48 protein-coding genes and 2 pseudogenes (1 of these 50 running past the window's edge) are annotated in these 56,678 nt (G+C 70.9%); 23 read left to right on the forward strand and 27 right to left on the reverse strand.

Annotation, left to right across the window (positions count from 1 at the left end; translation table 11 throughout):
* Positions 1-92 precede the first annotated feature (92 nt).
* A complete protein-coding gene (locus tag ACFZBT_RS37230) occupies positions 93-503 on the reverse strand; it encodes a hypothetical protein (RefSeq protein WP_391113745.1) in 411 nt (136 codons plus the stop codon).
* Between the two features lie 361 nt (positions 504-864).
* Here ACFZBT_RS37230 and ACFZBT_RS37235 point away from each other — a divergent pair.
* Both ACFZBT_RS37235 and ACFZBT_RS37240 read left to right on the forward strand, forming a co-directional pair.
* Positions 865-2,185, forward strand: a pseudogene (locus ACFZBT_RS37235) (IS200/IS605 family accessory protein TnpB-related protein); the annotation flags it as partial.
* Positions 2,186-2,253: 68 nt separating this feature from the next.
* Positions 2,254-2,796: a proteasome activator gene (locus tag ACFZBT_RS37240; protein WP_391113748.1), complete on the forward strand. Its 543-nt coding sequence runs from the start codon at positions 2,254-2,256 to the stop codon at positions 2,794-2,796.
* 83 nt (positions 2,797-2,879) lie between these two features.
* Here the strand turns inward: ACFZBT_RS37240 and ACFZBT_RS37245 are convergent, their stop codons facing one another.
* Entirely contained in the window at positions 2,880-4,523 is a 1,644-nt protein-coding gene (locus tag ACFZBT_RS37245; protein WP_391113750.1) for a protein kinase, read from the reverse strand.
* A gap of 367 nt (positions 4,524-4,890) precedes the next feature.
* On the opposite strand from ACFZBT_RS37245, the gene ACFZBT_RS37250 reads away from it, so the two are divergent.
* The 4 genes from ACFZBT_RS37250 to ACFZBT_RS37265 all read left to right on the forward strand — a co-directional run bounded on the left by ACFZBT_RS37250 (position 4,891) and on the right by ACFZBT_RS37265 (position 10,555).
* On the forward strand, positions 4,891-6,477 hold the full coding sequence (locus ACFZBT_RS37250) for a protein kinase (protein WP_391113754.1): 1,587 nt from the start codon (positions 4,891-4,893) through the stop codon (positions 6,475-6,477).
* A 416-nt stretch (positions 6,478-6,893) separates the two neighbouring features.
* Positions 6,894-8,126: a pyruvate dehydrogenase (acetyl-transferring) E1 component subunit alpha gene (pdhA, locus tag ACFZBT_RS37255; RefSeq protein WP_391113756.1), complete on the forward strand. Its 1,233-nt coding sequence runs from the start codon at positions 6,894-6,896 to the stop codon at positions 8,124-8,126.
* Position 8,127: 1 nt separating this feature from the next.
* Positions 8,128-9,105 carry a transketolase C-terminal domain-containing protein gene (locus tag ACFZBT_RS37260; protein ID WP_391113759.1) on the forward strand — a complete coding sequence of 326 codons (978 nt, stop codon included), beginning with the start codon at positions 8,128-8,130 and terminating at the stop codon, positions 9,103-9,105.
* 10 nt (positions 9,106-9,115) lie between these two features.
* Positions 9,116-10,555: a 2-oxo acid dehydrogenase subunit E2 gene (locus ACFZBT_RS37265; protein ID WP_391113762.1), complete on the forward strand. Its 1,440-nt coding sequence runs from the start codon at positions 9,116-9,118 to the stop codon at positions 10,553-10,555.
* Between the two features lie 87 nt (positions 10,556-10,642).
* Here ACFZBT_RS37265 and ACFZBT_RS37270 read toward each other — a convergent pair whose 3' ends face one another.
* Positions 10,643-11,542, reverse strand: a complete 900-nt coding sequence (locus ACFZBT_RS37270; protein ID WP_391113765.1) for a serine hydrolase — start codon at positions 11,540-11,542, stop codon at positions 10,643-10,645.
* A 219-nt stretch (positions 11,543-11,761) separates the two neighbouring features.
* On the opposite strand from ACFZBT_RS37270, the gene ACFZBT_RS37275 reads away from it, so the two are divergent.
* Both ACFZBT_RS37275 and ACFZBT_RS37280 read left to right on the forward strand, forming a co-directional pair.
* Positions 11,762-12,412 (forward strand): FCD domain-containing protein, encoded by a 651-nt coding sequence (locus ACFZBT_RS37275; protein WP_391113768.1) that lies wholly within the window; start codon positions 11,762-11,764, stop codon positions 12,410-12,412.
* The gene (locus ACFZBT_RS37280; RefSeq protein ID WP_391113771.1) at positions 12,409-13,704 is read left to right on the forward strand and encodes an MFS transporter; all 1,296 of its coding nucleotides are present in this window, start codon (positions 12,409-12,411) and stop codon (positions 13,702-13,704) included. Before ACFZBT_RS37275 ends, ACFZBT_RS37280 begins: the two co-directional genes overlap by 4 nt.
* A 6-nt stretch (positions 13,705-13,710) precedes the next feature.
* Here ACFZBT_RS37280 and ACFZBT_RS37285 read toward each other — a convergent pair whose 3' ends face one another.
* A complete protein-coding gene (locus tag ACFZBT_RS37285) occupies positions 13,711-14,445 on the reverse strand; it encodes a methyltransferase (RefSeq protein WP_391113774.1) in 735 nt (244 codons plus the stop codon).
* A gap of 182 nt (positions 14,446-14,627) precedes the next feature.
* Positions 14,628-15,452 (reverse strand): maleylpyruvate isomerase family mycothiol-dependent enzyme, encoded by an 825-nt coding sequence (locus ACFZBT_RS37290; RefSeq protein WP_391113777.1) that lies wholly within the window; start codon positions 15,450-15,452, stop codon positions 14,628-14,630.
* 193 nt (positions 15,453-15,645) lie between these two features.
* Between ACFZBT_RS37290 and ACFZBT_RS37295 the strand changes: the two genes are divergently transcribed.
* Entirely contained in the window at positions 15,646-16,467 is an 822-nt protein-coding gene (locus ACFZBT_RS37295) for a nitrilase-related carbon-nitrogen hydrolase (protein ID WP_391113780.1), read from the forward strand.
* Between the two features lie 19 nt (positions 16,468-16,486).
* On the opposite strand, the gene ACFZBT_RS37300 is transcribed toward ACFZBT_RS37295, so the two are convergent.
* A complete protein-coding gene (locus tag ACFZBT_RS37300; protein ID WP_189727106.1) occupies positions 16,487-16,978 on the reverse strand; it encodes an LURP-one-related/scramblase family protein in 492 nt (163 codons plus the stop codon).
* Positions 16,975-17,973: a helix-turn-helix domain-containing protein gene (locus ACFZBT_RS37305; RefSeq protein ID WP_391113785.1), complete on the reverse strand. Its 999-nt coding sequence runs from the start codon at positions 17,971-17,973 to the stop codon at positions 16,975-16,977. Before ACFZBT_RS37305 ends, ACFZBT_RS37300 begins: the two co-directional genes overlap by 4 nt.
* Positions 17,974-18,025: 52 nt before the next feature.
* Between ACFZBT_RS37305 and ACFZBT_RS37310 the strand changes: the two genes are divergently transcribed.
* Positions 18,026-18,418, forward strand: coding sequence for a cupin domain-containing protein (locus ACFZBT_RS37310; protein ID WP_391113788.1), 393 nt, complete (start codon positions 18,026-18,028; stop codon positions 18,416-18,418).
* A 29-nt stretch (positions 18,419-18,447) separates the two neighbouring features.
* On the forward strand, positions 18,448-20,265 hold the full coding sequence (locus ACFZBT_RS37315) for a thioredoxin-like domain-containing protein (protein ID WP_391113791.1): 1,818 nt from the start codon (positions 18,448-18,450) through the stop codon (positions 20,263-20,265).
* Positions 20,266-20,286: 21 nt separating this feature from the next.
* Here the strand turns inward: ACFZBT_RS37315 and ACFZBT_RS37320 are convergent, their stop codons facing one another.
* The 4 genes from ACFZBT_RS37320 to ACFZBT_RS37335 form a co-directional block, all read right to left on the reverse strand.
* On the reverse strand, positions 20,287-20,532 hold the full coding sequence (locus ACFZBT_RS37320; RefSeq protein WP_391113794.1) for a DUF6458 family protein: 246 nt from the start codon (positions 20,530-20,532) through the stop codon (positions 20,287-20,289).
* A gap of 91 nt (positions 20,533-20,623) precedes the next feature.
* On the reverse strand, positions 20,624-21,922 hold the full coding sequence (locus ACFZBT_RS37325; RefSeq protein ID WP_391113797.1) for a M18 family aminopeptidase: 1,299 nt from the start codon (positions 21,920-21,922) through the stop codon (positions 20,624-20,626).
* 75 nt (positions 21,923-21,997) lie between these two features.
* A complete protein-coding gene (locus tag ACFZBT_RS37330; protein ID WP_391113800.1) occupies positions 21,998-23,839 on the reverse strand; it encodes an acyl-CoA dehydrogenase C-terminal domain-containing protein in 1,842 nt (613 codons plus the stop codon).
* 135 nt (positions 23,840-23,974) lie between these two features.
* Positions 23,975-24,793: an intradiol ring-cleavage dioxygenase gene (locus ACFZBT_RS37335; RefSeq protein ID WP_391113802.1), complete on the reverse strand. Its 819-nt coding sequence runs from the start codon at positions 24,791-24,793 to the stop codon at positions 23,975-23,977.
* Positions 24,794-24,918: 125 nt separating this feature from the next.
* Here ACFZBT_RS37335 and ACFZBT_RS37340 point away from each other — a divergent pair, with 125 nt between their 5' ends.
* Entirely contained in the window at positions 24,919-25,386 is a 468-nt protein-coding gene (locus tag ACFZBT_RS37340) for an SseB family protein (RefSeq protein WP_215120223.1), read from the forward strand.
* A 14-nt stretch (positions 25,387-25,400) separates the two neighbouring features.
* On the opposite strand, the gene ACFZBT_RS37345 is transcribed toward ACFZBT_RS37340, so the two are convergent.
* Complete coding sequence (locus ACFZBT_RS37345; RefSeq protein ID WP_391113806.1) at positions 25,401-26,132, reverse strand: TetR/AcrR family transcriptional regulator C-terminal domain-containing protein; 732 nt, start codon at positions 26,130-26,132, stop codon at positions 25,401-25,403.
* 179 nt (positions 26,133-26,311) lie between these two features.
* On the opposite strand from ACFZBT_RS37345, the gene ACFZBT_RS37350 reads away from it, so the two are divergent.
* Both ACFZBT_RS37350 and ACFZBT_RS37355 read left to right on the forward strand, forming a co-directional pair.
* Positions 26,312-27,811, forward strand: a complete 1,500-nt coding sequence (locus ACFZBT_RS37350; protein WP_391113809.1) for an MFS transporter — start codon at positions 26,312-26,314, stop codon at positions 27,809-27,811.
* Positions 27,812-27,984: 173 nt separating this feature from the next.
* Positions 27,985-28,956 (forward strand): pirin family protein, encoded by a 972-nt coding sequence (locus tag ACFZBT_RS37355; RefSeq protein ID WP_391113811.1) that lies wholly within the window; start codon positions 27,985-27,987, stop codon positions 28,954-28,956.
* A gap of 85 nt (positions 28,957-29,041) precedes the next feature.
* On the opposite strand, the gene ACFZBT_RS37360 is transcribed toward ACFZBT_RS37355, so the two are convergent.
* The 4 genes from ACFZBT_RS37360 to ACFZBT_RS37375 form a co-directional block, all read right to left on the reverse strand.
* Positions 29,042-29,914: a BRO family protein gene (locus tag ACFZBT_RS37360; protein ID WP_391113814.1), complete on the reverse strand. Its 873-nt coding sequence runs from the start codon at positions 29,912-29,914 to the stop codon at positions 29,042-29,044.
* 107 nt (positions 29,915-30,021) lie between these two features.
* Positions 30,022-30,315, reverse strand: a complete 294-nt coding sequence (locus ACFZBT_RS37365; RefSeq protein ID WP_391113817.1) for a DUF397 domain-containing protein — start codon at positions 30,313-30,315, stop codon at positions 30,022-30,024.
* The gene (locus ACFZBT_RS37370) at positions 30,293-31,141 is read right to left on the reverse strand and encodes a Scr1 family TA system antitoxin-like transcriptional regulator (RefSeq protein WP_391113820.1); all 849 of its coding nucleotides are present in this window, start codon (positions 31,139-31,141) and stop codon (positions 30,293-30,295) included. The genes ACFZBT_RS37365 and ACFZBT_RS37370 overlap by 23 nt, the downstream gene beginning before the upstream one ends.
* 58 nt (positions 31,142-31,199) lie before the next feature.
* Complete coding sequence (locus ACFZBT_RS37375; RefSeq protein WP_391113823.1) at positions 31,200-33,338, reverse strand: SpoIIE family protein phosphatase; 2,139 nt, start codon at positions 33,336-33,338, stop codon at positions 31,200-31,202.
* Between the two features lie 196 nt (positions 33,339-33,534).
* Between ACFZBT_RS37375 and aspS the strand changes: the two genes are divergently transcribed.
* The 3 genes from aspS (at position 33,535) to ACFZBT_RS37390 (ending at position 37,900) form a co-directional block, all read left to right on the forward strand.
* A complete protein-coding gene (aspS, locus tag ACFZBT_RS37380; protein ID WP_391113826.1) occupies positions 33,535-35,298 on the forward strand; it encodes an aspartate--tRNA ligase in 1,764 nt (587 codons plus the stop codon).
* 122 nt (positions 35,299-35,420) lie between these two features.
* Positions 35,421-36,383, forward strand: a complete 963-nt coding sequence (locus ACFZBT_RS37385; RefSeq protein ID WP_391113829.1) for an intradiol ring-cleavage dioxygenase — start codon at positions 35,421-35,423, stop codon at positions 36,381-36,383.
* Between the two features lie 173 nt (positions 36,384-36,556).
* Positions 36,557-37,900, forward strand: a complete 1,344-nt coding sequence (locus tag ACFZBT_RS37390; protein WP_391113831.1) for an MFS transporter — start codon at positions 36,557-36,559, stop codon at positions 37,898-37,900.
* Positions 37,901-37,960: 60 nt separating this feature from the next.
* Here ACFZBT_RS37390 and ACFZBT_RS37395 read toward each other — a convergent pair whose 3' ends face one another.
* The 7 genes from ACFZBT_RS37395 to ACFZBT_RS37425 all read right to left on the reverse strand — a co-directional run bounded on the left by ACFZBT_RS37395 (position 37,961) and on the right by ACFZBT_RS37425 (position 44,260).
* Entirely contained in the window at positions 37,961-38,371 is a 411-nt protein-coding gene (locus tag ACFZBT_RS37395; protein WP_391113834.1) for a PIN domain-containing protein, read from the reverse strand.
* Complete coding sequence (locus ACFZBT_RS37400) at positions 38,368-38,586, reverse strand: type II toxin-antitoxin system VapB family antitoxin (protein ID WP_261681673.1); 219 nt, start codon at positions 38,584-38,586, stop codon at positions 38,368-38,370. Before ACFZBT_RS37400 ends, ACFZBT_RS37395 begins: the two co-directional genes overlap by 4 nt.
* 70 nt (positions 38,587-38,656) lie before the next feature.
* Positions 38,657-39,022, reverse strand: coding sequence for a PH domain-containing protein (locus tag ACFZBT_RS37405; protein WP_391113837.1), 366 nt, complete (start codon positions 39,020-39,022; stop codon positions 38,657-38,659).
* Positions 39,023-39,142: 120 nt separating this feature from the next.
* Complete coding sequence (locus tag ACFZBT_RS37410) at positions 39,143-39,559, reverse strand: hypothetical protein (RefSeq protein ID WP_391113841.1); 417 nt, start codon at positions 39,557-39,559, stop codon at positions 39,143-39,145.
* Positions 39,560-39,572: 13 nt separating this feature from the next.
* Positions 39,573-40,478, reverse strand: coding sequence for a hypothetical protein (locus tag ACFZBT_RS37415; RefSeq protein ID WP_391113844.1), 906 nt, complete (start codon positions 40,476-40,478; stop codon positions 39,573-39,575).
* Between the two features lie 162 nt (positions 40,479-40,640).
* On the reverse strand, positions 40,641-42,359 hold the full coding sequence (metG, locus tag ACFZBT_RS37420; protein ID WP_391113847.1) for a methionine--tRNA ligase: 1,719 nt from the start codon (positions 42,357-42,359) through the stop codon (positions 40,641-40,643).
* 149 nt (positions 42,360-42,508) lie between these two features.
* Positions 42,509-44,260: a VWA domain-containing protein gene (locus ACFZBT_RS37425; protein ID WP_391113850.1), complete on the reverse strand. Its 1,752-nt coding sequence runs from the start codon at positions 44,258-44,260 to the stop codon at positions 42,509-42,511.
* Between the two features lie 279 nt (positions 44,261-44,539).
* On the opposite strand from ACFZBT_RS37425, the gene ACFZBT_RS37430 reads away from it, so the two are divergent.
* Positions 44,540-46,630 carry an alkaline phosphatase PhoX gene (locus ACFZBT_RS37430; protein ID WP_391113853.1) on the forward strand — a complete coding sequence of 697 codons (2,091 nt, stop codon included), beginning with the start codon at positions 44,540-44,542 and terminating at the stop codon, positions 46,628-46,630.
* A gap of 322 nt (positions 46,631-46,952) precedes the next feature.
* Positions 46,953-47,186, forward strand: a pseudogene (locus tag ACFZBT_RS37435) (snapalysin family zinc-dependent metalloprotease); the annotation flags it as partial.
* Here the strand turns inward: ACFZBT_RS37435 and ACFZBT_RS37440 are convergent.
* Together ACFZBT_RS37440 and ACFZBT_RS37445 are read right to left on the reverse strand one after the other, a co-directional pair.
* A complete protein-coding gene (locus tag ACFZBT_RS37440; protein ID WP_391113856.1) occupies positions 47,159-48,175 on the reverse strand; it encodes an endonuclease/exonuclease/phosphatase family protein in 1,017 nt (338 codons plus the stop codon). The pseudogene ACFZBT_RS37435 and the gene ACFZBT_RS37440 sit on opposite strands and share 28 nt — an antisense overlap.
* A gap of 43 nt (positions 48,176-48,218) precedes the next feature.
* A complete protein-coding gene (locus ACFZBT_RS37445; RefSeq protein ID WP_391113859.1) occupies positions 48,219-49,034 on the reverse strand; it encodes an alpha/beta fold hydrolase in 816 nt (271 codons plus the stop codon).
* 79 nt (positions 49,035-49,113) lie between these two features.
* Between ACFZBT_RS37445 and ACFZBT_RS37450 the strand changes: the two genes are divergently transcribed.
* Entirely contained in the window at positions 49,114-50,478 is a 1,365-nt protein-coding gene (locus ACFZBT_RS37450; protein WP_391113862.1) for an aminotransferase class I/II-fold pyridoxal phosphate-dependent enzyme, read from the forward strand.
* A 251-nt stretch (positions 50,479-50,729) separates the two neighbouring features.
* Here the strand turns inward: ACFZBT_RS37450 and ACFZBT_RS37455 are convergent, their stop codons facing one another.
* Together ACFZBT_RS37455 and ACFZBT_RS37460 are read right to left on the reverse strand one after the other, a co-directional pair.
* The gene (locus tag ACFZBT_RS37455; protein ID WP_391113864.1) at positions 50,730-51,689 is read right to left on the reverse strand and encodes a hypothetical protein; all 960 of its coding nucleotides are present in this window, start codon (positions 51,687-51,689) and stop codon (positions 50,730-50,732) included.
* Positions 51,690-51,776: 87 nt separating this feature from the next.
* The gene (locus tag ACFZBT_RS37460) at positions 51,777-52,217 is read right to left on the reverse strand and encodes a hypothetical protein (protein ID WP_391113866.1); all 441 of its coding nucleotides are present in this window, start codon (positions 52,215-52,217) and stop codon (positions 51,777-51,779) included.
* Positions 52,218-52,388: 171 nt separating this feature from the next.
* Between ACFZBT_RS37460 and ACFZBT_RS37465 the strand changes: the two genes are divergently transcribed.
* From ACFZBT_RS37465 to ACFZBT_RS37475, 3 genes are all read left to right on the forward strand, one after another.
* On the forward strand, positions 52,389-53,450 hold the full coding sequence (locus ACFZBT_RS37465) for a hypothetical protein (RefSeq protein WP_391113868.1): 1,062 nt from the start codon (positions 52,389-52,391) through the stop codon (positions 53,448-53,450).
* A 126-nt stretch (positions 53,451-53,576) separates the two neighbouring features.
* Entirely contained in the window at positions 53,577-53,912 is a 336-nt protein-coding gene (locus ACFZBT_RS37470; RefSeq protein WP_391113870.1) for a hypothetical protein, read from the forward strand.
* A 4-nt stretch (positions 53,913-53,916) separates the two neighbouring features.
* Positions 53,917-56,678: the 5' portion of a substrate-binding domain-containing protein gene (locus ACFZBT_RS37475; RefSeq protein ID WP_391113872.1), read on the forward strand. Its footprint extends 190 nt past the window's final position; 2,762 of the gene's 2,952 nt are visible here — the first part of the coding sequence; it begins with the start codon at positions 53,917-53,919; its stop codon lies beyond the right edge, outside the window.

Raw genomic sequence — 56,678 nt, forward strand, 5'->3', positions numbered from 1 at the left:
TCCTCCGCCTTGCAGCTGCACGCACCAGGCCCCGCTCACCGGCGTCGAAGAAGTGCTGCCGATTCCCTGCGCCGTGATCCAAACGACAGGCCCTAAGCGCGCCGCAGCCTGAGGCCGACGAACGCCAGGCCCAGGCCGAGTCCGATGAGCACCAGCCCGCTGCCCAGGGGAAGGATCCGCAGCACAGGCCCGACAGGTCGTTCGGCCTGGGCTGCGGCCTCGCGTACAGGCGGGTCCGTCGGTGCGGGGGGTTCGGGGACGGCCTGCTCCCGGGACGGCTCGGGCACGGCGGTGGCCTCATGAGCCTCACCGGCTTCACGGGCCTCATGGGCCTCCCGCTCCTCCTCGGGCTCCTGCGACCGCCCGGGCCGCTCCCGTCCCTCACCGGCCCGGCTCCCGGCCCGCGAGGGCGCGCCGAACGATGACGGGCCAGTCGGGGCGGACGGAGCGGAGGGGGCGGCGATGGCCCCGGCCTCTTCGTCGTACGCGAGGACGGAACCCACAGAACCCACAGAGCCGTAGGCCTGAACAGCTCCGCAAGGTGAGACGACCGCACCCGCCCCCAAGGCGACCACCAGTCCGGTCGCCCGCAGTGCGCGTAGCCATGGAGTCACTTTGGTGACCCCCTCCCGCCGTGCCCGGTAGGGCAAGATCGGCAAGTTCGGTCATTTCGAGGCAATCAGCCTCACACCGCCCCGGGCGTCCGGCACTCCGGGTTCGGCCGACGGACGGAATCGCTGCGCAATCCGGGTCGGACGAGCCCGCCGCGCGACGAGCTGGCCATCAAGCTCGACGTCGCTTGAGTGCGTTCTGGCGCCGGTGAGTGGGTGTTCGGGTGCGCGGCAGGCGCACTCTGGTGGACTCCACATCAAGTGCCTGCAGGCCGGGATCGCCACGATCAGCCACCGGCTCTCGCTGCCGGTGGGTGAGAAGGGCACCAAGCACGCTCCCGGCGGCTACCGCTCCCGGCGGGAGTGGCATGCCAAGTCCCGGCGTCTGCGTGTGCTTCAAGACCGTCTTCAGGCGGTGCGGGCCGACTGGGAAGCCGGGCGGGTACGCGTGGTGCGGGGCGGGAAGCGGCTGCTGAATACCCGCCACCACCTGGACCCGGCCGGGCTGAGTGCGCCGGAGTGGCGTGAGCGGTGGCAGGCCGCACGCCGGTTCCTCCAGGCCGACGGGGAGTCCGGCAAGCGCTACGGCAACGAGACGGTCCGCGTCACACCAGACGGCGAGGTCTCCCTGAAACTTCCCGCGCCGCTGGTGTATCTGGCCAACGCCCCGCACGGCCGGTACGTGCTGAGCGCGCGCGTGGCATTCGCGCACCGGGGCGAGCAGTGGGCCGACCGTGTGGCAGCCAACCGGGCCGTGGCCTACCGCATCCACGAAGACACCGGCCGGGGTCGCTGGTACCTGACCGCCTCCTGGACCATCCCCCCGGCCCCAACCCTTCCCCTGGCGGCGGCACGCGTACACGGCATGCTCGGTGTGGACACCAACGCCGACCACCTGGCCGCCTGGCGCCTCGACAGGCACGGCAACCCCACCGGCACGCCCCTGCGTTTCGGATACGACCTGTCCGGCACCACCGCCCATCGCGACGCCCAGGTCCGCCACGCCCTGACCCGCCTGCTGCACTTCGCCAAACGGCATGGCCTCGCCGTCGCGATCGAGGATCTGGACTTCACGGCCGAGACCACCCGGGAGAAGCACGGCCGCCGTACACGCTTCCGCAAGCTGATCTCCGGCATGCCGGTGGCCCGGCTGCGGGCCCGGCTGGTGTCCATGGCGGCCGAACTCGGCATCCCCGTCGTCGCCGTCGACCCCGCCTACACCAGCCGCTGGGGCGCCCAGCACTGGCAGAAACCACTCACCACCGCGACCAGGAAGGCCACCCGCCACGACGCAGCCGCCGTGGCGATCGGAAGACGCGCCCTGGGACACCCGATCCGGCGACGGACGGCACCGCCCCCCACACGACCGGAGTGATCGTGCGGGGCATCGGACCGTCCAGGCCCGACCAGGCACCCCAGGGCGTGAGGGACCCCGCCCCCGCATCCCCGGACCACGGACCCGATCCGTGCCGCCGGACGCGGAGCGAACGCGGGCGACCAGGACACCCAACACCGTTCGGGATGTCCGCAGTGATCAGGAATGGGTCCAAGACTCACTCGTGCTCACTGAATAGGAACGGTGGATCAGCTTCCCCTGGGGGTACCACGGAGGTGAGGTGCAGGCGTGCGAGAGAATGGCGACATGGAGATGCCGAGAAACGAACGGTCGCCGGAGAGCCCGCAGATCCTGGTCGTCGGCCAGGACGGCATGGCGCTCGGGGGCGGCAGCGGAGACGAGGACTCCCGCGAGATCCCGGTCACGGAACAGGTCGAGCAGCCCGCCAAGGTCATGCGGATCGGCAGCATGATCAAGCAGCTGCTGGAGGAAGTGCGCGTGGCGCCCCTGGACGAGGCCAGCCGGGTCCGGCTCAAGGAGATCCACGCCAGCTCGGTGAAGGAGCTGGAGGACGGTCTGGCGCCCGAGCTGGTGGAGGAGCTGGAGCGGCTCTCCCTGCCCTTCACGGACGAGACGACCCCCAGCGACGCGGAACTGCGCATCGCGCAGGCCCAACTGGTCGGCTGGCTCGAAGGGCTCTTCCACGGGATCCAGACGACGCTGTTCGCCCAGCAGATGGCCGCCCGCGCCCAGCTGGAGCAGATGCGCCGCGCCCTCCCGCCGGGAGTCGGCCACGAGGGCCTCGACGAGCAGCAACCGGGAGCCCGTACCGGCGGACCGTACCTGTAGCCCCCCACAGCCCCCGAAAACAAAGAGGGCCCCGCGGCCGAAGCCGCCGGGCCCTTCCTCATGTCGTCCGGCTGTCCGGGGCGTCAGGACGGCGGATTGCCCGTCGAGACGTTGAGCTCGATGACCGGCATGTCGTCCGGGTCGACATCGGTGCCCTTGGACGGGAACTGGTTCATGACGGTGCCCTGGCCGTAGGTGTTCTCGTCCACGTTCTTGACGCTCACCTGCCAGCCGGCCGCCTGGGCGCAGGACTTGACCGACGCGATGTTCATGAACTTGAAGTCCGGGATCTGGATCTTGTCGGGGTCGTTGTACGACTCCTCCGGCTCCGTGCACTCCTCGGAGTCGATCGTCTTCGTCGTGTCCGGCCCGCGGTAACCGGGCTTCTGGGCGTCCGAGGCCGAGGCGCTCGCGCCGCCGCCCCCGCCCTTGTCGTCCTCGCCGCCGCCGTTCATCAGCAGGGCCGCTACCAGCCCGCCGACCGCGAGCACGGACACGATGACGGAGCCGATGATCACCGGCTTGTTGCTCTTGCCGCCGCCCTGCGAGGCGGGCGCGCTCTGCGGCGTGAGGTTGTACGGCGGCGGGGTCGACGGGCCCTGCTGCGGGGGGTAGGCGCCCTGGTGCGGCGCCTGGTAGCCGCCCTGCTGCGGATAGCCGTACGCCGGGGACTGCGCCGACGGGGCGGGGGTGCCGTACGGGTTCGGCGGCGGGGTCGGCTGGTACGGCGTCTGGACCTGGCCCGAGGCGGCCGGGGGCGCCTGGTCGACCGGCGGGAACACGGCCGAGCCGACGCCCGCGCCGCTCGGTGCCTGGGTGCCCGGGACGATGCTCGGCGGGGCGGCCTGGAACGACGCCGCCACCCGCAGGCACTCGTCGCGCATGGTCTCGGAGCTGGGGAAACGCTCGTTCGGATTCTTCTTCAGCGCCCGGGCGATCAGCGCGTCCACGGCCGGCGGCAGCGCACGGTTGATCGTGGACGGAACCGGTGGCTCCTCCTGGACGTGTGCGTACGCGATGGCCAGCGGCGAGTCCGCCTCGAACGGCAGCCGCCCGGTGACCAGTTGGAACAGCATGATGCCGACCGAGTACAGGTCGGAGCGGGCGTCCACACCGCGGCCGAGGGCCTGTTCCGGCGAGAGGTACTGCGGGGTGCCGACGACCATGCCGGTCTGCGTCATGGACGTCACACCGGACTGCATGGCGCGGGCGATGCCGAAGTCCATGACCTTGACCACACCGCGCTTGGTCATCATCACGTTGCCCGGCTTGATGTCGCGGTGGACCAGGCCCATCTCGTGGCTGATCTCCAGCGCGGCCAGCACATCCGCCGTGATCTTCAGTGCCTTGTCGGCGGGCATCGCGCCCTGCTGCCGCACGTCCTCGTCGAGGACCGAGCCGAGCGGGCGGCCCTCGACGTACTCCATGACGATGTACGGCGTCGTCATGTTGTCGAGGGTGTCCTCGCCGGTGTCGAAGACCGAGACGATGTTGGTGTGCGTGAGCTTGGCCACGGACTGGGCCTCGCGGCGGAACCGCTCGCGGAAGGCCTGCTCCCGGCCGAGCTCGGTGTGAAGTGTCTTGATCGCGACCTGTCGGTCGAGCACGCTGTCGTACGCGAGGTGCACCGAGGCCATGCCGCCCTGGCCGAGGAGGTCACGCAGCTGATAGCGGCCACCGGCGAGCGCCCGCCCCGCGTACTGCCCCTGTGCGCCGTCCTGGCTCATGTTTCCGTGTCCCCCGTGGCTCCTCGAGGAGCTGCCGCTGATCCGTCCGACCCGTCGGATCCGTCTGATCCGTCGTTGATCCAAACCGCCATTCCCGGCCAAGTCTGCCCCAGGGCACGGACACGTCAAGCTCGGTGCCCGTTCCGTGACCGTACGCGAAAGAAGCGTCGCGGAAGCGTTACCGCTGACGTGCGGCCGCTACACAGAATTTGCACGAGAGTGCTGAGTAAAGGTTTCATGGCGCGTCCGTCCCGTGCCGGTCCCGGCACCCGTCTCGGACCGGCGGCTTGCGCGGAGGCTGTAGCGTGGCCGACGGAGACCGTAACAACACCGCGCGCACCGCGGGCAGAAACGACGGCGAGGACTGATGGCACAGCAGCAGCGCGCTCAGGGCCCGTCCGAACCCGAGGCGAGTGGCGGCGGCATGTCGGAGGCGCCGGAGGCCTGGGGTAACGGCGGGTTGGTCGGGGACGGCCGGTACCGGCTGACCCACAGACTCGGCCGGGGCGGCATGGCAGAGGTGTTCGCGGCCGAGGACGTCCGCCTCGGGCGCACCGTCGCCGTCAAGCTGCTCCGCTCCGACCTCGCCGAGGACCCGGTGTCCAAGGCGCGCTTCACGCGCGAGGCCCAGTCGGTGGCGGGCCTCAACCACCACGCGATCGTCGCCGTGTACGACTCCGGCGAGGACGTCGTGGGCGGCCAGCCGCTCCCTTATATCGTCATGGAGCTGGTCGAGGGCCGCACCATCCGCGACCTGCTGCTGAACGCCGAGGCGCCGGGCCCCGAACAGGCCCTGATCATCGTCTCGGGCGTCCTGGAGGCGCTCGCCTACTCGCACCAGCACGGCATCGTGCACCGCGACATCAAGCCCGCCAACGTCATCATCACGCACAACGGCGCCGTGAAGGTGATGGACTTCGGCATCGCCCGCGCCCTGCACGGCGCGCAGTCCACGATGACGCAGACCGGCATGGTCATGGGCACCCCGCAGTACCTGTCCCCGGAGCAGGCGCTCGGCAAGGCCGTCGACCACCGCTCCGACCTGTACGCCACGGGCTGCCTGCTCTACGAACTCCTCTCGCTGCGCCCGCCGTTCACCGGCGAGACCCCGCTGTCGGTGGTCTACCAGCACGTCCAGGACATCCCGACGCCGCCCTCCGAGGCCTCCGACGCCTGCCCGCCGGAGCTGGACGGCATGGTCATGCGCTCCCTCGCCAAGGAGCCCGACGACCGATTCCAGACGGCCGAGGAGATGCGCGGACTGGTCCAGTACGCGCTCCAGATGCTCTACGACCAGGGCGGCCACACCGGCACCTGGAACACCGGCCCGGTCGACATGCACGAGGGCCGGAACACCCCGTCGGGCGGCTTCGCCCACACGGCCGTGATGGGCCACCCCGGTGATGTCTCCGGCACCGCGCAGATCCCCTCGCCGATACTCCCCGCCGGCTACGGCAGCGGGGACGACGGCGGTTTCGAGGGGCGCGGCAACAAGGGCAGCGGCCGCGGCAAGCTGTGGATCCTCGCGGTGCTCGCGGTGATCGCCGTGGCGGCGGGCGTCGCCCTGGCGCTGCAGAACACCGGCGGCGGCACGAAGGCGCCCACCGACGACAAGAAGTCGCCGGCCGCCTCGCAGACGGAGGAGAAGAAGACTCCGAGCGAGACGCCGAGCGACGAGGAGACGGACGGGCCGACCGACACGTCGACGGACGACGGAACCGGCACGAGCTCCGGCGGCGGCGGATGGACCCCGTCGTACAGCCCGTCCTACACGCCGTCCCCGAGCACTCCGCAGACGCCGACGGACCAGCCGACGGACCAGCCGACCAGCGCGGAGCCGACCGGCGAGCCGACCGACGAGGAGCCCACGGACCCGGAGACGCCGCCGGACGACACGGGCGGCACGGACGCGGGCGCCACGGGCGGCGGCGTCGTCGCCGGCGCGGAGGGCTGACCCGCCCGGACGCCGGACGGCGGAAAAGAACGAAAACGCACGATCCACGCGCGCGTGGGACCCGGAAACGGGCCCCACGCGCGCGTGCCGTTTCGGCGCGCCCACAAGTGGACTCTTCCCGTGACCTGGGTCACCGGGTTAACGTGCGGTAGCTCCGGCCTCCTGCAAGGCTGTGACCAGGGCCGCTTCCCCGCCTTTCCGATTTACTTGGAAATCCAAGCAAAATCGCAGGTCAGATGGGGTTTCACAGAAATGTGGAGCACTGGGTAACGTGCTTGTTGCAGGGCGCTCGCCGGGGCACCTGTCACGCCTGTTCCCGGCCGAGTGGCACCCACCCCGTGCCCCGGTGGTCGAGAACAGGTGAGCCGCACTGGCCTACCGGCAACCCCGGGGGCCGGACCGACGGAGGAGCACACGTGACCGTGGAGAGCACTGCCGCGCGCACATCGCGACGCAGCGCCGGAAGCAAGGCCGGCACCACCGGCACCAAGGGCACCACCCGCACGCCTGCCAAGAAGGCCGCGGCCGCGAAGAAGCCCGCGGCCGCGAAGAAGGCCGCCGAGCCCCAGCTCGTGCAGCTGCTGACGCCCGAGGGCAAGCGCGTCAAGCACGCGGCGAACGCCGTGTACGACAAGTACGTCGCCGATGTCACCCCGGAAGAGCTCCGCGGCCTGTACCGCGACATGGTGCTCACCCGCCGCTTCGACGCCGAGGCCACCTCCCTGCAGCGCCAGGGCGAGCTGGGTCTGTGGGCCTCGCTGCTCGGCCAGGAGGCCGCCCAGATCGGCTCCGGCCGGGCCACCCGCGAGGACGACTACGTCTTCCCCACCTACCGCGAGCACGGCGTCGCCTGGTGCCGCGGGGTGGACCCCACCAACCTGCTCGGCATGTTCCGGGGTGTGAACAACGGCGGCTGGGACCCCAACAGCAACAACTTCCAGCTCTACACGATCGTCATCGGCTCCCAGACGCTGCACGCCACCGGCTACGCGATGGGCGTCGCCAAGGACGGCGCCGACAGCGCGGTGATCGCCTACTTCGGCGACGGCGCCTCCAGCCAGGGCGACGTGGCCGAGTCCTTCACCTTCTCCGCGGTCTACAACGCCCCGGTCGTGTTCTTCTGCCAGAACAACCAGTGGGCCATCTCCGAGCCCACCGAGAAGCAGTCCCGCGTCCCGATCTACCAGCGCGCGCAGGGCTTCGGCTTCCCGGGCGTACGGGTCGACGGCAACGACGTGCTCGCCTGCCTCGCGGTCACCCGCTGGGCCCTGGAGCGGGCTCGCGCGGGTGAGGGCCCGACCCTCGTCGAGGCGTTCACCTACCGCATGGGCGCCCACACCACCTCCGACGACCCGAGCCGCTACCGGGGTGACGAGGAGCGCCAGGCCTGGGAGGCGAAGGACCCGATCCTGCGTCTTCGCCGGTTCCTGGAGACCTCAAACCACGCGGACGAGGGATTCTTCGAGGAACTGGAGGCCGAGTCCGAGGCGTTGGGCAAACGAGTGCGCGAGGCGGTCCGTGCCATGCCGGACCCGGACCACTTCGCGATCTTCGAGAACGTCTACGCGGACGGACACGCGCTCGTCGACGAGGAGCGCGCCCAGTTCGCCGCGTACCAGGCGTCGTTCGCCGACGAGGGGGGCAACTGACATGGCCGACAAGATGGCACTAGCCAAAGCGATCAACGAGTCGCTGCGCCACGCCCTGGAGGCCGACCCCAAGGTCCTGATCATGGGCGAGGACGTCGGCAAGCTCGGCGGCGTCTTCCGGGTGACGGACGGACTGCAGAAGGACTTCGGCGAGAGCCGCGTCATCGACACCCCGCTCGCCGAGTCGGGCATCGTCGGCACGGCGATCGGCCTGGCCCTGCGCGGCTACCGCCCGGTGGTGGAGATCCAGTTCGACGGCTTCGTCTTCCCGGCGTACGACCAGATCGTCACCCAGCTCGCGAAGATGCACGCCCGCTCCCTGGGCAAGGTCAAGCTCCCGGTCGTCGTGCGCATCCCCTACGGCGGCGGCATCGGCGCGGTGGAGCACCACTCGGAGTCCCCCGAGGCGCTCTTCGCGCACGTCTCGGGCCTGAAGATCGTCAGCCCGTCCAACTCCTCGGACGCGTACTGGATGATGCAGCAGGCCATCCAGAGCGACGACCCGGTGATCTTCTTCGAGCCCAAGCGCCGCTACTGGGACAAGGCCGAGGTCAACACCGAGGCGATCCCGGGCCCGCTGCACAAGGCCCAGGTGGTCCGCGAGGGCACCGACCTCACCCTCGCCGCCTACGGCCCGATGGTGAAGCTCTGCCAGGAGGTCGCGGCCGCGGCCGCCGAGGAGGGCAGGAACCTGGAGGTCCTGGACCTGCGCTCGGTCTCCCCGCTCGACTTCGACTCGATCCAGACGTCGGTGGAGAAGACCCGCCGCCTGGTCGTCGTCCATGAGGCCCCGGTGTTCTTCGGCTCGGGCGCCGAGATCGCCGCCCGGATCACGGAGCGCTGCTTCTACCACCTGGAGGCCCCGGTGCTCCGCGTCGGCGGCTACCACGCGCCGTACCCGCCGGCCCGCCTGGAGGAGGAGTACCTGCCGAACCTGGACCGGGTGCTGGATGCCGTCGACCGCTCGCTGGCGTACTGAGGAGAGGGTCGTGACGACGATGACGGAAGCGTCCGTACGCGAGTTCAAGATGCCGGACGTGGGTGAGGGGCTCACCGAGGCCGAGATCCTCAAGTGGTTCGTCCAGCCCGGCGACACGGTCACCGACGGCCAGGTGGTGTGCGAGGTCGAGACGGCGAAGGCGGCCGTCGAGCTGCCCATCCCGTACGACGGCGTGGTCAGGGATCTGCACTTCCCCGAGGGCACCACGGTGGACGTGGGCACGTCGATCATCGCGGTCGACGTGAGCGGAGATGCCGCCCCGGCCGAGCCGCGAGCGGAAGCCCCCCAGGCCACTGAGGAACCGAAGACGGAGGGCTCCGGCCGCCAGCCGGTCCTGGTCGGCTACGGGGTGGCGGCCTCGTCCACCCGCCGCCGCCCCCGCAAGGGCCCGGAGGTCCCGGTCCAGCAGGTCCCGGTCCAGCAGGTCTCGACGGCGATCCAGACGGAGCTGAACGGCCATGGAGGGGCGCCCTCGGCCGCCTCCCCGGCGTCGCCCGCCGCCTCCGCCGTCAAGGAACGCCCGCTGGCCAAGCCCCCGGTCCGCAAGCTGGCCAAGGACCTGGGCGTCGACCTGACGACGATCGTCCCGACCGGCCCGGACGGCATCATCACCCGCGAGGACGTGCACGCGGCCGTGGCCCCGCCGCAGACACCGCAGCCGACGGTCCCCGCCGTCCCCGCGACCGCCGCCCCGGCCCCCGCGCCGGCCGCCGTGTCGTACGACACGGGCCGCGAGAGCCGCATCCCGGTCAAGGGCGTCCGCAAGGCGACGGCGGCGGCGATGGTCGGCTCGGCGTTCACGGCGCCGCATGTCACGGAGTTCGTGACGGTCGACGTGACGCGCACGATGAAGCTGGTCGAGGAGCTGAAGGAGGACAAGGAGTTCGCGGGCCTGCGCGTGAACCCCCTCCTGCTGATCTCCAAGGCCCTGCTCGTCGCGATCCGGCGCAACCCGGACGTCAACGCGTCCTGGGACGAGGCCGCCCAGGAGATCGTGGTCAAGCACTACGTGAACCTGGGCATCGCGGCCGCGACGCCGCGCGGTCTGATCGTCCCGAACATCAAGGACGCCCACGCCCAGACCCTGCCGCAGCTGGCCGAGTCGCTGGGCGAGCTGGTGTCGACGGCCCGGGACGGCAAGACGTCCCCGGCGGCCATGCAGGGCGGCACGGTGACGATCACCAACGTCGGTGTCTTCGGCGTCGACACGGGCACGCCGATCCTCAACCCCGGCGAGTCCGCGATCCTCGCGGTCGGCGCGATCAAGCTCCAGCCGTGGGTCCACAAGGGCAAGGTGAAGCCCCGCCAGGTCACCACCCTGGCCCTGTCCTTCGACCACCGCCTGGTCGACGGCGAGCTGGGCTCGAAGGTCCTGGCGGACGTGGCGGCGATCCTGGAGCAGCCGAAGCGGCTGATCACCTGGGCGTGAGGCCGGCCGCCGCGGCCCGAGCTTCCGGGGCAGGCGAAGGGGGGCGCACCGCCGACGGCGGTGCGCCCCCCTTCCGTGGTGCCTGTCCTACTGGGCGAAGCCGTAGTTGAGCAGCTTCGTCGCGTCCGACTTGCGGGTGGGCCCGTCGGTCGAGGCGAGAACCGTGCCGATGACCGTCTTGCCGTTCCGCGTGGCCGCGAAGACCAGGCAGTACTTGGCCTCCGGGCCGGAACCGGTCTTCACGCCGATCGCGCCGGTGTAGCTCGCGAGCAGCGGGTTGGTGTTCTCCCACGGGGCCATCGTCCGCGTTCCGCCGGACTTCGTGGTCGTCTTCGCCGTGTACTTCTTCGTCTTGACGACCGTGCGGAACGTGGAGTTCTTCATGGCGTTGCTGGCGAGCTTCGTCAGGTCGCGCGGCGTGGAGTAGTTGCTGCCCCGGCCGATGCCGTCGAACGAGTCGAAGTGGGTGTTCTTCAGACCCAGGTTCTTGGCCGTGGTGTTCATCTTGCCGATGAACGACTTCACGCGCGCCGCCCGCGTCGAGCCCGAGCCGAACTTGTCGGCGAGGGCGTACGCCGCGTCGCAGCCGGACGGCAGCATCAGCCCGTACAGCAGCTGGCGGACGGTGACCTTGTCGCCGACGATCAACTTGGCGTTGGACGCCCAGTTGTTGTCGACGATGTAGTCGCTGTACGCCTTCTGGACCGTGACCTTGCTGTCCAGGTTGAGGTTCGACTGCTTCAGCACCACCAGGGCCGTCATGATCTTGGTGGTCGAGCCGGTGGAGCGGCGCGTGTCGGCAGCCTTGGTGTAGAGCGACTTGCCGGTCGCGTTGTTCATCACGTAGCCGCCCTTGGCGGCGATCGTGGGCGCCGTGGCGGCCTGCGCCGGCGCAACGGTGAGGGCTCCGGTCGCGAGCATGGCGCCGGTGGTGACGGCGACGGCCGCGGCTCTACGGAGACGGGTGCCCTTAATGCCGGTTATCAAGTGAAGTACCCCGATTACGTTGAATGCCCCAGGTGTGCGGCCGAATTGAGGACGAGGGGAAGGGGAGCCGCACGTGTCTGACTTGTAACTAGCACAGTTGGTTGTGCCGTTGCCGAGGGGGACCCGCCCTTTGCCACAGACGTGTGACATTCGAGGCCGCGTGAGTCCGCATCGCGGACGGATACATCCATGCGTACCTGTTGTATCTATGCTGTCGGCATGACCTTGGCCGTGAAGCACCCTCCCGCCGCCGACCGCGTGTACACCCACGTCAAGCAGGGTGTCCTGGAGCGCCGCTACGAGGGCGGGACCCTGCTCACCGAGGGCGAACTCGCCGAGGCCGTCGGTGTCTCCCGCACCCCGGTGCGCGAGGCGCTGCTCCGGCTGGAGGTCGAGGGACTGATCAGGCTCTACCCGAAAAAGGGAGCCCTCGTCCTGCCCGTCTCCGCGCAGGAGATCGCCGATGTCGTGGAGACCCGGCTGCTCGTCGAGGAACACGCGGCGCGCAAGGCCGTGCACGCGCCCCCCGGGCTCATCGAGCGCCTCGAAGCGCTCCTCGCCCGGCAGAAGGAGCAGGCCGCCGCCGGAGACCTCGCCGCGGCCGCCGTCACCGACCGCTGCTTCCACGCCGAGATCGTCCGCAGCGGCGGGAACGAGATCCTCTCCCGCCTCTACGACCAGCTGCGCGACCGCCAGCTGCGCATGGGCGTCGCTGTCCTGCACTCCCACCCCGACCGCATCGCCAAGACCCTCACCGAACACGAGGAGATCCTTCAAGCGCTGCGCTCCGGGGACGCCGAGGCGGCCGTCGGGCTCGTCCACCGCCACGTCAGCTGGTTCTCGCACCTGGCCCGGGGGGAGGTCCGATGAGCGTCGGCACACTGCCGGGCGATCCTCCGGGCGGCCGTCGCGCACTGGCCGTCTGGGGCACGGGCGTCTCGGTCTACTTCGTCGCGGTCATCTTCCGCACGTCCCTGGGCGTGGCCGGCCTCGACGCCGCCGACCGCTTCCACGTCAACGCCTCCGCCCTGTCCACCTTCTCCATCCTCCAGCTGCTGGTCTACGCCGGCATGCAGATACCCGTCGGCCTGCTCGTCGACCGGCTCGGCACCAAGAAGGTGCTGGCACTGGGGGCGGTGCTGTTCACGGCGGGGCAGGTCGGCTTCGCGTTCTCCCCGTCGTACGGCATGGCGCTCGCCTCCCGGGCGCTGCTCGGCTGCGGTGACGCGCTGACCTTCATCAGCGTGCTGCGGCTGGGCACCCGGTGGTTCCCGGCCCGGCGCGGGCCGCTCGTCGCCCAGTTCGCGGGCCTGGTGGGCATGGCGGGCAACCTCGTCTCCACGCTCGTCCTGGCCCGGCTGCTGCACGGCATCGGCTGGACGGCGGCGTTCGCGGGCAGCGCCGTCGCCGGGGCCGTGGTGCTCGTGCTGGTGCTGCTGTTCCTCAAGGACCACCCGGAGGGTCACGAGCCGGAGCCGCTCCCGCACCAGGGTCCGGCCTACGTACGACGCCAGATCGCCGCCTCCTGGCGGGAGCCGGGGACCCGGCTCGGGATGTGGGTGCACTTCACGACCCAGTTCCCCGCGATGGTCTTCCTGCTGCTGTGGGGCCTGCCGTTCCTGGTCGAGGCCCAGGGGCTGTCCCGTGCCACCGCCGGTGAACTCCTCACGCTCGTCGTGCTGTCGAACATGGGCGTCGGCATGGTCTACGGCCAGATCGTCGCCCGGCACCACGGGGCGCGGCTGCCCATCGCGCTCGGCACGGTCGGCACCACGGCGGCCCTGTGGGCGGCGACACTCGCCTACCCCGGCGAGCACGCCCCGATGTGGCTGCTGATCGCGCTGTGCACGGTCCTCGGGGCGTGCGGGCCCGCGTCGATGATCGGCTTCGACTTCGCCCGCCCGGCCAACCCGCCCGAACGGCAGGGCACCGCCTCCGGCATCACCAACATGGGCGGCTTCGTGGCCTCCATGACCACGCTGTTCGCCGTCGGGGTCCTGCTGGACGCCACCGGCGGCGACTACCGCGTCGCCTTCTCCGCGGTGTTCGTGCTCCAGGCACTCGGCGTCAGCCAGATCCTGCGCCTGCGGAAGCGTGCGGCGCGCAGGGAGCGGGAACGCCTGGTGGCGAGCCGGGTGGAGACGGTGCACGTGCCGGTGTGACGGGTGTCAGGCGGCCGGTACGAGGGTGAGGTAGGCCAGCCCCAGGACACCGCGGTACGTCAGCCACCGGGCACGGTGCCGGTCGGCACGCTCCCTGGTCTCGGCCGCGAGCGGGTGCCCGGGGTGCTCGGCGAGCCACACCTCGACGTCCGCGAGATACGCCGACTCGAACTCCTCCCACTCGTCGAGGCTCGCGGTCTCCGTCCACTCCGGCCTGAACCCGGCCTCGATCGCCAGGTCCACGAGGGTCGCGAGGTCGGGGTGGTCGGTGACGGCGGCGTCCGGCCACATGCGGGACAGTTCGGCCGGGGTCGGGGTGCGCTGCCAGAACCCTTCGCCGAGCAGGACACGGCCGCCGTCGGTGACGAGCCGGCGGAGTTCGGCCAGGGCCTTGGGGAGACGGTCACCGAGGGCTTGGCTGGCGCCGACGCACAGCACGAGGTCGGCTGGGCCGTGGCCGGTTGCGGTGGCGGACTCCTCGAGGAAGCGGGCCCGGGCCGTGAGGTGCCGTCGTTCCGCTTCTTGCCGGCCGCGTGAGAGGTCCCGGGCGTCGAGGTCGATACCGAGGCCGGTGGCCTGCGGTGTGGCTTCCAGGACGCGCAGCATGAGTTCGCCTCGACCGCAGCCGATGTCCAGCACGGTGGTGGGGGTGGTTCCGGCGAGCCGTTGTACGAGGCGGTCTGCTCGGGCCTCGGACAACGGGCCGTGGAAGGTGAGGCGGGTGCGGTGGGGTGGGGTCATGCCGGGGACGCTACGGGCGGGGGTGGGGCGGCGGCATGGGGTTTTCGGGCCCGGGGGTTGGTGCCGGGGCCGGGTGGGTGCGCAGCCCGGCGTAGCGGGGTGCCGCTGCGCCCACCCGTGCCGCCCTTAGCGGCACGCATGCCCGCAGCTGGGGCGGCGCGCATGCCCGCAGCCGGGGGCTCCTACTGCGTCACTGTGAAGTTGCGGAGGATCGCTGTCGTCAGGTCCGGGTCGCCCTCCGTCTTGAGGCGGTCGGACACCGCCTCCGGGGTCACGCGGCCGCAGGCCAGGCGGACGTAGGTCTCCCAGTCGAGGGTGAGGGTCGCGGCGGGGCCGAGGGCGGGGGCCGTTTCGAGGGTGCCGCGGCCCTGGATGTCGACGCGGATCGTGCGCAGGAACTCGATGGGCCCGTGCACGTCGAAGACGACGGCCGAGCTGCGCGGCGCCTGGGCGTTCTCGGCGACCACGCGCGGGAGTTCGGAGAGCAGCACGTCACGGGCGACGTGCGCGCCGGGGGAGTCGAGGTTGCCGGGCCGGCCGAGGGCGGTGCGCAGGTCCTGCTCGTGCGTCCACACGTCGAAGGCGTGCCGGCGCATGGACTCCTCGAGGGTCAGCTCCGTACCCAGCGGGCCGCGCACCTTGGTGCCCGGGTCACGCGACTCGTTCCGCAGTTGGCGGTTGCGGCGGATGATCACGTACTCCAGCTCGGAGGTCATCTCCGGCGACGTGTGGTGACGGCGGACGTCGACCTGCATCTCCATGTAGCGCTGGTGGTCGTTCGTCACGTGGAAGAGGTCACGCGGGAGCGTGTGGATGGGGCGCGGGTCGCCGAGCATCTCGCAGTCCAGGCCGATGACATGGGAGACCACGTCCCGCACCGACCACCCGGGGCACGGCGTCCGCCGGTTCCACTCGGCCTCCGCGAGCGGCTGGAGCAGCTCGGATATCGCTTCGATGGAGTGGGTCCAGGCGTCGGCGTAGGGCTGGAGGGTGGGATGCAGACTCACGGAACGGGACCCCTCGGCGGTCGGTGCACGGGCAGGTGGTGGCGGCGTTGCCAGTGGGAGGTGGCGGCTGTCGGCGGGTGTCTTGGCAGCTAAGTTACGCTGCTGTGAGGCACCCCGGCAGTGCTTTCGTGTGACGATCGTAGGCCCGGGGGGAAGCCCATGTGGACGGGTCGAATGCCAGGACGGTGGTAGTGTGCGCGCCTCTGTGATCCAGATCGCCGTAGACGAGGGCGAATCGGTCGAATCACGCCGACGGCGGGTGGCGTCGCTCGTCCGGGAGCAGGCAGGTGCCGATCTCGTCGTCCTGCCGGAGCTGTGGACCACGGGTGCGTTCGCCTACGAGGAGTTCGGGCGCGAGGCCGAGCCGCTCGAAGGGCCGACGTACGAGGCGATGGCGAAGGCCGCGAGCGACGCGGGCGTGTGGCTGCACGCCGGCTCCATCCCCGAGCGTTCTGCATCCGACAGCGGCTCCGCCGCGGGCGACGGACCGCTCTACAACACCTCCCTCGTCTTCTCCCCCTCCGGCGACCTGGCCGCCGCCTACCGCAAGATCCACCGCTTCGGCTTCGACAAGGGCGAGGCCGTGCTGATGGGCGCGGGCGCCGAGCTGGTGACGGTGCGTCTGCCGGAGACCGTCCTGGGTCTGTCCACCTGTTACGACCTCCGTTTCCCCGAGCTCTTCCGCGGTCTCGTCGACGCCGGTGCAGAGACGCTCGTGGTGTCGGCGGGCTGGCCGGAGCGCCGCCGGTCCCACTGGACGCTGCTGGCCCAGGCACGGGCCGTCGAGAACCAGTCCTTCGTCGTCGCGTGTGGAACGGCCGGGACGCATGCCGGAGTTCCGCAGGCCGGTCACTCGATCGTGGTCGATCCCTGGGGCGAGGTGCTGGCCCGGGCCGGCGCCGACGAGGAGGTCCTCACGGTGGAGTTCGACCCGGGGAAGGTCGCCACGACCCGGGAGCAGTTCCCGGCGCTGAAGGACCGGCTGCTGGGGCTGGAGCCCCCGCGCAGGCCCTGAGGACAGGGGTTCGGGCGGCTCAGTCCTCACGCTCCTTCTCCGCCAGGTGGATGACACACACCGCCACCGCGATCAGCAGCGCCGGATCGGCGTCCTCGCGGACGACGTCCACGCCGTAGGTGTCCCGCAGGGTCAGCCAGCGCCGGGAGATCACCGCGAGCAGCTCCCCGTCGTACTCGACGGCGAACTCCCGGTCGAGGATCTTGCCGCTGACGTCCAGTTCGTTGCCGTCGGCCAGGGACACCCGGTAGTGGTTGCGCAGCAGGGACAGCCGTTTCCTGCGGATCGTCGCCAGCGGCTCCCCGGCCCGCTGGAGCACCATCGTGTCGCGCAGGGCGAGCATCTTCTGGTGGATGTCGACGAGGACGCGGCCCTGGGTGTCCTTCAGCTCCCAGGTGTCCCGCAGCCGCAGCGCCTTGCCGTCGACGAGGAACACCTTGCTGCCGCGCTCGTCCTCGATCCAGTAGTCGTCACCGAAGCCGAGAAGCCGGTCGTACACGAGGAATCTCATGAGACCAGGGCTTCCCCGCCGCCGGTTCCGAAACGCCGTCTGTAGGCCGACGGGCTGAGGCCGGTCGCCCGCCGCAGCCGGGCCCGCAGGTTGGCGGCCGTACCGAGACCGCTCCTGGCCGCCACCACGTCCAGTCGCTCCTCGCCCCGCTCGATCAGGCGGCAGGCCAGCGCCACGCGCTCCCCGGTGAGCCACGCGAGCGGGGTCGTGCCGAGCTGGGCGCGGAAGCGGCGGTGGAGCGTGGCGGGGCTGACACGCGCGCGTGCGGCCAGGTCCGCCACGGCCAGCGGCTCGCCCAGCCGCTCCTGCGCCCACGCCAGCAGCGGGGCCAGGGACTCGTCCCGCACGTCCGGGACGGGCCGCTCCACGAACTGGCGCTGCCCGCCGTCGCGGTGCGCGGCGAACACCAGGCGCCGGGAGACGTGGTTGGCGATCTCGGCGCCGTGGTCACGCCGCCAGACGTACAGCCCGAGATCGAGGGCGGCGGCGCTGCCGGCGGCCGTGAGGATGTCGCCCTCGTCGACGAACAGGACGTCCGGCTCCAGCAGCACCTTCGGGTGCAGCAGGCGGAAGGAGTCCGCCCAGCGCCAGTGCGTGGCGGCCCGCCGCCCGTCCAGCAGCCCGGCCTCGGCGAGGGCGAAGGTGCCGGTGCAGAAGCTCATCACCCGGGCGCCACGCGCGTGTGCGTGCCGGATGGCGTCGAGTACGGCGGGGACGCGCGGGACGACGTTGTCCGGCCGGCCGGGCACGACCAGCGTGTCCGCCTCCGCGACGGCGTCCAGGCCGGCGACGCCGGTGAGCGTGAAGAAGCCGTGGTTCATCCGGGTCTCCGGCGCGGGCGCGCACAGCGTCACCTCGTACAGCGGCCCCGGGAGCCCCAGCTCCGGCCGCGGCAGCCCGAACAGCTCGGTGGCCACCCCGACCTCGAACGGGTTGGTGCCCTCGTCGACGATCACGGCGACCCGGTGCGGACGCTGCGAGGATTCTTTCGCCATGTGCGATTCCTAGCACTCGCGCGGCCTGCCCGGCACCCCGCAGGATCACCTCATGACCCAGGAACCCGTCTCCCTCGCCCACGCCCTGGCCACCTTCTCCGAGCAGTGGAGCCCCCGCATCGTCACCGCCGTCAACGACTACGACGTCCGCGTGGCCAAGGTCGAGGGCGAGCACGTCTGGCACGTCCACGACCACACCGACGAGTTCTTCCTCGTCCTCGACGGCGAGCTGCACCTCGGCCTGCGCGAACCGTCCGGCGAACGTACGGTCGTCCTCCCGAAGGGCAGCGTCTTCACGGTCCCGCGCGGCACCGAGCACAAGCCGTACGCGCCCGTCCCGACCGCGATCCTCATGTTCGAACCCACCGGCACCCTCACGGTCGGCGACCGTCACGACGACGTCCCGGACCATGTGGACGCCACGACGGGGCACGCGCTGGGCTGACTGTCAGTGACGGATGGCACCCTGGGCACATGGACCACTCCGCACCCCGACGCGCCCGTGTCCGCGCCCCCGAGCTGACCGGCAAGGGCGGCTGGCTGAACACGGGCGGGCAGCAGTACACCCTCGCCGACCTGCGGGGACGCATCGTCATCCTGGATTTCTGGACGTTTTGTTGCGTGAACTGCCTGCACGTCCTCGACGAGCTCCGTGAGCTGGAGGAGAAGCACCGGGACACGGTCGTCGTCATCGGTGTGCACTCGCCGAAGTTCGTGCACGAGGCCGAGCATCAGGCGGTCGTCGACGCCGTGGAGCGGTACGGGGTGGAGCATCCGGTGCTCGACGACCCGGAGCTCGCGACCTGGAAGCAGTACGCCGTGCGGGCCTGGCCGACGCTGGTCGTGATCGACCCGGAGGGGTATGTCGTCGCGCAGCACGCCGGTGAGGGGCATGTGCACGCCATCGAGCGGCTGGTCGAGGAGCTGGAGGACGAGCACGCCGCCAAGGGCACGCTGCGGCGCGGTGACGGGCCGTATGTGGCGCCGGAGCCGGAGCCGACGGTGCTGCGGTTCCCGGGGAAGGCCGTGCCGCTGCCGTCGGGGAACTTCCTGGTCAGCGACACCACCCGGCATCAGCTGGTGGAGCTCGCCGAGGACGGCGAGAGTGTGGTGCGGAGGATCGGGTCGGGTGCGCGCGGGTTCGCCGACGGCCCCGCCGACGAGGCCGCCTTCAACGAGCCGCAGGGGCTCGCACTGCTCGACGACGGGTCGGTGGTCGTCGCCGACACCGTCAATCACGCGCTGCGGCGGCTGGACCTCACCACCGGTGAGGTGACCACCCTCGCCGGCACCGGCCGGCAGTGGTGGCAGGGCTCACCCACCTCGGGCCCGGCCCGCGAGGTCGACCTCTCCTCCCCCTGGGACGTCGCCCTGTGGCAGGACAGGGTGTGGATCGCCATGGCCGGTGTGCATCAGCTGTGGGCGTACGACCCGGTCGAGGGGACGGTGGCCGTCACCGCCGGGACCACCAACGAGGGGCTCGTCGACGGGCCGGGCGGCGAGGCCTGGTTCGCGCAGCCGTCCGGGCTGGCGGCCACGCCCGGGCGGCTCTGGCTCGCCGACTCCGAGACGTCGGCCCTGCGCTGGGTGGAGCCGGACGGTTCCGTCCACACCGCCGTCGGCACCGGCCTGTTCGACTTCGGGCACCGGGACGGCGCCGCCGGACAGGCCCTGCTCCAGCATCCGCTGGGCGTCACCGCCCTGCCGGACGGGTCCGTCGCCGTCTCCGACACCTACAACCACGCCCTGCGCCGCTACGACCCCGCGACCGGCGAGGTGACGACCCTGGCCACGGACCTGCGCGAGCCCAGCGACGCGGTGCTCGCCGGCGACGACATCGTGGTCGTGGAGTCGGCCCGGCACCGGCTGACCCGGCTGCGGCTGCCGGAGGAGGCGGTGAAGGTGCCGGAGGTCGCTCACCGCACGCAGCGGGAGGCCACCGAAGTCGCCCCCGGGCGGCTCCGGCTGGACGTGATCTTCCAGGCCCCGGCGGGCCAGAAGCTGGACACCCGCTACGGGCCCTCGACGCGCCTGCTCGTCTCGTCGACCCCGCCGGAGCTGCTGCGCAGCGGCGAGGGCGCGGGAACCGATCTCTCCCGCGTCCTCGAACTCGACCCTGCCGTGGAGGAGGGTGTGCTGCATGTCTCCGCGATGGCCGCCTCCTGCGACGACGACCCGGACAACGAGTACCCGGCCTGTCACGTCCACCAGCAGGACTGGGGCGTACCCGTCCGCCTCACCGAGGCGGGGACGGACCGGCTTCCGCTGGTGCTGGCCGGGATGGACGCCTGATCCGCGGGATCCGGCAGGGCGTCACGCCCCGTACCCGTCGCTGTAGCCGTCGCGTGGGGGTCGTCCGTCGTTCACGACCGGCGTCGTGGGGGGCACCACCACGCGCCGGCGCCGGGCGATGCTGCTGAACGTGGTGACGCCGATCAGTCCGACGATCATCAGGATGATGCCGACCAGGTCGAGGTTGACCCCCTGCATGTCCCAGTCGGTCGCGAACGTGAGGATGGCTCCCACGGCGATGAGGATGATGCATCCGCCGAGGCCCATGTGTGTCGCCTCCCTGTACGGTCCGGTCCGGTCGTTCCGGCCCGTACACCGGGTACCCCCGCGGGGAACACCCATGCGGTGACGGCCTGTTCTACCTCTCCAGAAACGCCGTCAGGGCGTTCGCGAGGAGGAACGGGTCGTCGGCGCCGCACAGTTCGCGGGCGCTGTGCATCGACAGGATGGCCACGCCGATGTCGACGGTCCTGATGCCGTGCCGGGCGGCGGTGATCGGGCCGATCGTGGTGCCGCAGGGCATGGAGTTGTTGGAGACGAACGACTGGAAGGGCACGCCCGCCTGCTCGCAGGCCGCCGTGAACTCGGCGCGGCCCGAACCGTCCGTGGCGTAGCGGTTGTTGACGTTGACCTTGAGGATCGGGCCGCCGTTGACGCGCGGGTGGTGTGTCGGGTCGTGCCGCTCGGCGTAGTTGGGGTGGACGGCGTGGCCCGTGTCGGAGGACAGGCAGACCGTGCCGGCGAAGGCGCGGGCGCGGTCCTCGAAGGAGCCGCCGCGGGCGAACACCGAGCGCTCCAGCACGTTTCCGAGCAGCGGGCCGTCCGCGCCGGTGTCGGACTGGGAGCCGTTCTCCTCGTGGTCGAAGGCGGCCAGGACCGGGATGGACGCCGGCTTCGACGGTGACGAGGCCACCGCTGCCAGGGCCGCCGTGCCGGAGTGGACCGAGAGGAGGTTGTCCATGCGGGGGGCGGCCAGCAGTTCGCGGTCGCGGCCCAGATAGGCGGGCGGTTCCACGGAGTGCGTCATCAGGTCCCAGCCGGTGACCTCGCCCGCGGGGAGGCCGGCCGTCTCCTCAAGGAAGGCGATCAGGTCGCCGTCGCGGACGTCGTTGCCCAGGCCCCAGATGGGCTGCATGTGCCGCTGCTTGTCGAGTTTCAGGCCGTCCGCCGTCACCGAGCGGTCCAGGTGGATGGCGAGTTGCGGGACGCGCAGCAGCGGGCGGTCGACGTTGACCAGGCGCGTGGAGCCGTCGCGCAGGGTGAGGCGGCCCGCGAGGCCCAGGTCGCGGTCCAGCCAGGAGTTGAGCAGCGGCCCGCCGTAGATCTCCACGGCGACCTGGCGCCAGCCGTGCGCCCCGGTGTCGGGGAGGGGCTTGACGCGCAGGTTGGGGGAGTCGGTGTGGGCGCCGACGATCCGGAACGGCGTGTGGGGCGCGGCGCCCTCCGGTACGTACCAGGCGACGATCGCGCCGCCGCGCAGCACGTACTTGCCGCCGTGCGTCCCGTCCCAGGCGTCCGTCTCCGCGACCTGCCGGAAGCCCGCCTTCTCCAGCCGCTCGGCGGCCGTGGCCACGGCGTGGTACGGCGACGGGCTCGCCGCCAGGAAGGTCATGAGGTCGTCGGTGTGGCCGCGGTCGAAGCGGGCTCGTTCGGTCATGGGTTCACTTTAACGACGGACGAGGGCCCGTTCCCGGGGAAGGGAACAGGCCCTCGAACAGCGGACTGGGCGGGACTAGAACGCGGACTCGTCCAGCTCCATCAGGTCCAGCTCGACGCCCTCGGCGACCTTGCGGGCCAGGGTGACGCCGGGCAGGACGTTGGCCGCGAAGAACTTCGCCGCGGCGATCTTGCCCTGGTAGAAGGCCGTGTCCTTGGCGGAGATCGCCTTGGTGGAGGCCGCCTCCAGCTTCTCGGCGGCGACCGCGGCGCCCTTGAGCAGCAGGTAGCCGACGACGACGTCACCGGAGGCCATCAGCAGGCGGGTGGTGTTGAGCCCGACCTTGTAGATGTTCTTGACGTCCTGCTCGGTGGACGCGAGGTCGGTCAGCATCAGGCCGACGATGGCCTCCAGCTCGACGGCCGCCTTGGCGAGGTGCTCGCGGGCCGACGACAGCTCCTCGCCGCCGGTGCCCACGGCCAGGAACTTCTTGATGTCCTCGGCGAGGGAGTTCAGCGCGGCGCCCTGGTTGCGGACGATCTTCCGGAAGAAGAAGTCCTGGCCCTGGATCGCCGTGGTGCCCTCGTAGAGGGTGTCGATCTTGGAGTCCCGGATGTACTGCTCGATCGGGTACTCCTGGAGGAAGCCGGAGCCGCCGAAGGTCTGCAGCGACTGGGCGAGCTGCTCGTAGCCCTTCTCGGAGCCGTAGCCCTTGACGATGGGCAGGAGCAGGTCGTTCAGGGCCTCCAGGGCGGAGATGTCCTCGCCCGCGGCCTCCTTGATCTGGATCTCGTCCTGGACGGAGGCGGTGTGGAGGACCAGCGCCCGCATGCCCTCCGCGTAGGCCTTCTGCGTCATCAGCGAGCGGCGCACGTCGGGGTGGTGGGTGACGGTGACCTTGGGCGCGGTCTTGTCCATGAAGTTGGCGAGGTCGGGGCCCTGGACGCGCTCCTTGGCGTACTCCAGCGCGTTCAGGTAGCCCGTCGACAGCGTGGAGATCGCCTTCGTGCCGACCATCATGCGGGCGAACTCGATGATGCGGAACATCTGGCGGATGCCGTCGTGCTTGTCGCCGATCAGCCAGCCCTTGGCGGGGTGCTGGTCGCCGAAGGTCATCTCGCAGGTGTTGGAGGCCTTCAGGCCCATCTTGTGCTCGACGTTGGTGGCGTAGACGCCGTTGCGCTCGCCCAGCTCGCCGGTCTCGAAGTCGAAGAGGTACTTCGGGACGAGGAAGAGGGACAGGCCCTTGGTGCCGGGGCCGGCGCCCTCGGGGCGGGCCAGCACGTAGTGGAGGATGTTCTCCGACATGTCGTGCTCACCGGACGTGATGAAGCGCTTCACGCCCTCGATGTGCCAGGAGCCGTCCTCCTGCTGCACGGCCTTGGTGCGGCCGGCGCCCACGTCGGAGCCCGCGTCGGGCTCGGTGAGCACCATGGTGGAGCCCCACTGCTTCTCCGTGGCGACCTGGGCTATGTGCTTCTGGACCTCGTTGCCCTCCTCGAAGAGGATGCCGGCGAAGGCCGGGCCCGAGGAGTACATCCAGACGGCCGGGTTGGCGCCCAGGATCAGCTCGGCGTAGGCCCAGATCAGGGAGCGGGGCGAGGTGGTGCCGCCGATCTCCTCGGGCAGGCCGAGGCGCCAGTACTCGGAGTCCATGAAGGCCTGGTAGCTCTTCTTGAAGGACGCCGGGACCGGGGCGGTGTTGGTCTCGGGGTCGAAGACCGGAGGGTTGCGGTCGGCGTCGATGAAGGACTCGGCCAGCTCGTTCTCCGAGAGGCGGGTCAGCTCCTCCAGGATGCTCTTCGCGGTCTCGACGTCCATCTCCTCGAACGGACCGGTGCCGTACACCTTGTCCCGCCCGAGTACCTCGAAGAGGTTGAACTCGATGTCGCGGAGATTCGACTTGTAGTGCCCCATGGCGACGGCTCCCGGCTCCGTAGAGAGATCGGCGAGGCACTGGATCCTCGCGCTAGTTCACGTACCAACAAGTAGCTACGATGATGCTACCCGTCGGTAATAAGAAGCAACCCCGAACCTGTCATCTGTGACAGGTCACACCGGAACGGTCAGTTCCGCGGTGTAGCCGGACCCTGTACCGCCCGTCATCCTGGCCAGCTGCTGCTGATGGCCGTCGCTGAAGATGCCGTCGCTCTCCAGGGAGAGGCCGCTCAGGTTGCGGACGCTCGCGCCGTAGCCCTCCGTGGCGTACACGGTGTCGCAGACGTCCTTGGGGAAGGCGAGCTGCGAGGTGTTGGTGATCGACGTGGCGGCCGTGGCGTCGGCCAGGCTGCCGTAGACCTCGAAGTGGATGTGCGGCCAGCGGCCCTGGTAGCAGCCGGGGAAGATGCTCCGGAAGGTGACCTGGCCCTTCTCGTCCGTCTCCTGGACGCCCCGCAGGTAGTTCTCCTCGGTGACGCCCTCCGAGTACAGGGAGTAGTTGCCCTCCCGGTCGCAGTGCCAGAGGTAGACGGCGGCGCCCCGCTTCGGCGTCCCGCAGCCGGAGGCCGCGTCCACCACCGTGAGGGTGATCGTCAGCGGGACGCCCGCCGCGGTGCCGCCCGCCGAGTCGCCGAAACTCCGGGTGATGTCACCGCGGACCACCCCGCTCTCCTTCAGGACGTTCACGCCGTTCGAGCCGTCGCCCGGGAAGGGCCCGGCCGTCTCCTCGGGGATCTCCGCGCAGGCGGCGGACGAGGAAGCGGAGGAGGACGAGGAGGCCGCCGGGGTCTTCTCCTCCGGGGTGCAGCCCACCAGCGGGAGCAGGCTCGCGCCCGCCATCAGCCGGATCATCCGGCGGCGGGCCAGGACGGGGAGGTCGTAGGAGAGGCCTTTGTCGTGCTCGTGCGGGCCCTCGTCATGGCGTCCGTTCATGTCACCGACGCTATGAGCGGAAGGCCGTCGCGATCCACAGGTCTGCGGCTGTCAAGTCGCTGTCGGTTCGCCGGGACCCCCCGTACCGGCCCGCCCGCCCCGCCGCTCTCGGTACGCTTGCGCCCATGTACGGCTACGACCAGACAGCGGGCCCGCAAGGGCAGTACGCCCCTCCGCAGCAGCCGATGTCCGGCGGGTACGGGCAGCAGCCGCCGCTGTACCCCGAGCCGTCCCCGCCCTCCCTGACGGACGCGGTGCGCGCGTTCACGACCGGGCAGATGGCGGCGGAGGATTTCCAGCAGGCCTTCGCGACCTCGAAGGTCTACTGCCCGCGCGGCGACAACCCCGGCTTCCTCGCGCTGCACAACACCCAGCAGCCCGTGATCCCGATGTTCAGCACGCTCAAGGAGCTGCGCCGGTACGCGGGCAAGGAGTCCAAGTACTTCGTGATCACCGGTTCCGAGGTGCTGGACCTGCTGCCGACCGGCTACGGCTTCGTCCTCGACATGGAGGGCGAGCACCGGATGGTGTTCGACGCGAAGGCCGTCGAGCAGATGGTCGAGTTCGCGATGCGGCGGATGTACGGCGGCTGAGCCCAGCCTCCCCCTTACTCCGGCAGGCGCAGCGCCAGGCCGTCCAGGACGACCTCCAGGCCGTAGGTGAACTTGTCGTCCCGGATGCGGGCTGGGTCCACGGGCTTGTCGGCGTTCCGGGCGTCGGCGGCCGCCAGGTGGTCGTAGTCGGCGGAGGCCTCGCGGGCCGCGGGCAGCAGCCGGGTGACGAACTCCGCCTCGGTCTCGCCGGAGCGGGCGACCGTGGTGAGCCAGGCGGCCTCCGTGGTGCTCATGCCGATGACGTAGGAGAAGACCGCGTCGATCGCGCGGCTCGGCTCGGGGAACCCCGCCGCCGTGAACAGCGCCGCGAGCCGCTCGGAGAAGGCCATGTAGTTGGGCCCGAGGTAGGCGAGCCCGGCCTGGCCCAGGACCAGGGTCAGCCAGGGGTGCCGTAGCGCCGTCGTACGGAAGGACCCCGCGGCCTCGGTCACCGCCGCGCGCCAGTCGGGGCCGCCGGCCCGCGGGACGTGGATCTCGGCGGCGACCTCGTCCACCGCGAGCTCCATCAGCTCGTCCTTGGTGGCGACGTGCCGGTACAGGGAGGTCGCGCCCGCGTTCAGGCGGGCGCCGAGCTTGCGCATGCTGAGCGCCTCGATGCCGTCGGCGTCGAGCATCGCGATCGCCTCGCGCACGATCGCGTCCCTGCTGAGCGCGGGCTGGTCGGGGCGGCGCTGTTCGCGGGCCCATACGGACGGGATGGGGTTCTTGTCCTTCGTCCTGCTCATCGGGGTTCCTCCTGGTGGGCCTCTTCTTGAGCCATCGCGTTCTCGAGCCTTCGCGTTCTCGAGCCTTCGTGCGAACAGCGTGCGCATTCAGCGTACAGAACTCAAGGCTTGCGAACACTGTTCCTGTGTGCGTACAGTGTTCGCACCGAAGGAACGGTGTTCGCGGGAGGGGAACGGAAATGGACGCTCGTAATCCACGCCGCTGGTGGATCCTGGTGGTGCTCTGCCTCAGCACGCTCGTGCTGGTCGTCGACAACATGGCGCTGACGGTGGCGGTGCCCACGCTGACCGAGGACATCGGGGCGAGCGCCCAGAGCATGCAGTGGATCCTCGACTCCTACATCCTGGTCTTCGCCGGACTGCTGCTGACCTCGGGAAGCCTGGGGGACAGGTTCGGGCGCCGGAAGGTGATGCTGATCGGCCTGACGCTCTTCGGGGCGGCCTCGCTGGGGGCGATGTTCTGCTCCACGCCGGGTGAGCTGATCGCGGTGCGGATCGTCATGGGGGTCGGCGGGGCGCTGATCATGCCGTCGACGCTGTCCATCCTGATCACCGTCTTCGAGGAGGACGAGCGGCCCAAGGCGATGGCGGCCTGGGGCTCGGTGTCGATGCTGGGGCTGGTCGGCAGCCCGGTCCTCGGCGGTGTGCTCATCGACCACTTCGCCTGGCAGGCCATCTTCCTGATCAACGTGCCGATCGTCGGAGCGGCGCTGCTGGCCGGTGTGCTGCTGATGCCGGAGTCGAAGGCACCGTGGCAGAAGCCGGACCCGCTGGGCGCGCTGCTGTCGGCGGTGGGTATGACGGCCCTGGTGTGGTGGATCATCGAGATCCCGCAGCACGGCGCGTTCGAAGGCCGTTCCCTGCTGGTCCTGGCTGTCGCGGTGGCCGCCCTGGCCGGCTTCGTGATCTGGGAGAACGTCACCGCCTCGCCGATGGTCCCGCTGGTCCTCTTCAGGCACCGCAACTTCAGCGGCGGCTCGCTCTCCCTCTCGCTCGTCCAGATCGGCAACGCCGGACTGCTGCTGGTCCTGACCCAGTACCTCCAGTTCGTGCTCGGCTACTCCGCCGTCAAGGCCGGCCTGGCCTTCCTGCCGCTGGCCGTGGCCGCGCTGGCCGGTAACGCCGCCGGGGCGCAGCTCGCCGTGAAGGCCGGGAACCGGGTCGTCATCCTCGCCGGGATGCTGCTGATGGCCGCCTCCTTCGGGCTGCTGGCCACGCTCGACGCCGACAGCGGGTTCACGGTCCCGGCCGTGGCGCTGGGGGTCCTCGGCCTCGGTGCGGGCCTCGCGATGCCGGCCGCGGTGGCCGCGCTGATGGGCACCATCCCGGAGGACAAGGCGGGCGTGGGCTCGGCCCTCAACGACACCATCCAGCAGTCGGGCACCGCCCTCGGTATCGCGATCCTCGGCTCCCTGCTCTCCGGCGGCTACGCCGACGCGATGCCGGCCGGCGCTCCCGAACAGGCGAAGGAGTCCATCGGCGGGGCCCTGGCGGTCGCCGGCGGTGACACGGGCCTGGCCCGGGCGGCCCGCGAGGCCTTCACCGCCTCGATGTCGACGACCTTCACGATCAGCGCGATCGGTGTCCTGGCGGCGGCCGTGGTGGCCACGCTGGTGATGCGGGACCGCAAGGCGGAGCCCTCCGGGGCCGAGAATGAGGAGCACCGGCTGGCTGCCTGACACTGTGGCTTCAAGGGCCGGCACCCCCTCGCGGGGGTGCCGGCCTTCCGTCATGTCGGTGCCCGGTGGTTCGGGCTGCCCTCCGCTGGGAATGCCCTCCCGGTTTTCTCTGTTTGGGGTGGCAGAAAGTTCAACGCTCAACTAAACTTGGGCGTACACGAGGAGGAACCGACATGCCTGCAGTGACCGTCGAGAACCCGTTGACGCTGCCCCGCGTGACCGCGCCGACCGACGCCGTGGCACGTCCCGTGCTCGCCGTCACGACCGCTCCGAGCGGTTTCGAGGGCGAGGGCTTCCCGGTGCGCCGGGCTTTCGCGGGGATCAACTACCGTCATCTCGACCCGTTCATCATGATGGACCAGATGGGCGAGGTGGAGTACGCGCCGGGTGAGCCGAAGGGCACGCCCTGGCACCCGCACCGCGGCTTCGAGACCGTCACGTACATCATCGACGGGATCTTCGACCACCAGGACAGCCAGGGTGGCGGCGGCACCATCACCAACGGCGACACCCAGTGGATGACGGCCGGCTCGGGTCTGCTCCACATCGAGGCCCCACCGGAGCATCTCGTCATGTCCGGCGGGCTCTTCCACGGCCTCCAGCTGTGGGTGAACCTCCCGGCCAAGGACAAGATGATGGCCCCGCGCTACCAGGACATCCGCGGCGGCTCGGTCCAGTTGCTCTCCACCCCCGACGGCGGCGCGCTCCTGCGGGTCATCGCCGGTGAGCTGGACGGACACGCGGGCCCCGGCGTCACGCACACCCCGATCACGATGGTCCACGCGACGCTGGCACCGGGTGCGGAGCTCACCCTGCCGTGGCGTGAGGACTTCAACGGGCTGGCGTACGTCCTCGCCGGCCGGGGCAGCGTCGGCGCCGACCGTCGCCCCGTCCACACGGGCCAGACGGCCGTCTTCGGCGCGGGCTCCTCGCTGACCGTTCGCGCGGACGAGAAGCAGGACTCGAACACGCCGGACCTGGAGGTCGTGCTGCTCGGCGGCCAGCCGATCCGCGAGCCCATGGCCCACTACGGCCCGTTCGTCATGAACACCCGTGAGGAACTCCAGCAGGCGTTCGACGACTTCCAGAAGGGACGGCTGGGAACCATCCCGGCCGTGCATGGAATGTCGGAGGGCGGCCTGTAAGAGGGCGCTGAGACGGGTACGGTACGACAAGGCCCGAAGCCGCAAGTTGGAGTTGCGACTTCGGGCCTTTCTCGTCGGGGCCTTGCTACGGCAGGACGTAGAAAGGAGCGCCGTTCGGAGTGCGCCCCACCTGTCGTACGCATTCCTGCTCGTACAGCAGCTCCAGGCTGTCGTGGACACGGTCGGGCGCCAGCCCGGTGGAGACGGAGATCTCCTCCACGCTGTATCCGGCGCCTCCGTGCAGCAGTGCCGGGGCCAGGTGTGCGGCGACCGCGTGGACGTCCTCGGTGACGACGAGGTTCCTGGCCTTCCAGTTGGCCAGAAGCTGCTGGGGCGTCAACTCGGGTGCCTGGACGGGGCGGGTGCGGTCGTCGGAGCGGCGCAGCGTCTTGGTGATGTCGCGGAGCATCTCGACGATCGTGTTCTGCTTGTCGTCGATCTGCCGCAGCGCCGCGTCCGTCCGGGTGCCGCGCTCTTCGAGCCGGACGAGGGCGTCGGCGAGTTGCGAGGGTACGGCGTAGGCGGTGGGGGCGGTCGGGGCGGCGGGCTGTACGGGGGCCGGTTCCAGGGAGTAGGAGCCGTCGCGCTGGATGGTGGCGATGACTTCGGAGACCCAGGCCTTGAAGGGCTGGGCTGAGGTCTTGGTGCAGGCGTTCACCAAACGGATCAGGCCCTGGAGATTCACGAGATTCATGTCTCGCCGCCACTCCCGACCTGCGGGAACGTCGAGAGCGTGCCTCTGAAGCACACTCTCAACACTGGAAAAGTTGGCTTTGTCGGCGACATTCCGCAGCGTCGATCCGACGTGTGTGTAGCCCAGGTGCCGACACACGTCGACGGCCGGGAACCAATACGTCCCGTCCGGCAGGGTCAGCCTTCGGACCCGTGCGCCTGTCGCGGCGAACACGAAGTCACTGATCTCGATCGCGTCTTTACGCGTGTTGTTCTGCTCGTTCATCGAGCCTCACCTCCGCGTCGGAACGTAGGCCTGCGGAGGTGCAACTCGCGTCGATAGCAAGGATGTTCACCCGAAAGTGGACAGAAGCATCGATTCTGTCGACCGCGTCAGCCCTTCACGTCCTCGATGAACGCCGACCACGCGGCGCCGCCGAAGAGCAGTGCCGGGCCGGTGGGGTTCTTGCTGTCGCGGACGGGGGTGAGGCCCGGGTGGCCGTCGGCCACCTCCAGGCAACTGCCGTTGTCGCTGCCGCTGTGGGTGGACTTGCGCCAGCCGGTCAGGGTGGACGCGTTGATGCCTGCGTCGGCGACTTCCACACAGTCGCCGTTGTCGGGGCCGCTGTGGCTGGACTTGCGCCAGGCGATGAGGGCCGACGCGTCAGGAATGTGGTGGGCGCTCATGGTTGTCGTAGTCCTTCGCCACCGATGCGATCAGGTCGAGGGACGCCTCCGGCGGCAGCGCGGCAGCCCTAGCCAGATCGTAAGCGTCACGGTACCGCCGGACCAGTGACGGATCGTCGGTCAGAGAACCGATGTGCAGTGCCTCCACGTACGCCATGTCAGGTGCGTCGGTGAAGCGCATCAGCTTCATCATGCTGCTCATGGCCGCGTGGGCTCCCGCGCTGAACGGGACCACCTGCACCATGATCCTCCCCGCGCGCGCCAACTTCACGATGTGCCTCAACTGTTCAGCCATGACGGCCGGGCCGCCGACCACGGACCGGATCGCGTTCTCGCCCAGGATCATCCAGACCGTCGGTGACGTCGGGTTCTCCAGAATGCGGGCCCTCTCAACGCGGTTGACGACCTTCTCGTCAAGCTCGGCCGCCGTGTTGTTGGGCTTGGCTGCCTTGAGCACGGCTCGCGCGTACGCCTTCGTCTGCAACAGCCCCGGCACCAGCGAAACCGCGAACTCCTCGATGAACACGGCAAGCCGCTCCGCCTCCGCCGCCTCCTGGAAGTGTTCCGCGAAACGGGCCTTGGCCAGTGTGTCCCGCCAGCGTTCGAAGAAGCCGTCCGTGCCGAGCACCTGGTCCAGGCGCTTGGCGTCCGCCGGGTTGGGTGAGCGGCGGCCCGCCTCGTAGTGGGCGATGAGGGACGGCGAGCACACGACCATCTCGGCCAGTTCTCCCTGGGTCAGGCCCGCTGTCTCGCGTCTGCGGCGCAGCTCGTCGCCGTAGCGCTGCTCGTTGGACTGCCTGCCCCGGGGCCCCGTTCGACCTGTCATTCCGTCAACGGTAGCCGCGCACAGTTACGGAGTGGATGCGAACAGTGAGAATGGTGGCTTACGGCGACCAGGAGCCGTCGCCCGTGCCGTCAACGGACTCGTAGAGCTCGAACCAGATGCTCTTGCCCTGGCCCCTGGGGTCCACCCCCCAGGCGTGCGCGAGCAGTTCGATCAGGATCAGGCCGCGGCCGGAGGACGCCAGTTCGCCGGGGCTGCGCTTGTGGGGCAGGTCGTCACCGCCGTCCGTGACCTCGATCCGCAGCCGCCGCTCCCCCACCGCGCCGGTGATCTCGGCGACGAGCAGCGCGTCGGAGTCGGTGTGCACGAGGACGTTCGTCAGCAGCTCGGACAGCAGCAGTACCGCCGAGTCGGCCTGGTCCGGCGAGGCCCAGTCGTGCAGCAGCTCGCGCAGCTGCTGCCGGGCCGCCGCGACCCGCTCGGGCTCGGCCTGTGCGACCGTCAGCACCGTACGCCGCACCGGGCTCACGGTGGTCATCGAGTCGCCGCACCCGCAGCCGTCGCCGTCCCGGCTGAGCAGCAGCACGGCGATGTCGTCCTCGCGGCGGTCGGCCAGCGGGCCGGTGGTGTGGTGGGAGGACGGTCCGTGCACGGCCTGCACCAGGGTGTCGGCGAGTTCCTCCAGATCGCCCTTGTGCTCCTCCAGGATCACGCGCAGCCGCCGCCAGCCGGTGTCCAGGTCGTGGCCGCCGGTCTCGATCAGGCCGTCCGTGCAGATCAGCATGGTCTCGCCGGGCTCCAGCGCCAGCCGGGTCGTGGGGTAGTCGGCGTCCGGGTCGATGCCGAGCGGCAGGCCGCCCGACGTCGGCCGGGTCAGCACCGTGCCGTCGGCCATCCGGAACGCCGGGTCCGGATGCCCGGCACGCGCGATGTCCAGCACCCCCGTCGCCGGGTCGACCTCGACGTACACGCAGGTCGCGAAGCGCGGGTCGGACGAGTCCTCGTCGCTGATGCCGTGCAGGAAGCGGGCGGCGCGGGAGAGGACGGCGTCGGGGCGGTGGCCCTCGGAGGCGTAGGCCCGCAGGGCGATCCGCAGCTGGCCCATCAGGCCCGCCGCCTGGACGTCATGCCCCTGGACGTCGCCGATGACCAGCGCGAACCGGCCGCTCGGCAGCGGGATCACGTCGTACCAGTCGCCGCCGACCTGGAGTCCGCCGCCGGTGGGGACGTAGCGGGCGGCGACGCTCATGCCCGGGATGCGCTGCGAACCGAGCCTCGGCAGCATGGTGCGCTGGAGCCCGTCGGTCAGCGCCCGTTCGCTCTCGGCCACGCCCGCCCGGGTCAGGGCCTGCGCCAGCATCCGTGCCACCGTCGCCAGCACGGACCGCTCGTCCGGTGTGAAGGCGACCGGGTAGGTGAAGGCGGCCATCCACGCGCCCATCGTGCGGCCGGCCACGGTCAGCGGCAGGAACGCCCAGGACCGGCGGCCGAAGCGCTCGGCGAGCGGCCAGGTCAGCGGGTAGCGGGCCTTGTACTGCTCGGGGGAGGACAGATACACGGCCCGGCCGGTGCGCGCCGCCTCGGCGGCCGGGTAGTCCGTGTCCAGCGGCATGTCCGAGAACGGGCTCTCGTCGCCCGTCTGCTGCCCGTGGTGGCCGATGATCGTCAGCCGGTCGCCCGCCACGCCGAACACCGCGAGCCCGTCCGGCGAGAACCCCGGCATCGACAGATTGGCCGTGACCCGCAGCACCTCCTGAGTGGAGCGCGCCTCGGCCAGCGCCCGGCCCGCGTCCAGCAGGAACGCCTCCCGCGAGCGCCGCCAGTCGCCGGTGACGGCGCTGCGCCCGGCCGGGGTGCCCGGCGTCGGCTCGGTGACCTCCTGGAGGGTGCCGATCAGCCGGTACGCCTTGTGGACCCGGTCGAAGGACGGCTTGGAGCGGCTGCGGACGATGCGGACGATCCGGCCCTGCTCGTCCATGACGCGGACCCGTACCTCGGCGAGGGTGCCCTCGGCGACGGCGAGCTGGACCACGCCGGTGATCTCGTTCCAGTCGACCGGGTGCAGCCGGGCCCGGGCCTGAGCCTCGGTGAGGCTGACCTGCTCGGCGGGCAGCCCGAGGAGCCGTGCCGCCTCGGCGTCGACCGTGACCAGCCCGGTAGCGGTGTCCCAGTGCCAGAGGCCGGTCGCGAGGGCGGCGAGGGCCTCCCCCACGGCGGGCAGGGGCTCGCCAGTGCGCATTGCCCTACTTTAAGAAGAGGAGATCGCACACTGCCACCGAAGGCCGAAGTCTGCTCGATCGTTAACTGTGGAGTTCTCCGGAGAACTCCGGAGTCTCCGGAGAACTCTGGAGAGCCGATCTTGCCGTGCCCGGTACGCTGGGGACCAGTTTCACGTGAAACACAGACCCCGATCAGCGAAGACTGGATGAACGACGATGCATCGGTACAGGTCCCACACCTGCGGCGAGCTCCGCGCCTCTGACGTCGGCACCGACGTCCGGCTGAGTGGCTGGCTGCACAATCGGCGCGACCTGGGCGGCATCCTCTTCATCGATCTGCGCGATCACTACGGCATCACGCAGCTCGTCGCCCGTCCCGGCACGCCCTCCTACGAGGCTCTCGACAAGCTCTCCAAGGAGTCGACCGTCCGTATCGACGGCAAGGTCGTCTCCCGCGGCGCGGAGAACATCAACCCCGAGCTGCCGACCGGTGAGATCGAGGTCGAGGTCGGCGACGTCGAGCTGCTCGGCGCGGCCGCCCCGCTGCCCTTCACCATCAACGCCGAGGACGGGGTCAACGAGGAGCGGCGCCTGGAGTACCGCTTCCTGGACCTGCGCCGCGAGCGCATGCACCGCAACATCATGCTGCGCACCGCGGTCATCTCGGCGATCCGGCACAAGATGACGGCGCTGGGCTTCAACGAGATGGCGACGCCGATCCTGTCCGCGACCTCCCCCGAGGGCGCCCGCGACTTCGTCGTCCCGTCCCGTCTGCACCCGGGCAAGTTCTACGCCCTTCCCCAGGCGCCCCAGCAGTTCAAGCAGCTGCTGATGATCTCCGGCTTCGACCGCTACTTCCAGATCGCGCCCTGCTTCCGCGACGAGGACGCGCGTGCCGACCGCTCGCCCGGCGAGTTCTACCAGCTCGACGTCGAGATGAGCTTCGTCGAGCAGGAGGATGTCTTCCAGCCCGTCGAGAAGCTGATGACCGAGCTCTTCGAGGAGTTCGGCGGCGGACGCCACGTCACCTCGCCGTTCCCGCGGATCCCGTTCCGCGAGGCCATGCTGAAGTACGGCTCCGACAAGCCGGACCTGCGCGCCCAGCTCGAACTCGTCGACATCACCGACATCTTCGAGGGCTCGGAGTTCAAGGCGTTCGCCGGCAAGCACGTGCGGGCCCTGCCGGTGCCGGACGTCTCGGCGCAGCCCCGCAAGTTCTTCGACCAGCTCGGCGACTTCGCCGTCACGCAGGGCGCCAAGGGCCTGGCCTGGGTCCGTGTCGCCGAGGACGGCTCGCTGTCCGGCCCGATCGCGAAGTTCCTCACCGAGGAGAACGTCGCCGAGCTGACCAAGCGCCTGTCGCTCGCGGCCGGCCACGCGGTCTTCTTCGGCGCGGGCGAGTTCGACGAGGTCTCGAAGATCATGGGCGCGGTGCGGGTCGAGGCCGCCAAGCGCGCCGGGCACTTCGAGGAGGGAGTCTTCCGCTTCTGCTGGATCGTCGACTTCCCGATGTACGAGAAGGACGAGGAGACCGGCGCGATCGACTTCTCGCACAACCCCTTCTCCATGCCGCAGGGCGGTCTTGAGGCCCTGGAGACCCAGGACCCGCTGGACGTCCTCGGCTGGCAGTACGACATCGTCTGCAACGGCGTCGAGCTGTCCTCCGGCGCGATCCGGAACCACGAGCCGGAGATCATGCTCAAGGCCTTCGAGATCGCCGGGTACGACCGTGAGACGGTCGAGGAGAAGTTCGCCGGCATGCTGCGCGCGTTCCGCTTCGGCGCCCCGCCGCACGGTGGCATCGCCCCGGGCGTCGACCGCATCGTCATGCTGCTGGCCGACGAACCCAACATCCGCGAGACCATCTCCTTCCCGCTCAACGGCAACGCCCAGGACCTGATGATGGGCGCGCCGACGGAGCTGGAGGAGGCGCGGCTGAGGGAGCTGCACCTGTCGGTGCGCAAGCCGCAGCCGAAGTAGGCCTCTGGTTCACCCGTGGGTGGCTCGGAACCGACGCCGGTTCCGGGCCACTTTCGTGTCCAGGGCTCTCACCCAGCTCCTACCCAGGCTCCTGACAGGCGCGCTCCCTAGCTTCCCTTCCCATGACGGGACAGGAGACGGCCCAAGGGCCGAAACACAAACGGGATCTGACACGCCGTAAGGTCGTCGCCGCGGGCGCCGGTGCGGTGGTGGCGGCGGGCGTCGGCGGTACGTTCGCGGCGGGCGCCTTCGCCGGGGAGAAGCCGAAGCCCACCAAGGGGACGAAGGCCGCCGGGAGTGCCGGCGAGGCCTGCTACAAGCTGACCTCCGAGACCACCGAGGGCCCCTACTACATCGACGCGGACAAGCTCCGCCGGGACGTCACCGAGGACCAGGAGGGCATCCCGCTCACCCTGCGCCTCAAGGTCATCGACTCCGAGACCTGCAAGCCCGTGGCGAACGCGGCCGTCGACATCTGGCACTGCAACGCGCTGGGTATCTACTCGGGTTACGAGGACATGGGCAGCGGTGGCGGCGGTGGCGGTACGCCGCCCTCCGGTACTCCCTCCGGTACGCCCACGGGGCCGCCTCCGGACGGCGGCGGCGGAGGCGGGGGCCACCAGGAGCCCACCGACGACGAGCGCTATCTGCGCGGCACGTGGAAGACGGACAGGCAGGGGCTCGTCGAGTTCCGTACGGTCTTCCCCGGCTGGTACCAGGGCCGCTGTGTGCACATCCACACCAAGGTGCATGTCAACGGCACCTGGACCAAGGCCGGTTACGAGGGCGGCACGACCTGTCACACCGGGCAGCTCTTCTTCGACGAGGAGTCCGTGCTGGCGTCCGCCGAGGTCGAGCCGTACTCCGCCAACGCCGCGGCCCGCACCACCCTCGACGAGGACACCATCTACCCGGGCAACGGGACCGAGGGCGGGCTGCTGAAGCTCAAGTACCGGAAGAACGCCATCGCCAAGGGTGTCGTCGCCACCCTCACGATGGGGGTGGACCCCGAGGCGACGCACGACGGCACGGATGACGCGGTGCGGCCGGGGGCGTCGGCGTCCGCGTCGGCTTCCGAGAGCTGACGTAGCTGACGGAGGAGGGTGTGTGGGGCGGACGTCTACGAGACGTCCGCCCCACATTCACATACATGTACTTCCGCTCAATCCGTTGACCCGGAAGGCGGGCCTCCATAAGGTCCCTTCGAGAACGCGTACGTGATTGCTGTTCACGTATGTGCACATCGAGGGAGACAACGATGTCAGAAGCCGCGACCGCCATACCCGAGGCCGAGCAGCGAGCGGTGAGCAAGTTCCTGCGCCGCATGCTGCCGATCCTGGTCCTGATGCTGCTGGTCAACCAGATGGACCGGACGAACGTGGGCTTCGTCCAGAACGAACTGCGGGCCGACGTCGGAGTCAGCGCCACCGCCTACGGCCTCGGAGCGGGCCTGTTCTTCATCGGGTACGCCCTGTTCGAAGTGCCGAGCAACATGCTCCTGGAGCGGCTCGGCGCCCGGGTCTGGCTGACCCGGATCATGATCACCTGGGGTGCGGTGATCGTGGCGATGTGCTTCATCCACAACGTGTGGATGTTCTACTCGCTGCGCTTCCTGCTCGGTGTCGCGGAGGCCGGCTTCTTCCCCGGTGTGCTCCTGTACTTCACCCAGTGGCTGCCGGACTCCAGCCGGGGCCGGGCCAGTGCGATCTTCCTGGGCGGCTCGGCGACGGCGTACATCGTGACGGGCCCGATCACGGGCGCGCTGCTGGAGTTGCACGGCGCGGGCGGTATCGCCGGCTGGCGCTGGATGTTCGCCCTCGAAGGAGCCTTCTCCATCCTGGTCGGCTTCATCGCCGGGTTCTTCCTCGTCTCCCGCATCCAGGACGCCAAGTGGCTCACGCAGGAGGAGAAGGACGCGCTGAGCGAGGCGGTGGCCCGGGACAAGGAGTCGCGTGACCGCGCGCCGTCGGTGTCGCGCTGGAAGCTGATCTTCCACCCGCAGGTCGCCGTCCTGACCTCGGTCTTCTTCGCGATGGCCCTCACCGGGTACGCGATCACGTTCTGGCTGCCGAGCCTGGTGGAGGAGATCGGCGGGCTGTCGCCCTTCCAGATCGGCCTGCTGTCGGCGATCCCCTGGATCTGTGCCGTCATCGCGATGTACACGATGAGCCACTTCACCGACCGCGCCCCGGACCGCCGCCCCTACCTGGCGATCGCCCTGGTCTTCTCCGCCATCGGCACCTTCCTCGCCACCCTCGGCTCCCCCTGGTTCGGCCTCATCGCCCTCACCCTGGCCGCGGTCGGCGGCAAGTGCGCGGCCACGTTGTTCTGGCCGATGGCCCAGTCGGGCCTCGACCTGAAGATCGCGGCGCCGGGTCTGGCCCTGGTCAACTCCATCGGCAACCTGGGCGGTTTCGTGTCCCCGACGTTGTTCGGCTACCTGAAGGACACGACGGGCAGCACGAACGGGGGGCTCTACACCCTCTCTGCGGCGTCGATCCTGGCGGTGGTGGGGGTGGCGTTCGTACGGCACACCAATCGGGGGCCGCAGGTGGGCTCGGGGGGTCGTACGGGGGTGAAGGGCGAGGCAGCCGTGGGCTGAGTGCTGAGACGTGGAGGCGCCCGGGGCTTTGCGGGGCCCCGGGCACCTTCTTGTCCCGGCTCAGTCCGTCTGCGGCTGTGCTCGGACCATCGAAAGGCCGGGCCGGACCTTCGCGATGGCGGTGAAGTCGTCGTCCATGTGGAGCACGGTCAGGCGGTGGTGTTCGGCGGTGAGCGCGATCAGGATGTCGAGGGGGGAAGGCCCCCGATGATGCCCGATGCTCACCAGGTCTCTCTGCACCGCGATGATCTTCGGCCACGGGTCGTCGAGGGCGGGAACCCAGCCGAAGGTCTGGCCGAGCATGGTGAAGAACGGCTCGTAGTCGCGGTCCGCTCGAAGACCGGGCATCAGCTCGGCCTCGACCGGAGGACAGATGGCGACGAGACCTCGCGCCACGCGGTCGGGCCAAGGGGCGCCGACCTGACGGCGCAGCAGCCGCCAGACGGCGGAGGTGTCGGCGAGGTAGGTCACAACCCCGAGCGCTCCCTTTCCTCGAGGATGTCGAAGTCGAGGAACGCGTCCGCGTTCTCCTGGAGCCAGCGCAGTGCCCGGGCCCGGTCGTCCGCGCTGATCGCTGCCGCTATCGTCAGCGCGCGGTTGATGGTGTCCCGCTTCGTCTTGGTTCCGAGCTGCTGCTGGGCGAAGGCCAGCATGTCGTCGTCGATGTCGACCAGCGTCCTGGACATGCGACCTCCCGCGAGACCTGCTTGATATACAGCTCTACCCAATATATCAAGCGGGTCCGGAGATGGCGGGCTACCTCGCCACGAACTGGGTCAGGATGGCCTGGACCTCGTAGATGTCGACGCCCTTGGTGAAAGTCTTCTGGATCGGAGCCTGGGAGCCGGAGAGCCAGATCTTCAGTTCCGCGTCGAGGTCGAAGGTACCCGCCGTCTCCACCGCGAAGTGGGTGATGCTGCGGTAGGGGACGGAGTGGTACTCGGTCTTCTTGCCGGTGATGCCCTGCTTGTCGATGAGGATCAGGCGGCGGTCGGTGAAGAGGATGGTGTCGCGGATCAGCAGGAACGCGGCGTGGACCTGTTCGCCGTGGCCGAGGAGGCGGGCGTAGTCCTGCTGGGCCGACTGCGGGTCTACGGTGTGTGCGTTGCCGAACAGTGCCATCGTTGTCTCCCTCATGGGTTGGTGCCGTGAGTGTCTCGGACGGACGCGCCCCAGAGCACCCGCTTCCGGCCGATCAGGCGGGTCGCCGCAGCGGCTCATGGGGCGGTCGGCTGGGCGTGGTCAGGCTCCCGCGGTGAACAGTTCCTCCGGTGTGTCCACCGTGATGGCGCGGTCGAAACAGCGAGTGAGGGTGTCCAGGTCCGGACACAGGTGGAGGGGGCGGCCGACCTCCTTGGGTACCGCGATGTCACGCATCTCCAGGAGCCGCAGGACCGCTCCGGCCCACGCCGCCGTGTATCCGGCCGTGTAGCCCCGGACCCATTCCTCGTCCTCGTGGTCGTCATCGGGCCGCTTGTCCACCCTGGCCCGGATGCGGGCCATGTCCTGGACAGAGAGGGAGCCTTGTTGTCGCAGTTCCTCCAGCCCGGAACGGAAATCGCCGACTACTCGCTCCGGCGGAATGCCCAAGCCCATGCACGTCAGGGTGAACCGGAGCAAGTCGTGCAGTTCCGGTGTGGCGTCCAGATCGTCGTTCATGGTCGCCGCCGGGTCAGGTTTCGGTCCGGTCCGCGGCAGGCCTCGCGTCCTCGATGAAGAGCTCGTCGACGCTCTCCACATGGGGCGTCCGGTCCAGCCAGCGGTTGAGGAGGTCGAGGTCGGTGCAGTCGGCGATGCGGTCCCGGGCCTCCTGGGGGACCGAGACGCCCCGTGCTTCCAGGAAGCGGAGGATGGCCTTGGCTTCGCCTCTGGCTTCGCCCTCGAGGTAGGCCTTCTCCATCACCGTGCCCCGGCCGGGGAAGTAGTTGACGAACGTCACGATGTCCCTCCATTTGTCTCCGGCGGGGGTGTCACCCAACGCCGAGTCCAAGAACTGAAAGAAGTAGCTGGCGGCGTTCCAGTCCATCCCTGCGAGGGCACGGCCCAGTGCGTCCAGTATGGCGTCGATGTGGGGGCTGTTGGCGTGAGCCAGAGCGGAGAACACGGCCATCGCCGGCTTCTCCGCCGCAGTTCTCGGATCGGTGATCACTGGGAGGTTGTCCGGTCCTACGACCAAGGGGTACGTCATCTGGGCGGTCCAGCCACGCGTGCCACAGGAGAAGGGACCGGTCGCCCACTTGGTCGTCGCCCGGTCGCGGCAGACGACGAGCAGCAGAACTGGCAGGCCGTATCTTGCCTGGAGGTAGGAGATGTAATAGGGCCAGCTCGATTCCTTCTTGGGGTCCCTTCTCTCCTGCGCCTCGACGGCGAGCAGGAAGTCCTCCCCGTCGGACGGGCCGATGCGCAGAACGGTGTCGATGTGGCGCGCCAGGGGCCTGGCTTCCGTCACGTCGGTGCCGATCGCGTAGACGGCCGCCTTCTCGGGGAACACGATGCCCAGCACCCCGAAGACCGGGGAAAGGATCTCAGGCCGCTCCTGGAAGATCCGGTGCATGCCTTCATGGGCTGATGTGACCATGTGGGCTATGTAAGGGGGTGGAAGGCCGTGTTTCCGGCGGACGGAAGGCGTTCACTCCTTCGAGGGCCGGAGAAACGTTCGCGCCTTGCCCCCGGTGAGAACCGGGGGCAAGGCGCGTCGCTGTACGGGTCGCGGGTTACGCGGTCGGCTTCTCCGCCCGGCCTATTCGGGCTCGCCGCCGAAGCGCTCCTTGTACGACTCCAGGTCCTCGTCCGTGAGCTTGGCGAAGAGGACCGGCGGGATGGTGAACGGGGTGCCGGCGGGGACGGAGGTCAGGGAGCGGGCCTCTTCCGGGGTGACCCAGGTCGCGGAGTCGTCCGACAGGGAGAAGGCCTCGCGCATCGTCTTCGCCGACGTCGGGATGAACGGCTCGGAGACCACGGCGTAGAGGTGGATCAGGTTCATCGCCGTACGGAGGGTGAGAGCGGCGCCCTCCGGGTTGGTCTTGATCTCCAGCCAGGGGGCCTTCTCCTCCAGGTAGGAGTTGCCCGCCGACCACAGGGCGCGCAGCGCGGCCGCCGCCTTGCGGAACTGGATGGCCTCCATCTGCGACTCGTACTCGGCGAGGAGGCGGGCGATCTCGTCGCCCAGCTTCGCCTCCGCCTCGCCGGGCTCGGCGCCTGCCGGGACCTCTTCGCCGAAGCGCTTCTTGGAGAAGGACAGGACACGGTTGACGAAGTTGCCGAGGGTGTCGGCGAGGTCCTTGTTGACCGTGGCCGTGAAGTGCTCCCAGGTGAAGGACGAGTCGTCCGACTCGGGGGCGTTCGCCATCATGAAGTAGCGCCAGTAGTCGGCGGGCAGGATCTCGAGGGCGTCGTGTGTGAAGACGCCTCGGCGCTGCGACGTCGAGAACTTGCCGCCGTAGTAGTTCAGCCAGTTGAAGGCCTTGATGACGTCGACCTTCTTCCACGGGGCGCGGGTGCCCAGCAGGGTCGCCGGGAACATCACGCTGTGGAAGGGGACGTTGTCCTTGCCCATGAACTGCGTGTAGTGGACGTCCGTGTCCGACTCCCACCACCAGGAGCGCCAGTCGCGGTTGCCGGTCGGGTCCTGGTCGGCCCATTCCTTCGTCGAGCCGATGTACTCGATCGGGGCGTCGAACCATACGTAGAAGACCTTGCCCTCGGCCGCCAGGTCCGGCCAGGTGTCGGCCGGCACGGGGACGCCCCAGTCCAGGTCACGGGTGATCGCGCGGTCGTGGAGCCCTTCCGTGAGCCACTTGCGGGCGATGGAGGAGGCGAGGATCGGCCAGTTGTCGGCGCGCTCGTCGACCCATCCCTCGACCTCGCCGGCCAGTGCCGACTGGAGGAGGAACAGGTGCTTGGTCTCGCGGACCTCCAGCTCGCTGCTGCCACTGATCGCCGAGCGGGCGTCGATCAGGTCCGTCGGGTCCAGGACACGCGTGCAGTTCTCGCACTGGTCGCCGCGGGCCTTGTCGTAGCCGCAGTGCGGGCAGGTGCCGATGATGTAGCGGTCCGGGAGGAAACGGCCGTCCGTGATCGAGTAGACCTGGCGGATCGAGCGTTCCTCGATGAAGCCGTTGGCCTTGAGCTCGCGGGCGATCTCCTGCGTGATCTCGTGGTTCTGCGGGGACGAGCTGCGGCCGAAGTAGTCGAAGGCCAGGCCGAAGCCGTCGTAGATCGCCCTCTGCTGGTCGTGCGCCTGGGCGCAGAACTCGTCGACCGGGATGCCCTGCTCCTTGGCGGCCAGTTCGGCGGGGGTGCCGTGCTCGTCCGTGGCGCAGATGTAGAGGACGTCGTGGCCGCGCTGGCGGAGGTACCGGGAGTACACGTCCGCCGGGAGCATGGACCCCACCATGTTGCCCAGGTGCTTGATCCCGTTGATGTACGGAAGGGCGCTGGTGATGAGGTGTCGAGCCATCGCGGGCTGCTCCCAAGTCGCTACGTGGGGTGACGATCTCGTGGTCTCGGTCGTCTACGGAACCTTGAAATCGTAGCTGACATGGGTACGCCGCCCGCCTCCCGTTTTACGGGGTGGGAAGCGGGCGGCGTTCGGGGCTCAGGGGAGGGTTACGGGCGCCAGTTCGCCAGTACGCCCTCGTAGAGCTCCTTGTCCGTGAGCTCGCGGGGGGTTTCGCCTGCGAGGAAGTGGGACGTGTTGGGGGCCTTGAGCTTGCGGAGGTAGTCGAAGGCCTTGTTCTCCGGGTCGCCGAAGGCGACGAAGGAGAAGAAGACGGTGGGGTGGGACTTGGCCGCGTCGGTGAGGGCCTGGGTGGCGGGGGTCTTGGCGTCGGGGGCGCCGTCCGTCTGGAAGATCACCAGGGCGGGGGTGGTGGGCTCGGCCTTGTCGTGGTGGGCGAGGACGGCCTCCACGGCGGCGTGGTAGCTGGTGCGGCCCATGCGGCCGAGGCCCGCGTGCAGGGTGTCGATCTTGTTCTCGTGGTCGGTGAGGGTGATCTCGCCGGTTCCGTCGAGTTCGGTGGAGAAGAAGACGACCTGGACCGTGGCCTCGGGGTCGAGGTGGGCGGCGAGGGCGAGGGTCTGCTCGGCGAGGGCCTGGGCGGAGCCGTCCTTGTAGTACGGGCGCATGGAGGCGGAGCGGTCGAGCACGAGGTAGACCTTGGCCCGGGTGCCGGTGAGGTTGTGCTGCTTGAGGGTGGTGGTGGCGGCCTTGTAGGCGGTGGCCAGGCTGGGGGCGCGGGTCTTCAGCTGGGTGAGAGTGAGGGCGGGCTTGGAGGTGTCGTCCTTGTCCTCGGCGTCCTCGGCGTCCTCGGCGTCCTCGGCGTCGCCTTCGGCCGAGTCGTTCCCACCCGCACCACCCGTGCTGCTTTCGTTGTCGGGTGCGGGTGGCCCCTGTGGGGCGGGGTCGCCGTCGGCGGGTGCGGGTGCGTCGGCCTCCGGCTGCGCGGGTGCCTCCTTTTCCGCCTCCGCTTGCGCCTTCGGCTCCGCTTCCGGCTCCGGCTGTGCCGTGGCGGGCTCGGGCTTGTCCTCCGTCTTCGCGTCGGACACCGCCTCGGGCTCGACAGCGACATGGGTGTCGGCGGGGGCCTCGGCCTCCTCGCTCGGCTCCGGCTTCGCCTCTTCCGGGGCTGTCTCGGGCTCGACAGCCGGCGGCGCTGCGGCTTCCGCCTCATCGGCAGCAGCCGGCTCTTCCGCAACGACCGGCTTCTCGGCGACTGTCGGCTCTTCGACGGCTGTCGGCTTCTCCGCGGCGTCCGCAACGACCGGCTTCTCGGCGACTGTCGGCTTCTCGGCGGCTGCCGGTTCCTCGGCGACCGTCGGCTCTTCGACGGCTGTCGGCTCTTCGACGGCCGTCGGCTTCTCCGCGGCGTCCGCAACGACCGGCTTCTCGGCGACCTCGGGCTCCGCCGCGGCTGCCGGTTCCTCGGCGACCCCGGGGTCCTCCGCAACCGCCGGTTCCTCGGTGACCGCCGGTTCCACGACCCCGGCCTTCTCCGCGATCGTCGGCTCCTCGGCAACCGCCTTCGGCTCCTCAGCCGTCGGCTCCTCGCCCTCCGTCTCCGACGCACGCGTCGGACGAGGCACCGCCGCCACGCTGTCGAAGGCCGCCGAGACCAGGTCGTGTTCGTCGGGGGAGGACGTGCGGGGTTCGGGGACGGTTGGCGTGGGGGAGGAGGGGGCGCGTTCGCCGGAGGCGGTCGGGGGCTCCTGGGCGGGGACCTGGACCTGTGGGGTGTCGGGGGACGGCGTTGCCGTCGGTTCCTCCGTGGTCGTCGTCGGCCGCGCCGCACCCTCCGCCTCGGCGGTCCGTGACTTGCGTGACCGTCCGAACGCGTTCCGCAAGAGAGTGAGAATGCCCATGTGCGCGCAACCCTTCGCGTGAGGTGGAGCCGTCAATCCCTGGCCAGGACGGACACGTAAGGTTAGCGGCCCTCCTGTGTGATCTTGGGCAGGGTCGGGTATGCGAGGCCCTTTCTGTCAAGGGGGACATCCGGCCTGCCCCTGTGACGCCCTGCCGCATCGCCGCAACTGCCGTACGGCTGCCGCAGGTTCACCCGCTGTTCACCCGGGCGCCCGGCTCCCGCACGTATGTACTCCTACGGTCACGCTGACACCAAGGGCATCCAAGGAGAGAGCAAAGTGCGCAAGCTGCTGCCGTTGATCGGAACGCCGTCCGGATCGCACCCTGGCGGCCGGTCCGCCATGACCTGTCGGTTCCGGTGTGGTGACGCCTGCTTCCACGAGGTGCCCAACACCAGCTCCAACGAGTACGTCGGTGACGTGATCGCCGGTGCGATCGGCCGCCGGTCGATGATGCGGGCCGCGGCCGTGGTGACCGTGGCCGCCGCGGGAGCGGGGGCGGTGGGCGTCGGACAGGCTCCGTCAGCGGGCGCGGCACCGGCTCCGGCCACGGCAGCCGACGCCGCCTCGGCCGCCCGGCGTAAACACAAGGGCGCGCGCGGGCTGCGCTTCGCGCCCGTCGCGCCCAACACCACCGACGCCGTGACCGTGCCGGAGGGGTACCGGCAGAACGTCGTCATCCGCTGGGGCGAGCCCATCCTGCGCGGGGCGCCCGCGTTCGACCCGGAGAAGCAGACCGCCAAGGCGCAGGCCGGGCAGTTCGGGTACAACTGCGACTTTCTCGCCCTGCTGCCGTTGCCCGGGGAGCGGAACCGGAAGCTGCTCGTCGCCAACCATGAGTACACGGACGAGGTGCTCATGTTCCGGGGGTACGACGCCGCCAACCCCACACGTGAGCAGGCCGAGATCGCCTGGGCCGCGCACGGGCTGTCCGCCGTGGTGGTGGAGGAGGACCGGAGGACGGGGAAGCTGACCGCCGTCTCGCGGCATCAGCTCAACCGGCGCGTCACCGCCACCAGCGAGTTCCGGCTGACCGGGCCCGTCGCCGGGTCGAAGCTCGTGCGGACCTCCGCGGACCCGACCGGCACCAAGGTGTTCGGCACCCTCAACAACTGCTCGGGCGGTGTCACCCCGTGGGGCACGACCCTGCACGGCGAGGAGAACATCAACCAGTACTTCGGCAACGCGAGCCGGGACACCGACAAGCGGTACGGGATCGGGACCGGGGCCACCGAGCGCAAGTGGGAGCGGTTCGACAAGCGGTTCGACGTCGCCCAGGAGCCGAACGAGGTGCACCGGTTCGGGTATGTCGTCGAGTTCGATCCGTACGATCCGGAGTCGACGCCCCGCAAGCACACCGCGCTGGGCCGGTTCAAGCACGAGGCCGCGACCGTGCGGCTCACGCGGGACGGGCGGCCCGTCGTGTACTCCGGTGACGACGAGCGGTTCGACTACTTCTACAAGTTCGTCGGCAGCAAGCGGATGAGGCACGGGTCCTCCCGGGCCGTCCGCGAGCACAACCTCTCGCTGCTCGACGAGGGGACGCTGTACGTCGCCAAGCTCACCGGTGACTCCCCCGACTTCGAGACCGACGGCATGGGCAAGCTGCCGGAGGACGGGGAGTTCGACGGCAGCGGGCAGTGGATTCCGCTGGCCACCGCCACCGCGAAGGGTGCCGTCTCGCACGTGGACGGGATGACCGCGGAGGAGGTGTTCGTCTTCACCCGGATCGCCGGTGACAAGGTGGGCGCCACCAAGATGGACCGGCCCGAGGACATCGAGCCCAACCCGGTGACCGGCAAGGTGTACGTCGCCCTGACGAACAACGTCAACCGCGGTGTCGGCTCCAACGCCAAGGCGGACGAGGCCAACCCGCGGCACGCCAACAAGCACGGGCACGTGCTGGAGCTCACCGAGCGCTGGAACCGGCCGGAGAGCACGAAGTTCGCCTGGTCGCTGTTCCTGGTCGCCGGTGACCCGGACGACCCGGCGACGTACTTCGCCGGGTTCCCGAAGGACGGCGTCAGCCCGATCTCCTGCCCGGACAATGTGGCCTTCGACCCCTACGGGAACCTGTGGCTGTCCACCGACGGCGCCCAGCTGGGTTCGCACGACGGTCTGTTCGGCGTGGCGACCCGGGGTGAGCGGCGCGGTGAGCTCAAGCAGTTCCTGACCGTGCCGAAGGGTGCGGAGACCTGCGGTCCGATCATCCAGGACCGGCGCGTCCTCGTCTCGGTGCAGCACCCGGGCGAGATCGACGGCGCGTCCGTGGAGAAGCCGGCCAGCACCTGGCCCGACGGGCCCGGGAAGCACGTCCGTCCGGCGGTCGTGGCCGTGTGGCGCGCGGACGGCTGCGACATCGGCGTCTGAGACGCCGCACCTTCGAGCGGATCCTCCACATAGATCCTTCGAAGGGATCAGGGCAGGGCCGGGCTCGGCGGTCTGCGAGGGCCGTCGGGCGCCGACTGCCGTGTCCCGAGCAGCCGCGCGGTGCTCTGCGGCGCTCGTTCCAGCCATTCCGGTACGCCGGTGCCTGCCCCGCCACCTCCCCGTACGCCTCCTCCAGCTCCGGGTAGACGCCGGCCAGGCCCGTCTCCGTACGCGCCGCGAGGAGCAGCCGTACGCCGAGCGGGTCGCCTCTGAGGCGGCGTACCGCCATGTCGGGGCGGGGGGCGCGGGTCGGCTGGCACACGGTGACGTCCTGGGTCTGCCCGACCACTACTCGGGCCCGTGCAGCGAGCTGATGTCCGGCGGCGGGCCCGGTACGTCCTGCACCAACGCCACCCCGGACGCCCGTGAGCGGGCCCGGGTGAACCAGCTGTGGGCCAACGGCCTCGCGGCGGCGATGGACAAGGCGGCGGACAAGGCGGCGGACATGGCCCTGGAGAAGTCCGGCCGTCAGGACCTGCCGGACCCGGGGCGCTGATGCAGCGTCAGGTCGGTGACCACCGATCGGTGGTCCGTGTCGGACAGATCCAGCACGCGGGTGTCGCGGGCCGCGAAGTCCCGCGACACCAGCACATGGTCGATCTGGGCGCCGAGCGTCGGGGCGGTCCGGGCCGGCCAGGTGGCCGTGCGGTCGGCGCCGTCCAGGCGGGCGGCGTCGCGCAGGCCGGTGTCGAGGATGCGGCGGAAGGCGGCGTGGTCCTGGGAGGCGTTGAAGTCGCCGGCCAGGACGAGCGGGGTGTCGCGGTCGCCGGCGGCAGCGGCGCGCACGGCCCCGAGCTCCCGCTTCCAGAGGTCCACCTGCCCGGGCAGCGGGGGCATGGGGTGGGCGAGCTGGAGCCGTACGGCGTGCCCGTCCACGTCGGCGACCGCCCCGGGCATGCCCATGGTGGCGGGCACGCCCTCGGTGGCCCGGAGCGTGAAGCGGCTGAGGATGACGGAGCCCTCGGAGCCGCCGCCCTCCACGGCGCTGCGGTGCGGGTAGTCCCGGGAGAGGTCCTTCCGCAGCCGCTCGTCACACTCGTACTCGCACTCCTGTACGAAGATGATGTCCGGTTTCTCTCGGCGTACGACGGCGACCAGGGAGCCGGTGCCCTGCCCGAACTCGACGTTCGAGGTCAGCACGCGCAGCTCGGCGACCGGGCGGCCCGCGGGGTCGTCTACCTTGCCGTACGGCTCGATGAACCAGGCCAGCAGGCCGAGCACGGCGACTCCCCAGGCCGTTCCCAGCCACCAGCGGGAGCGCAGGGTGAGCAGCAGCGCCAGGCCGGTGGGCGCGAGCAGCCAGGGGAGGAAGGCGAGGAGTTGCGGGACGGGGGTGATGCCGTCGCTGTCGGCGGTCCGGAAGCCCACGACCACGCTCACTCCCGCGAGCAGCAGGAAGGCGAACCCCGCGCCGGATCCCCGCCCGGGCGGGCCCTGCTCCGGCCCGTCGTCGGTGGCGGTCCATTCGGCAGCGGCGGTGTTCAAGGGCCGGCCTTCCGTTCGCGGGGTGGTTCGCCCGCATCCTCCCTCAAGGACGGGGTGGGGCGGCGGAAGGTTGCCGTGCGTCGACGCGGGCCAGGAACTCCGCCAGCGCCTGGTCGAACACGTCCGGGCGTTCCAGGTTCGGCATGTGGGCCGCGCCGTCGATGATGTGCAGCGCCGAGTCCGGGAGGGCCATGTGCATGGCCAGGGCGTCGGAGACCGGGGTGAAGGTGTCGTCCGCTCCCACGACGACCAGGGCCGGGACGGAGACGCGGGGCAGCAGGTCGTCGTAGCCGGGGCGGCGGGCGCGGGCGCGGGCGCGCAGGGCGGCCGCGGCGCCCTCGGGGGCGGTGGCGGTCATCATGCGGTGGACGTGGGCCTTGACCCCGGCGGGGGCGTACGGGGCGACCATCCGCTCCAGGACCTCGTCGGCGTAGCCGCCCATGCCCTCCGCCAGGAGGCGGTCCGCCATGGCGTCGCGGGTGCGGACACCCTCCGGGGTCTCCGCCGACGGGAAGGTGTCCGCGAGGACCAGGCCCCTGACCCGCTCGGGGAACAGGCGGTAGCAGTCCATCGCGATCTGGCCGCCCATCGACAGGCCCGCGAGGACGAACGACTCCACCTTCAGCTCGTCCAGCAGGGCCTCGATGTCCCGGGCGAATCCGGAGAAGTCCGGGACGGCCGGGGTGACCGGAGAGGCGCCGTAGCCGCGCAGGTCGGGGGCGACGACCCGGCGGTCCGCCGAGAACGTCTCGAGCTGCGGGGCCCACATCGTGCGGTCGAAGGGGTGGCCGTGGACGAGGACCAGGGGTACTCGGTGAGTATCCGGGTCTTTGTCCTCGTAAGCGAGGAAGGGTGCCATGCGGACGACCCTAGGCCGCCCAACTACTCGGTGCAATAAGATCTTTGCTCTCGGTGCAATCCAAGGGGGAGACCGACCGATGGGTGACTACCGGCGCATCGCCGATCTGATCGCCGACGACATCGCCACCGGACGGCTCCGGCCCGGTCAACGGCTGCCGCCGCAGCGGGCGTTCGCGCGGCGCCGCGGGATCGCCCCGTCGACGGCCGGCCGGGTCTACAGCGAACTCGTACGGCGTGGGCTGGTCGTCGGCGAGGTGGGGCGCGGCACCTTCGTACGGGCCGGACCGACGGGCCCCGCGGGGCAGGCGTTGGCCGAGCCCGGCCCGGCCGACGCCCCCGTCAACCTGGAGCTCAACTACCCCAGCGCGCCCGGCCAGCCGGAGCTGCTCGCCCCCGTCCTCGCGCCGCTGCTGCGCCCCGACGTGCTGGCCGAGGCCCTGCTGCCGGCCGCCGCCACCGGCACGCCGGAAGCCCGGGAGGCCGCGGCCGCCCTCCTCACCACGCCCGGCTGGCGCCCCGCCCCGGACCGGCTGCTGTTCACCGGCAACGCCCGCCAGGCCATCGCCGCCGTCCTGGCCTCCCTGGTCCGGCCGGGCGGCCGGGTCGGCGTGGAGCAGCTGACGTATCCGCTGGTCAAGGAGATCGCGGCCCGGCTGGGCATCACCCTGGTGCCGCTGGCCGGTGACCGGGCCGGGCTGCTCCCGGAGGCCGTCGCGGCCGCGCACCGCTCGGCGCCCCTGTCCGCCCTCTACCTGCAGCCGACGCTGCACAATCCGACGTCCCTGACGACGAGCCGGACGCGGCGGCTGCAACTCGCCCAGCTGGTCCACCACTTGGACCTCCCGTTCGTCGAGGACCGCATCTGGTCCTTCCTGCACGGCTCGGGTGAGCGGCACGGGGCCGGTGATCCCCTCGCCGCCCATGCCCCGGCCCTCGCCCATGTCGTCGACGGGCTCTCCAAGCGGGTCGCCCCCGGGCTCACCGTCGGGTTCCTCGTCGTGCCGCCGCAGCGGGTCGCCGCGGTGGCCGACGCCGTGCGGTCGGGCGGGTGGAGCGCGGCACGGTTCGCGCTGGAGGCGGCCGTGCGCTGGGCGTCGGAGGGGACGGTGGCGCGGCTGGTGGAGGCCAAGCGTGCGGACGCGGCGCGGCGGCAGCGGATCCTCGCCGAGGAACTCGCCGGCTTCGCCGTGCGCTCCGACCCGCGCGCCTATTTCGCCTGGTGGGAGCTGCCGTCCCCGTGGCGCGCGGACACCTTCACGGCCGCCGCCGCCGCGCACGGCATCGCCGTCACCCCCGGCCCCGCCTTCGCCGTCTCCCCCGGCCACACGCCCGACGCCGTCAGACTCGGACTCGCGTCGGCTCCGGAGGGGGATCTGCGACGGGCGCTACGGACGCTGGGCCGTGTCGCCGCGCGGCGTGGTGGGGGTCGTGGTGGCGGGTGAGTGCCGGGGCCGGCCGCACGCGAGCCCGAGCCCGACAGCGCCACCCGGCACACCGCTCACCAACCGGCACCCCACCACACAGCAACACGGGCCGGGCACCCACAACGACCGGGGCGCGTGCCGAGTGCGCCGTCAGGCTTGGGCTCGCGCTCGGCTCCGAGGTGGGGCTGCGGCGGTCTCACGGACGTTCGTCGTGTCACCGTGCGGCGAGAGGGGGGGGCGGCTGGTGGGTCGCGTGCCGGGTGGCGGTGTCAGGTTCGGGCCCGCGTGGGTTCCGGTGGGGGATCTGTGGTGGGCGCTGCGGATGGCGGTTCGTGTCGCCGCGCGGCGAGGCACCGGCCCGTGAGCCAGGAGGCGAGTGCCACTGTCAGGCCGAGGGCGAGGAGCAGCCAGGACACGGTGCGCAGGGTGGTCGTGAGGGCGTCGTAGACCGCGCCCGCCGCCGGGCGGTGGAGTGCGTCGGGCAGGTCGGCGAGGGTGAGGCGGCGGCCGATCGCGACCGCGAGGACCAGCAGCCCGCCGCCCAGGGCCGTGCCGAGAGCGAGGGCGGTGACAGCGCGGCGGCGGCAGGCGGCGACGGCGATCCCGGTGACGGCCAGCACGGCGGCGGAGAGCGGCAGCCAGAAGGCGGCGGTGTCCAGCACGTGGTATCCCCTGCGCAGTCGGTCCACGTCCCCGGCCGGGAGCACCGGGACCCGGGTGTGGGTGACCGGGATGCGGTGGGCGAACGACACGTGGTCGTCTTCGAGTTGGCGTTTGACCCGGGCGACGACCGGGGCGAGGTCGACGGTGACCGGGTCCGCCCGCTCCTCGTCGTCACGCAGGGCGCGCAGCACGGCGGCGTGGACGGCCTGGTTCGCCGCGTCCCAGGCGGCGCGGAACGCCTCGGTGCGGGTGAAGGAGCGGGCCGCGTCGTGCACGAAGGGCCCGACCGCGCCGCGCAGGGAGCCGGTGTCGAGGTCGTGCCCGGCCTCCCGCATGATGCCGTCCCCGACGGCGTCCGCGACCGCGAGCCGCACATCCGGATCGGCGGCGAGCGGCGCCATCGTACGGACGTAGCGGCCGGTGTCGGTCAGCCCGTGCGCCGCCCAGGACGCGAGCGCCCCGAACGGCACGAGCAGGCACGCGAGGGCCAGCAGAACGGCCGACAGGGCGTTCCGCGGTCGTAGGGGCGCCTTCTCGGGTACGGGCGCCCGGTCGCGCTCGGGCACCCTCCCAGGCAAGCCGCCCCGGGCCCGCTCCGCGCGCGGGATGACTGCGATCGGCCGTACAAGTCGAGCCGAACGGGGACCGGCCGGTCAGCCGATGCGGTGGCCCGTGGCGTCCTCGTGCGTGTAGTAGCGGTAGAACATGGTCAGCAGGACGCCCGCCCCGGCCGCCATGCCCAGCCACATGGACCACAGCACGGACAAGCCGGACTGGCTGATGAGGAAGCCGGTCGCGCAGCCCGTGAAGGCGAACCAGAGCGCCGCGTGCAGTTCGCGCCGCAGCCTCCGGCCGAAGTGCCACACGGCGGCGAACAGCACGGCGAACACGAGCGCGGTGACGAAGCCGAACAGCAGGTTCCAGCCCGTGATGGGCCCGCCGTAGCGCCGGTTGGCCGCGGCCCAGTAGCCGTAGACGAGCCCGAGGACGACGGGCGTCGCGACCTTCGCCACCGCGTGGACGCGCGGGCTGAAGACATCGGGCGTCCGGTGCCGCAGGGCGACCTCGCGTGAGGCGGGTGCCGCATGAGCCATGAGAGTGCTCCTCTCTCCCTGCCCCTGCCTACCAGGGCACACCTGCGGAGGGCCGTAGGCAAGTCGGGGGGCGAACCACCCGAAGGCGGACGTTTGCGGTCCTGGCCGCCCCCTTTGCAGCCGCAGAGGTTACGGTGCTGCCGTACGTGATCGACCGGGGGAGGGGAAGAGATGCCCGGAACCGTGCTGCTGCTGGCGGCCTCGCCGCTGGGCAGGGGGCGCCTGGTGGACGCCGCCTCCGTGCTCCCCGTGCTGGCCGCCGTGCCGCCCGCCGTGCTGTCGGGCACGGACACCGCGAACGTCGTCGAACTCGCCGACCCGCTGGAGCCGCAGGCCGTCCTCACCCGGCTCCGCGCCGCCGCCACGGCCCCCGGCCCGCTCACCGTGTACGTCACCGGGCAGCTCCAGCTCGACCGCAAGCAGCGCCTGCCGCATCTCGCGCTGGCCCGCACCACCGCCCCGACCGTGCGCTACACGGCCTTCCCCTGGCACTGGTTCCGGGAGGAGCTGCGCCTCAGACCCGCCGGGGCGACCACGCTCGTGCTCGACCTGCACGCGGACGCCGAGACCTGGGAGCTGCTGCGGAGCGCCCCCCTGGACTCGGGCCGCGGCACCGCCGTCCACGGGCGCATCGCACCACCGCCGTCCCGGCGCACGGTCGCGGCACCGGCGTACATGAAGGCCGTGGCGACGATCCTGCGCAGCGGGTTCCGTCCGCCGCCGGAGCAGCTGCACCAGCAGGCACTGGCCCGGATCGCTCAGGAGAGCGCCGGCCGGGACATCGTGGTCAGCGCGCGGGGGCCGGTGAGCGGCGATCCGCACACCGCCATCACCGCCGCCGTCCAGTCCGGCCGCCACCAGGACGCGGACGCGCTCGCCGCCCGGCACGAGCAGGCCGCCGTGGCCGCGCACGGACCCGCCTCCGAAGAGGCCCTGCACTGGGCCGAGGTCAGGGCCGACCTGGCGATGTTCGCCGGGGACGCGGCCCGCAGCTGCCGCACCTGGCTGACGGTGGCCGCCGCGCGGCTGAACGCCGGGCAGGCGGTGGACGCGCCCGCCGTCGAGTCGGCCGTCGACCGGGCCCACCACCAGTGGGGCCAGATATCCGACTCCGCGCAGGCACGCGAACTGGGGACCGGGCTCGCCGAGTTGCGGGGGCGGGTGCCCGGGCGGCGCGAGGGGGCGCTCGACCACGTGCAGCGGCAGCTGCGCCAGCTGCAGACCCAGGGCTGAGCACACCGTGCGCCGGGTGCGCGCGGCGTGAAGAGAGTGTGCGAGCGCTTGCGCGGTTTGCGTCAAAGGTCTGCCCTCACGGCCTGACCCGGTGTCATGATGTCGGGTATGACAGAGGGGGACGAAGTGGCTGTCTTAGGCGTACGCGTCCGGCTGGGTGACGGCGCGACCGTGGACGATGTCAGAGCACTGCGGGCCTGGCTGGAACGGGACGAGCCGCTGGAGCAGCTGCTCTCCCGCGAGCAGCTGCGCATCGAGGAACGGACCAGCACGGACGGGCCCAAGGGGCGTCTCGGGCCCGACATCGAGATCGTCCTCCAGCTGCTCGGCGACGTCGCGACGGTCGCCGCGCTGACCGACTACACCGCCCGCGCGGTGAAGACCTGGAAGAACAACCGCCGCAGGCTCCAGGGCGGCGAACCCGATTCGGAGATCCGCCCGCTGGGCTCCGACGGGGAGTAGCCCGGTGAGCCGCTTCGACCCGCGCGGCCGAGCCAACCGGGCGCTGCTCGTCGGCGTGTCCGAATACGACCACACGGCCCCGGACCCGCAGGGCGTGACCGGACAGCTCCCCGCCGTGCGGCACAACCGCAAGACACTCGACGACGCCCTGCACCGGGGCGGGGTGTTCGGCGCGGGCGAGATCAGGGTGCTGGCCTCGCCGTCCCAGGAGGACTTCACCGCCGCGCTGCGCCACGCCGTGCGGGAGGCCGAGGGCCTGCTGCTGCTCTACTTCGCCGGGCACGCCGTCGTGAACACGTCCGGCGGCGAGCTGCACCTGCAGATGCGCACCGCGCGGGTGGTCGCGGGCGAGCTGCCCGGCGCGGTGAGCTTCGCCCAGGTGCTGGGCGAGATCTGCGTCGCCGAGAGCCGTGCCGACAAGGTGCTGGTGATCCTGGACTGCTGCTACGCGGGCCACGCGGCGGGGATCTGGCACCGTTTCGCCGACCCGGAGGGGAACAAGGAGAAGGTCCTCCTCCTGATGAGCGTCCAGCCCAACCGCTGCATCCTGGGCGGGGACGCCGACATCGCGACGCCGTTCACCCGTGAGCTGGCGGAGGTGCTCTGCGAGGGCCGGGAGGTGTGGCTCTCCGAGCTGTATCCGATGCTCAAGCAGCGGATGGACGAGGCGGGTTACAAGGCGGAGGAGGACGACCCGCAGATACCGCAGGCACTGGCGCCTCCGTGGGACCCGGACGCGGATGTCCTGCTGGCGGCGCGGCCGGTGCCGTCGCCGGCGCCGACGGTGCCTGCGCACTCATCGGCGTCCGCGCACTTGCCTGGGCGTGCGCCTGGGCTTGGGCCTGCGCCCACGCCTCCGGCGGGCCCGGACCCGGCCTTGGGGGCGGTCTCGGGGGAGGCTCCGGCTCCGGCCTCGGGGACCGTCTCGGAGGCGGTCTCGGCTCCGGACCCGGGGACGGCACCAGCTTCGGGGACAGACCGGGGGGCGGCCCCAGCCCCACCCTCGGGAACGGCCCCGACGGCTCCCCCGGGGACGACCCCGATGCCTCCCTCGGGAACGGCCCCGACGGCTCCCCCGGGGACGACCCCGATGCCTCCCTCGGGAACGGCCCCGACGGCTCCCCCGAGGACGACCCCGATGCCTCCCCCGGGGACGGCCCCGACGGCTCCCCCGGGGACGACCCCGCCGCCCCAGACGCCCGACCCCCCGCCTGGCCCCCGCCGGTCCCGCCTGCTCGGACGCGCGGCCGACAGCGTCCGGGCCCTCGCCGACCGGCTCGGCCGGACCCTGCTCACCTTCCTGCTGGCCCTGCTCGCCACCGGCACCGGCGGCTACGGGATCTTCGCGGTCATCGGGGACTCCGCGATCTGCGCGCCGTCCCGGGAGCTGCGCGTGCTGACCGACCCCGACCTGGAACCGGCGATCCAGGCCGCCGCGGACGAATACTTCGCCTCGGACGCGAACACCACGGACGACGGCTGCCGGCGCGGCGGCGTCACCGTCTACAGCGCCGGGGCCGCCACCGTGGTCTCCGCGCTGGGCAAGCGGACCGACGCCTGGCAGCAGCCGCGCGAGGACGACAACCCGCAGCGGGACATCGGCCCGCAGCCGGACGTGTGGATCCCCGCGACCGGCGCCGACGTCGGCCGGGTCGCCGCCGCGCAGGAGGACCGGGTCTTCGCCTGGCTGGAGCCGGACGCCGAGCCGTTCGCGTACTCACCCGTCGTGCTGGCCGTCCCGCGCGGCCTCGACCGCACCCTCGGCGAGCCCACCGGGCGCTCGCTCTCGCAGCTGGTCGACGCCCTGGAGGAAGCACCCGGCACCGCCGAAGTACACCGCCCCGACCCCGCCTTGACCGGCTCGGCGCTGCTGGCGACCGCGGGCCTGTACGGCGACGGGGACGACGTGCGCGGTGCCGAGCTGCGCATCACCCGGCCCGAGCGGCCCGAGCCCTCGGCGGTCGAGCTGCTGTGCACGCTGCCCGACGACGACGCCGTGGACGACCGCGGCGCGGCCCTGGTCCCGGAGTTCCTGCTCAGGAGCGGGGTCGGCTGCCGCCCGGCCACCCGCGTGCCGCGCACCGCCGCCTACCCCGACGACGTACCCGCTCTGGAACCGACGTTCGTGCGGGTGCGCTGGGATCACGGCGACCTGGACGCCGACGCCCGCGACGACGAGGCGGACCGCTTCCGCACCTGGCTGACCGGTGCGGAAGGCAGGGCGGCGCTCGGTGAGCAGGGCTTCAGGTCCGCGAGCGGCGACCACCCGCTGCTCGACGCCGAGGCGGCGGATTCCGCCGGTCTGACCGACACCGTCCGCGCGGGAGAGTCCGCCGACGCGTCGGATCTGGACAAGGCACTGGCGCGGTACGGCAACGCGCACGGAGCCGGCCGGGTCCTCTTCCTGCTCGACAGCTCCGGCTCGATGGCCGGTCTGTGGGACGGCCCCAGCGGCGGCCCCGGCATCCTGAAACAGACCCTGCCCGGGCTCGGCGGGGAGGACGAGTACGGAGTGTGGGCCGTGCACGGCCTCTCGGGCCGTACCCACAGCGAGCTGCTGCGCTTCGGCACACACTCCCGCGAGAAAGCCGAGGAGGCCCTCGACACCGGTGAGGTGCGGGACGCGGAGGCCGATCCGTCCGCCGCCCTGCTGGACGCCCTGGCGTTCATGCGGGAGCGCGGCACCGGCGACGACAGGCCGCAGCTGATCGTGTACCTCACCGACGGCGAGGACGACAACCGCCTGACCGGCGACCGGTTCAGGGA

Source organism: Streptomyces sp. NPDC008137, assembly GCF_042957035.1.
Classification (GTDB): domain Bacteria; phylum Actinomycetota; class Actinomycetes; order Streptomycetales; family Streptomycetaceae; genus Streptomyces.

Coding starts and splice junctions, on each gene's coding strand:
- ACFZBT_RS37360 (WP_391113814.1), bottom strand. CDS start 29,914: ATGAACGAGCAGAACAACACGCGTAAAGACGCGATCGAGATCAGTGAC.
- ACFZBT_RS37350 (WP_391113809.1), top strand. CDS start 26,312: ATGGACGCTCGTAATCCACGCCGCTGGTGGATCCTGGTGGTGCTCTGC.
- ACFZBT_RS37240 (WP_391113748.1), top strand. CDS start 2,254: ATGGAGATGCCGAGAAACGAACGGTCGCCGGAGAGCCCGCAGATCCTG.
- ACFZBT_RS37315 (WP_391113791.1), top strand. CDS start 18,448: ATGGACCACTCCGCACCCCGACGCGCCCGTGTCCGCGCCCCCGAGCTG.
- ACFZBT_RS37465 (WP_391113868.1), top strand. CDS start 52,389: ATGCCCGGAACCGTGCTGCTGCTGGCGGCCTCGCCGCTGGGCAGGGGG.
- ACFZBT_RS37365 (WP_391113817.1), bottom strand. CDS start 30,315: ATGAGCGCCCACCACATTCCTGACGCGTCGGCCCTCATCGCCTGGCGC.
- ACFZBT_RS37280 (WP_391113771.1), top strand. CDS start 12,409: ATGAGCGTCGGCACACTGCCGGGCGATCCTCCGGGCGGCCGTCGCGCA.
- aspS (WP_391113826.1), top strand. CDS start 33,535: ATGCATCGGTACAGGTCCCACACCTGCGGCGAGCTCCGCGCCTCTGAC.
- ACFZBT_RS37410 (WP_391113841.1), bottom strand. CDS start 39,559: ATGAACGACGATCTGGACGCCACACCGGAACTGCACGACTTGCTCCGG.
- ACFZBT_RS37385 (WP_391113829.1), top strand. CDS start 35,421: ATGACGGGACAGGAGACGGCCCAAGGGCCGAAACACAAACGGGATCTG.
- metG (WP_391113847.1), bottom strand. CDS start 42,359: ATGGCTCGACACCTCATCACCAGCGCCCTTCCGTACATCAACGGGATC.
- ACFZBT_RS37305 (WP_391113785.1), bottom strand. CDS start 17,973: ATGGCGAAAGAATCCTCGCAGCGTCCGCACCGGGTCGCCGTGATCGTC.
- ACFZBT_RS37335 (WP_391113802.1), bottom strand. CDS start 24,793: ATGAACGGACGCCATGACGAGGGCCCGCACGAGCACGACAAAGGCCTC.
- ACFZBT_RS37415 (WP_391113844.1), bottom strand. CDS start 40,478: ATGGTCACATCAGCCCATGAAGGCATGCACCGGATCTTCCAGGAGCGG.
- ACFZBT_RS37325 (WP_391113797.1), bottom strand. CDS start 21,922: ATGACCGAACGAGCCCGCTTCGACCGCGGCCACACCGACGACCTCATG.
- ACFZBT_RS37375 (WP_391113823.1), bottom strand. CDS start 33,338: ATGCGCACTGGCGAGCCCCTGCCCGCCGTGGGGGAGGCCCTCGCCGCC.
- ACFZBT_RS37405 (WP_391113837.1), bottom strand. CDS start 39,022: ATGGCACTGTTCGGCAACGCACACACCGTAGACCCGCAGTCGGCCCAG.
- ACFZBT_RS37245 (WP_391113750.1), bottom strand. CDS start 4,523: ATGAGCCAGGACGGCGCACAGGGGCAGTACGCGGGGCGGGCGCTCGCC.
- ACFZBT_RS37345 (WP_391113806.1), bottom strand. CDS start 26,132: ATGAGCAGGACGAAGGACAAGAACCCCATCCCGTCCGTATGGGCCCGC.
- ACFZBT_RS37275 (WP_391113768.1), top strand. CDS start 11,762: ATGACCTTGGCCGTGAAGCACCCTCCCGCCGCCGACCGCGTGTACACC.
- ACFZBT_RS37445 (WP_391113859.1), bottom strand. CDS start 49,034: ATGGCACCCTTCCTCGCTTACGAGGACAAAGACCCGGATACTCACCGA.
- ACFZBT_RS37320 (WP_391113794.1), bottom strand. CDS start 20,532: ATGGGCCTCGGCGGATGCATCATCCTCATCGCCGTGGGAGCCATCCTC.
- ACFZBT_RS37250 (WP_391113754.1), top strand. CDS start 4,891: ATGGCACAGCAGCAGCGCGCTCAGGGCCCGTCCGAACCCGAGGCGAGT.
- ACFZBT_RS37460 (WP_391113866.1), bottom strand. CDS start 52,217: ATGGCTCATGCGGCACCCGCCTCACGCGAGGTCGCCCTGCGGCACCGG.
- ACFZBT_RS37400 (WP_261681673.1), bottom strand. CDS start 38,586: ATGTCCAGGACGCTGGTCGACATCGACGACGACATGCTGGCCTTCGCC.
- ACFZBT_RS37330 (WP_391113800.1), bottom strand. CDS start 23,839: ATGGGGCACTACAAGTCGAATCTCCGCGACATCGAGTTCAACCTCTTC.
- ACFZBT_RS37340 (WP_215120223.1), top strand. CDS start 24,919: ATGTACGGCTACGACCAGACAGCGGGCCCGCAAGGGCAGTACGCCCCT.
- ACFZBT_RS37300 (WP_189727106.1), bottom strand. CDS start 16,978: ATGAGATTCCTCGTGTACGACCGGCTTCTCGGCTTCGGTGACGACTAC.
- ACFZBT_RS37390 (WP_391113831.1), top strand. CDS start 36,557: ATGTCAGAAGCCGCGACCGCCATACCCGAGGCCGAGCAGCGAGCGGTG.
- ACFZBT_RS37310 (WP_391113788.1), top strand. CDS start 18,026: ATGACCCAGGAACCCGTCTCCCTCGCCCACGCCCTGGCCACCTTCTCC.
- ACFZBT_RS37260 (WP_391113759.1), top strand. CDS start 8,128: ATGGCCGACAAGATGGCACTAGCCAAAGCGATCAACGAGTCGCTGCGC.
- ACFZBT_RS37450 (WP_391113862.1), top strand. CDS start 49,114: ATGGGTGACTACCGGCGCATCGCCGATCTGATCGCCGACGACATCGCC.
- ACFZBT_RS37355 (WP_391113811.1), top strand. CDS start 27,985: ATGCCTGCAGTGACCGTCGAGAACCCGTTGACGCTGCCCCGCGTGACC.
- ACFZBT_RS37285 (WP_391113774.1), bottom strand. CDS start 14,445: ATGACCCCACCCCACCGCACCCGCCTCACCTTCCACGGCCCGTTGTCC.
- ACFZBT_RS37370 (WP_391113820.1), bottom strand. CDS start 31,141: ATGACAGGTCGAACGGGGCCCCGGGGCAGGCAGTCCAACGAGCAGCGC.
- ACFZBT_RS37425 (WP_391113850.1), bottom strand. CDS start 44,260: ATGGGCATTCTCACTCTCTTGCGGAACGCGTTCGGACGGTCACGCAAG.